Origin of the sequence: Streptomyces filipinensis (assembly GCF_014649495.1) — a bacterium.
GTDB lineage: Bacteria > Actinomycetota > Actinomycetes > Streptomycetales > Streptomycetaceae > Streptomyces > Streptomyces filipinensis.
The window spans coordinates 1-56,505 of the sequence record NZ_BMTD01000027.1; the positions used below are offsets into that span (position 1 = coordinate 1).

Below are 56,505 nucleotides of genomic sequence, written 5' to 3' on the forward strand. Positions count from 1 at the left end.
AACGAGCTGCAGTCCTCCAACCCGGCGGTGCTCGCCTTCCTGCGCGAGTTCGAGGACGACCTGGTGCTGTGCGTCCACAACTTCTCCCGCTTCGCGCAGCCCACGGAGCTGGACCTGAGCCGGTTCGGCGGGCGGCACCCGGTCGAACTGTTCGGCGGGGTCCGCTTCCCGGCGATCGGCGAGCTGCCGTACCTGCTCACCCTCGCGGGGCACGGCTTCTACTGGTTCCGGCTGCGCCGGGACGCGGCGTAAACCCTTGTGGTGGGGCGGTTTCCCCCGCCCCACCCGGGGCACGCAGAAGTGACACCCCCCTCGCGTTCCGGGGAAAGGACGTGACGCCCATGGCGGAAACGGTCACCTCTTCCGGCACCACCAGCTCCCTCCTCGCCTCGCTGGACCCCTTGTTGCGCGAGTGGCTGCCGAGGCAGCGCTGGTTCGCCGGCAAGGGCCGGCCGGTCACCGGGTTCACCCCCGTGGCCGCCACCGAACTGCTGCCACCCGCCAGTCGGCTGGGCCTGTACCACCTGCTCCTGCGCGTCCACCAGCCGTCCGCGCTGGGCGCCGAGCCCCATCCGGGCGACTGCTACCAGCTCCTCATAGGCGTGCGCGAGGCGCTGCCGCCCCGGCTGGCGCCCGCGCTGATCGGACATGTGGAGGACGGGCCGCTCGCCGGACGCACGGTGTACGAGGCCCTGTACGACCCCCGGCCCGCCGAGGTGCTGCTGGAGGCCCTGCGCACCCGCGCCCGCATCGACGGGCTGCGTTTCGAGCGGGACCCGGGCCAGGAGATCCGCGAGGGGCTCGTGGCCCGCCTGATGACCGCCGAGCAGTCCAACTCGTCGGTGGTCTACGGCGATACGTTCATCCTGAAGCTGCTGCGCCGGGTGGTGCCCGGCATCAACCCGGACCTGGAGATACCCCTGGCGCTGGCCCGCGAGGGATGCCCCCGGGTGCCGGCCCCGACCGCCTGGCTGCACGCCGAGCTGGGGACGGAGCCGTACGTCCTGGCGGTGCTGCAGCCCTTCGTCAGCGGGGCGAGCGACGGCTGGGAGCTGGCGCTGCGCGAGCTGGCCAAGGGCGAGGACTTCGCCGCCGAGGCGCGGGCGCTGGGCCGGGCCACGGCCGAGGTGCACACCGCGCTCGCCCGCGCCCTGCCGACGGTCACGCTGGGCCACACCCAGCTGCAGTCGCTGGTCGACGGGATGACCGAGCGGCTGGAGGCCGCCGTCCAGGCCGTGCCCGGCCTGCGGCCGTACGAGAGCGGGTTGCGCTCCGCCTACCAAGCGCTGGCCGGGCTCGCCACCGAGGGCCGCACCTGGACCGCCCAGCGCATCCACGGCGATCTGCACCTGGGCCAGTGTCTGCGCTCGGCCTCCGGCGACTGGTCACTGATCGACTTCGAGGGGGAGCCGGCCCGGCCGCCCGCCGAACGGCGCATGCCGCAGCCGCCGGTGCGGGACATCGCGGGGATGCTGCGCTCCTTCGACTACGCGGCCCACTCGGTGAGCCCGCCCGCGCCGGACTGGGCGCGCGGGTGCCGGGCCGCCTACTGCTCCGGGTACGCGGACGTGACCGGCCGCGACCCGCGCACCGACCCGGTGCTGCTGCGGGCCTTCGAGACCGACAAGGCGGTCTACGAGGTCGTCTACGAGGCCCGGCACCGCCCCGACTGGCTCCCCGTACCGCTCTCGGCGATCCGTCGCCTCGCCGCGTAGACCAGGAGGCTCGTCCGTGACGACCAAGAAGCCGGCCACGTTGAGGAACACCCCGGATGCCGCCGTCCGCCGCGCCGACCGCGAGCGGCTGCTGCAGGGCACCCACCACGACCCGCACGCCGTGCTCGGCGCGCACCCGGTGAAGAAGGGCGTCGTCTTCCGTGTCCTCAGGCCGTACGCGCGGTCCGTCACGGTCGTCGCCGGCGCACTGCGGGCCGAACTGCACGACGACGGCGACGGGTTCTTCTCGGGATCGCTGCCCCTCGCGGAGGTACCGGACTACCGGCTGCTGGTGGCGTACGAGGGCGGCGTCCTGGACACCGAGGATCCCTACCGCTTCCTGCCCGCCCTCGGCGAGCTGGACCTGCACCTGATCGGCGAGGGCCGGCACGAGCAGCTGTGGCGGGCGCTCGGCGCCCAGGTGACCACCCACCAGGGCGTCACCGGCACCCGGTTCGCGGTGTGGGCGCCCGACGCGCGCGGAGTGCGGGTCGCGGGCGGCTTCAACTGCTGGGACGCGACGGGCTTCCCGATGCGTTCACTGGGCTCGTCGGGGGTCTGGGAGCTGTTCGTGCCGGGGATCGGCGAGGGCGAGGTGTACAAGTTCGAGATCACCCGCCCGGACGGTTCGCGCACCCTGCGCGCCGATCCGCTGGCCCGCCGTACCGAGGTGCCGCCCGCCACCGCGTCCATCGTGCACGCCTCGCACCACGAGTGGGCCGACGCGGAGTGGATGGCGCACCGGGCCGACACGCCGGTGCACGAGGCGCCGTTCTCCGTCTACGAGGTCCATCTGCCCTCCTGGCGGCCCGGCCTGACGTACCGCCAGCTGGCGGAGCAACTGCCGGCGTACGTCCAGGAGATGGGCTTCACGCATGTCGAGCTGATGCCGGTCGCCGAGCACCCCTTCGGCGGCTCCTGGGGCTACCAGGTCACCGGCTTCTACGCACCGACGGCCCGGCTCGGCACCCCGGACGACTTCAAGTACCTGGTGGACAGGCTGCACCAGGCCGGCATCGGGGTGCTGATGGACTGGGTCCCGGCGCACTTCCCGCGCGACGACTGGGCGCTGGCCGAGTTCGACGGGCGCCCGCTGTACGAGCACCACGACCCGCTGCGGGCCGCGCATCCCGACTGGGGCACCCTGGAGTTCGACTTCGGGCGCCGCGAGGTGCGCAACTTCCTGGTCGCCAACGCCGTGTACTGGTGCGAGGAGTTCCACATCGACGGCCTGCGCGTGGACGCGGTCGCCTCGATGCTCTACCTCGACTACTCGCGCGAGCCCGGCCAGTGGACGCCGAACGAGCACGGCGGCCGGGAGAACCTGGACGCGGTGGCCTTCCTGCAGGAGATGAACGCCACGGTCTACCGGCGCTGCCCGGGCGTGGTCACCATCGCCGAGGAGTCGACGGCCTGGGACGGCGTCACCCGCCCGACCCACCACAAGGGCCCGAGCGGCTTCGGCGGGCTGGGCTTCGGCCTGAAGTGGAACATGGGCTGGATGCACGACTCGCTGCAGTACCTGGCCCACGAGCCGGTCCACCGCAGGTACCACCACCACGAGATGACCTTCTCGATGGTGTACGCCTACAGCGAGAACTACGTCCTGCCGATCTCCCACGACGAGGTCGTGCACGGCAAACGGTCGCTGGTGTCGAAGATGCCCGGTGACTGGTGGCAGCAGCGCGCGAACCACCGCGCCTATCTGGGCTTCATGTGGGCCCACCCCGGCAAGCAGCTGCTCTTCATGGGCCAGGAGTTCGCCCAGGGCGCCGAGTGGTCCGAGGCGCACGGCCCCGACTGGTGGCTGCTCGACCCCGCCTACGGTGCCGCGGCCGACCACCGGGGCGTACGGGATCTCGTCCGGGACCTGAACGGGGTGTACCGGGCGACCCCGGCCCTGTGGCAGCGGGACACCGACCCGGCGGGCTTCCAGTGGATCACCGGGGACGCGGCGGACGACAACGTCTTCGCCTTCCTGCGCCTGGACGCCGACGGCTCGCCGCTGCTCGCGGTCTCCCATCTGGCACCGGTGGTCCGCCACGACTACCGCCTGGGCGTCCCCGAGGACGTCCCGGCCTGGCTGGAGGTCCTGAACACCGACGCGGCCCGCTACGGCGGCGGGGACGTGGTCCATCCGGACCCGGTCAAACCGGAGCCACAGGGCGCGCACGGGCGCCCTGCGAGCATCCGGTTGACGCTGCCACCGCTGGCCACGGTGTGGCTGCGGCCGGCCTAGGGGCGGCCCCCCTCACCCGGGCGACGCGAAGACCTGGACGGCGTAGTCGCCGCTGACGGCGACGCCGGTGTCCTTGTACGAGCAGTTGAGGATGGCCTCGCGGTGGCCCTTCTGGCTGTTCATCCAACCGTCGACGATCGTCTTGGCGTCGGTGGTCCCCCAGGACATGTTCTCCGCCGACGGCCCCGCGTTGTAGCCGGCGTCCTTGATGCGCTGGGTGTAGCTGGAGCCGTCGGAACCGGTGTGGCTGGTCAGGTGGTTCTTGCTCGCGTCGTCCGCGAACGTCTGCGCGGCCTTGGTCAGCTGCGCGTTCTCGTGCAGGGCGGGGCAGTTGGCCTTGGCCCGCTCGGCGTTGACCAGTTGCAGGATCTCGCCGGGCGAGGCGGCGGGGGCGAGGTTCACCGCGGCCCCGGCGCCGGCCGCTCCGGTGAGCAGCAGGGGAGCCGCACAGACGGTGGCGCACAGACGGCGCATGAGTGTGGTCGTGATCCGCATGGGAATCCCTTCGTTCGGGAAGTAGCGGCGAGAATGCCCCCCGGAACTCCGTGAGGTGCGTGAAGGGTTCGCGCACGGGCGCGGACACTGCGAGCGAGCGCCCGGAGAACCCTGGGGCACCGGCGGTTCGGTGCCCGGCGCGCCTGCGCTCGCACCTCTCCACCGTACGCCCGTCCCGGTGGGCTCACGAGTCAGGCGGCCGGGGCACCCTCTGTCGCCTCCCGCTGACCGCGCGTTACCCGAAGGCCCCGGCCAGTGCCTTCGGCAATTCCCCCGTGTGCACCACACCCAGGCGCTGGGTGGCCCTGGTCAGGGCCACGTACAGGTCGCTGGTGCCGTACCGCCCCGGCTCGACCACCAGGACGGAGTCGAATTCGAGCCCCTTGGACTGGCGCGGATCGAGCAGGACGACCTTCCGCGTCAGGTCGGGTTCGGTACCCGCGGTGACGTCGTCCAGCCGGGCCGCCAGCCGGCGGTGCAGCTCACGCGGGGCGATCACCGCCAACCTGCCCTCCGCCGGGACCAGTTCGGCGACGGCCTCGGCCACCGCGCCGGGCAGGTCGTCGTGCGCCTGCCGCACCCAGGGCCGTACCCCGGTCGAACGGACCGAGCTGGGCGGCTCGAAGTCCGGGTGCTCGGCGCGGACCACGGCGGCTGCCAGCTCCATGATCTCGGACGGCGTGCGGTAGTTGACGCCTAGTCGGGTGTGCTCCCAGCGGTCCTCGACGTAGGGGGCGAGGATGTCCGACCAGGAGCCGACGCCCGCCGCCTCCGCGGTCTGGGCCGGGTCGCCGACCAGGGTCATCGAGCGGGTCGGGCTGCGCCGCATCAGCAGCCGCCAGGCCATCGGCGACAGCTCCTGCGCCTCGTCCACGATGATGTGCCCGAACGCCCAGGTCCGGTCGGCCGCGGCCCGCTCGGCGGCGCTGCGGTGGTCCGCCTCCTCGTGCCGCTCGGCGAACCGCTCCGCGTCGATGATGTCGTGGGCCGACAGCACTTCGGACGCGTCGGGATCGCTGTCCTCCTTGTCCTCGAACTCGTAGGTCCGGGAGGCGTAGGAGACGTCCAGGACGCCCTGCGCGTAGGCCACCTGGGTCTCGCGCTCGCGCTCGGCGCGGGCCCGCGCCCACCGGTCGTCCTCGCCGAGGAGTTCGGCCGCCTCGTCGAGCAGCGGGACGTCCGCCACGGTCCAGGCGCGGGTCACCGGGCGCCGGACGGCGGCCGCGTCCTCGTCGCTCAGATATCCCTCCGGCTCCGCGAGGAAGTCGGCGACCAGTCGCTGCGGGGTGATCCGCGGCCACAGCCGGTCGACGGCGGACCAGACCTCGGGGTTCTCGGCGAGTTCGTCGCGGATCTGGGTGATGTCGGAGGCGTCGAGCATGCTGCTGCCGTCGTACGGGTCGGTGCCCACGCGCTCGGCGTACAGCTCGGTGAGGGTGTTGAGGATGTGGCCCTCGAAGTACTCGCGGGCCGCGTTGTGCGGCAGCCGCGCCGCACGGGTGCGCTCGCGGGCGACGCTCACCAGGCCGTCGTCCAGCATGAGCACCTCGCGGTCGTGCTCGACCGTGATGACCGGGTCGGGCAGGGCCTGCCGGTCGCGTACGACGGCCGCCAGCACGTCCGCCATGTCGGCGCGGCCCTTCACGGCGGCCGCCTCGGGGGTGTCGGTGGCGCTCGCCCTCACCCCGGGGAACAGCTCACCGACCGTGGCCAGCAGCACGCCGGTCTCCCCGAGGGAGGGCAGCACCTCGCCGATGTAGCCGAGGAAGGCGGGATTGGGGCCGACGATGAGCACGGCCCGGCGGGCCAGCAGCTCCCGGTGTTCGTAGAGGAGATAGGCCGCCCGGTGCAGCGCGACCGCCGTCTTGCCGGTGCCCGGTCCGCCCTCGACCACCAGCACACCGCGGTACGGCGCCCGGATGATCTCGTCCTGCTCGGCCTGGATGGTCTGCACGATGTCGCTCATGCGGCCGGTGCGCGCCGAGTTCAGCGCGGCCAGCAGTACGGCGTCGGCGTCGTGGTCCTCGTAGCCGGTGCGGGTGGCGTCGCCGAGGTCGAGGATCTCGTCGTGCAGGGAGGTCACGGTCCGGCCCTGGGTGGTGATGTGCCGGCGGCGGCGCAGGCCCATCGGGGTGTGCCCGGTGGCCAGGTAGAAGGGGCGGGCGACGTCGGCCCGCCAGTCGATGAGGACCGGGGTGCGCTCGGCGTCGTCCTCGCGCAGCCCGATCCGGCCGATGTGGCGGGCGGGGCCGCCGGCCGGGTCGATCCGGCCGAAGCAGAGCGAGCCGTCGACGGCGTCCAGGGCCGCCAGCAGCCCCGAGCGCTCGGCGACCAGGATGTCCCGTTCGAGCCGGGCCTGCATGGGCTTGTCGCCCTGGGCGAGCGCGTCCGCGACCGACGTCTCGGCCGCGCCGCGCAGCACGTCCACGCGCGCGTACAGTCCGTCGATGAATTGCTGCTCGTTCCGCAATTCGTCGTCTGGAAATTCGGTGTTCGCCACGTCGCTGTTTGACAATTCCACTCCCGCCCGGATACACTGTGCACAGTGAACTTCCCGCGACCAATTTGAAAATGAAGTCGCGAACCACTGAATATATGCACAGAAATCCCCCGAGCGCAATTGCTCAGGGGATTTTTCCGTACCGGGACCGCTTTACAGCACGTCGGCCAGCTCCTCCAGCAGCCGCCGCTTGGGCCGCGCGCCCACCATCGACCGCACCGGCTCACCGGCCCGGAAGACCATCAGGGTCGGCGTGGACAGCACGCCGTAGGCGATGGTCGTCTGCGGATTGCGGTCCACGTCGAGCTGTACGACCTTCAGCCGGTCGCCCTCCTCGAAGGCGATGTCCTTCAGCACCGGCGCGAGCTGCCGGCACGGCCCGCACCAGTCGGCCGTGAACTGCACCAGCACGGGCAGGTCCGATCCCTTCACCTCCGCCTCGAAATCCGCGTCCGTCACCTCGGCCAGTCCGCTCACCAAGCTCATCGCGAAAGCCCTCCCAGCTCGCACCCGGGTTCCGGGCCACCCGGAACCAGCGCCTCGGCGGCCAGCGCGTCGCGGGCCGACTCCGCCCGCCGCAGCTGCCCGGCGACCGTCTCCCGCACCGCCGACAGCTGCCCGATGAGCGCGTCCAGCTCGTCCAGCTTGCGCCGGTAGACCGCGAGCGAGGCCGGGCAGGAGTCGCCCTCCGGGTGCCCGGAGCGCAGGCACTCCACGAAGGGCCGCGTCTCCTCCAGCTCGAACCCGAAGTCCCGCAGCGTGCGGATCTGGTCCAGCAGCCGGAGGTCGGCCTCGTCGTACGTGCGGTGTCCGTTGCCGTCCCGCCGGGCCGGCAGCAGCCCGCGTGCCTCGTAGTAGCGCAGGGCGCGGGTGGTGGTCCCGGCCCGTGCGGCCAGCTCGCCGATTCGCATGTCTACGACCGTAGGGGTTGACGTCGGCGTCAGGGCAAGCGGTGGTCCTCGCCCCGGGCCGGAGGCAGCAGCGGCTTCCGGCGCACCGGTGAGGACAGCACGACCGACGTCGTGGTCCGGCCCAGCGCCGAGGTCTGCTCCAGGATCTCCTCCAGGTGGACGGTGTCGGTGACGGCGACCTTGAGGATCCAGCAGTCCTCGCCCACCACGTGGTGGACCTCGATGATCTCCGGGCGGCCGGTCAGCTCCAGGGTCCTCGGGTGCTTGAGGGTGTAGCCGCCGTGCGGGTTCACCCGGATGAAGGCCTGGATGCCGTAGCCGAGCCGGGCCGGCACGACCTGGGCGCCGTAGCCCTCGACCACGCCGGCCGCCTCCAGCCGGCGCACCCGCTCGGCCACGGCCGCCGGGCTCAGACTGACCCGCCGGCCCAGTTCGCTGAGCTTGATCCGCCCGTCGGTCTGGAGCAGTCCGAGAATCCGCCGGTCCACCCCGTCGAGGGCGACCGGTGTTTCCACGGCGCCGGCGCGCGGACGGCGCTGTTCTTTCGGCGAGGTCGCCTGATCTCCCATGTCTCCCCCTTCAGAGCGGCCCGTCCGGCCCGGAAAATTATGATCATGACAGAGGCACGCGAGGTACTGGTCATCGGCGGCAACCGCTACTTCGGCAAGCGGCTGATCGCGCGACTGCTGACGGCCGGCGACCGGGTCACGGTCCTGAACCGGGGATCTTCGGCGCCGCCGCCGGGCGCGGAGCATCTGGTGGCCGACCGCGACGACGAGAAGGCGCTGAGCGACGCGATCGGCAGCCGCACCTTCGACGTCGTCATCGACCAGGTCTGCTACACCCCGCGCCAGGCGATGACCGCACGCCGGGTCTTCGCGGGCCGCACCGGACGCTATGTGATGACGTCGACGGTGGAGGTGTACGAGCGCGAGGACTCGGCGGTGCCGGTGCCGGAGAGCGCGGTCGATCCGCGTACGGTCGCCGTGGACCTGGAACTGCCCTGGGAGGAGCCGGAGTTCGCCGAGGCGCACTACGGCGAGGGCAAGCGGCAGGCCGAGGCGGTGTTCACGGGCTCCGGCCTCCCGTTCGTGTCGGTGCGCGTCGCCCATGTGCTGGGCGGCGACGACGACTTCACCGGCCGGCTGGAGCACTACGCCCACCGCGTGCGCACCGGCGCGCCCATCGCCGTGCCGCCGGTCGCGCACCCGGCCACGTACATCCACGTCGAGGAGATCGCCGACTTCCTGTTCTGGGCGGCCGGGGCGGACTTCACGGGCCCGGTGAACGCCGCCTCCGACGGTCTGCTCACCCTGGACGAGCTGTGCGCCGCGGTGGCGGCACACCTGCCCGGGGGCGAGGTGCGCATCGAGGTGACCGGGTCCGGCGAGCTCTCCCCCTTCGCCTTCCGCCGCCGTTACGCCATGGACAACTCCCGGGCCGCGGGGCTCGGTTTCCCCTTCGACGACGTACGGCAGTGGCTGCCGAAGGCCGTGGCCGAGACCCTGGGAAAGGACGCCTGAGGTGCGGTACCGCGACATCGGTGATCTGAAGGTGAGCGCGGTGGGGCTCGGTGCCATGCCGCTGTCGATCGAGGGCCGGCCGGACGAGGCCCGCGCCCTCGCCACCGTCCACGCGGCGCTGGACGCGGGCGTGACCCTGCTGGACACCGCTGACTCCTACCACCTGCCGGGCCAGGAGCCCGGCCACAACGAACTCCTCCTCGCCCGCGCCCTCGCGACCTACGGCGGCGACACCGACGGTGTGCTGCTGGCCACCAAGGGCGGCCGGGGCCGTCCGGCCGACGGCAGCTGGACGACGACGGGCACGCCCCGGCACCTCAGGTCGGCCGCGGAGGCCTCCCTGAAGCGGCTCGGCGTCGAGGCGATCGGCCTCTACCAGCTGCACCGGCCCGACCCCGCCGTCCCGTTCGAGGAGTCGGTCGGCGCCCTGCGCGACCTGCTCGACGAGGGCAAGATCCGCCTGGCCGGTCTGTCGAACGTGACCGCCGACCAGATCCTGCGGGCCCGTAGCGTCCTCGGCGACCGCCTGGTCTCCGTACAGAACCGCTACTCCCCCGACGTCCGTGACAGCGAGCCCGAGCTGCGGCTGTGCGCGGAACTCGGCCTGGCGTTCCTGCCCTGGAGTCCTCTCGGCGGAATCTCCCGCAGCTCCCTGGACGGCCCGTCGCGGCAGGTCACCGGTGCGCGCCACCGCGCCTTCCACGAGCTGGCCCGGGAGCGCGGGGTCAGTCCCCAGCAGGTGTGTCTGGCCTGGCTGCTGTCGCTCTCCCCGACCGTCGTCCCCATCCCGGGCGCGAGCCGTCCGCAGACGATCCAGGACTCGGCGGGGGCCGCCGAGCTGGTGCTGACGCGGGAGGAGCTGACCCGGCTGACGGAGTCCGCGCGGGCCCGCTGAGGGCCGGGTCCCCGGCGCGGGTCAGACGGACAGCCCGGCCGACTCCTCGACCTCCATCAGGGAGGCGCTGTGCCGCTCCTCCTCGAACTTGCGGCGGCCGCCGCGCAGCCCGAACAGACGCTTGGCCAGGGCGATGTAGAGGACCGCGAGGATGTTGAGGACCAGCGTGGCGATCTTCAGATAGCTCACCTTCTCCGTGAGTTCGTAGATCTCCAGCGGGAGGAAGGCGGCGGTGGCGACGACCGTCAGGTACTCCGCCCAGCGCTTGGCGTACCAGAGGCCGACCGCTTCGACCAGCTCGATCACGGCGTAGGCGAGCAGCAGGGCGGCGACCAGGAGCAGGGTGGAGTGCTTGTAGCCGAACGCCTTCTGGATGGAGCCGACGACCGGCGAGTGGTCCAGGTCGTAGTGGAAGTGCCTGAACACGGGGCGGAAGACGTCCAGGTTCTCGTTGAACAGCCGGCGCACCGCGTCCTGGCTGTTGCTGAACTTCCACACCGCCACCGCGACCAGCACGATGAACACCCCGCGCACGGCCCGCTCGATCGCCAGGAAGCGGAGGATGAACAGGTCCCGCAGCACCTTGCCGCGCGGCACCAGCGGGGCGTCGGCGGCCGGTCCCGAGCCGTGCGGCTCGCCCAGTACGAAGTCCCCGCAGCGCAGGCAGCGCCACACGTCCCCGAGCGCGGTCTCGGCGCGCAACCGGATCCGCAGCCGGGGGTCGTCGGGCGCGTAGGTCACATGGCCCTTGCGCGCGCAGGTCCGCCGGTCCCAGTCGATCTTCATCCCCCGTGCCTCCGTTACACGTACTGGTTCGTCACACGTACGGACGCCCCGCACGAACGTGCCGTTCCGGTTGGTCCGGGACGGCACGTTAGTGGATGGGAGCGGGCGGAGATCAGTTGGCTCCGGCTTTCGCCAGTTCCTTCTCCTCCTTCTTCACCTCCGCCGCGACGGCCTCACGGCGCGGCAGCAGGAAGCCCACGAGGACCGTGCCGATGCCGAGGACCACCGCACCGACCAGGCTGGTGTGGGCGACGGCGTCGGAGAAGGAGGAGCCGACCGCGTCGGCCATCTGCCGGGCGCCGGCGGCGAGTTCGCCGGCCTGCTGCTTGAGCTGGGCCGCCTGCTGCGGGTCGCTGGTGTGCGCCGCCTTCGCCGCCAGCTGCTGCGCCTTGTCGCCGATGCCCTGGGCGACGGCGTATCCGGCGCCGACGGAGTCCTGCGCGGTGTCCAGGGCGCTCGCCGGGAGCTTGCTGCCGGCGGTGGCGTCGGAGAGGTGGTTGCCGTACGACGTGGCGAGCAGCGAGCCGAGGATGGCGATGCCGAGCGAGCCGCCGAGTTCCAGCGAGGTGTCGTTGACCGCGCCGCCGACGCCCAGCTCGGACTCGGGGAAGGCGCCCATGATGGCGTCGGTGCAGGGCGAGAGGGCGAGGCCGATGGCCAGGCCGAGGATGATCAGGGGGGCCACGAAGTCGGTGTACGTCGAGCCCGCGTCGACCCGGGTCAGCAGTGCCAGCGCCGTGGTGCCGCCGACCATGCCCGCGGTCACGGTGATCTTCATGCCGATGCGCGGGGTGAGGAAGCCGGTCAGGGCCGAGCCGACGAAGACCGCGCCGGCCAGCGGGAGCATCCGTACGCCGGTCTGCAGGGCGTCGTAGCCGAGGACGAACTGCAGGTGCTGGGTGAGGTAGTAGAAGGCGCCGAAGACGGCCAGGAAGAACAGGGCGACGGCGAGGTTGGAGCCGGCGAAGCGGCGGTGCGCGAAGCGGCGGACGTCCAGGATCGGGCGGGGGTGGCGCAGCTCCCAGACGACGAAGGCGACCAGGCCGACGCCCGCGACCACGGCCGCCGTGACCGCCTTGACGCCCCAGCCGAAGTGCGGGCCTTCGATGATCATGTAGACGAGCGAGCCGGTCCAGATCACCGACAGCAGTCCGCCGACGTAGTCGATGCGGTCGTGGTGGCCGGCCCTGGACGGCGGGATGAGCACGAAGGCGGCGACGATCGCGACGGCCGCGATGGGCACGTTGATCAGGAAGGTCGAGGACCAGCCGTGGTCGCGCAGCAGGGCTCCGGCGACGACCGGTCCGGCGGCGATGGCGAGCCCGGCGGTGGCGGTCCACAGGACGATCGCCTTGGCGCGCTCGGCGCGCGGGAAGGTCGCGGCCAGCAGGGAGAGCGTGGCGGGCATGATCAGCGCCGCGCCGACGCCCATCACGGCGCGGGCCGCGATGACGGTCGCCGCGCTGTCGGCGAGGTACCCGAAGACCGCGCCCGCGCCGAAGACGACCAGCCCGAGGACGAGCGCCCCGCGCCGGCTGTACTTGTCGCCGATCGCGCCGAGCAGCAGCATCAGCGCCGCGTAGGGGACGGTGTAGCCGTCGATCACCCACTGCAGGTCGGCGCTGGTCAGCCCGAGGTCCTTCGTCATGTCGGGCGCGGCGACCGTGAGGGCGGTGTTCGCCATCACGATGATCAGCAGGCTCAGGCACAGCACGAGCAGTGCCCACCAGCGCCGGGCGTAGGGGCGCTCCATCTTCTCGACCGGTTCGGTCATGACGAGTCGCATGGCAGGGGTCGCCTTCCTCGGATACGCGACGGTACGTACAGTCCAGAATTTGCACAGTGGCGTGCAATTGCACAACCATGTGCAATGTACGCCGTTGCACAGTGCCGTGCAACTCGCGAGAGGACGTGCAGAATGACTGCCATGACCACGGGTAACCCCAGCCGCGCCGACGCCAACCGGCGCCGCATCCTCGACGTCGCCCTCGCCGAACTGCTGCGCGACCCCGACGCCTCCATGGACCAGATCGCGCGCGCGGCCGGAGTCGTGCGCCGGACGGTGTACGGCCACTTCCCCAGCCGCGAGGCCCTGATCAGCACCCTCGTCGACGAGGCGGTGCAGGCCCTGACGGACGCGGACACGACGGTGCGTGAGGGGGTGACGGACCCGGCGGAGGCGGTGGCCCGGTCGGTCCTCGCGATCTGGGCGATCGCCGACCGCTACCGCCTGCTGATCGCACTCGCCCAGCGCACGGTCACCGTCCAGGGCATCCGCGAACGCCTCGCCCCGCTGCGTGCCAACAAGGTGCGGCTGCTCCAACAGGGCCTGGACGAAGGTGCGTTCAGCTCCCCGCTGCCGGCGCAGGCGCTGGCGTACGTGCACGAGCAGATGCTCTTCGCCGTGATGGAGGCGGTGAACGACGGTCTGGTCACAGCACAGGAGGCGGGCCGCTCGGCCACGGTCACGGTCCTGACCGCGGCGGGCGTGCCCGCCTCGCTGGCCACCGCGCTGGTGGCCAGGGTGAGTGCGTAGACGAAGGAGGAGCCGGGCGGCCGAGGTACGGGGGAGACCCGGCCGCCCGGCCGTGGATCCCGGACGCCCGGCCCGGGTTCAGGCGGGGCCGGACGTCCGGAGTTCTTCCGGGTGGATCAGGCCTTGGCCAGCTCCTTCTCCCCGTCCTCGCGGGCCTCGGGGACCTCGGCGACCGTCCGCTGGTTCTCGTCCAGCAGCGTGGTCTCGTCGAACGGCAGCTCACCGGCCAGCACCTGCCGCACGCGCACCTTGTCGATCTCCTTGGTCCAGGTGCCCACGAGCACCGTGGCGACCGCGTTGCCCGCGAAGTTCGTCAGCGCCCGCGCCTCGCTCATGAACCGGTCGATGCCGACGATCAGACCGACCCCGTCGACCAGCGCCGGCTTGTGCGACTGCAGACCGCCGGCCAGGGTGGCCAGACCCGCCCCGCTGACCCCCGCCGCGCCCTTGGACGCCAGCAGCAGGAACAGCAGCAGCGGAATCTGCTCGCCCACCGACATCGGCGTACCCAGCGCGTCCGCGATGTACAGCGACGCCATGGTCATGTAGATCATCGTGCCGTCGAGGTTGAAGGAGTAACCGGTCGGCACGGTGATACCGACGACGGGCTTGCTGACGCCCAGGTGCTCCATCTTCGCGATCAGCCGCGGCAGCGCGGACTCGGAGGACGAGGTGGACAGGATCAGCAGGAACTCGCGCGCCAGGTACTTGAAGAGGAGGAAGATGTTGAGTCCGGCGACGATCCGCAGGATCGCGCCCAGCACCACGAAGACGAACAGCGCACAGGTGACGTAGAAGCCGAGCATCAGCACGGCGAGGCTCTTCAGCGCGTCGAGGCCGGCCGAACCCACCACCGCGGCGATGGCACCGAACGCGCCGACCGGCGCCGCCCACATGACCATCGACAGGATGCGGAAGACGAGCCGCTGGAGGTGCTCGACACCGCGCAGCACCGGCTGCCCGGCCGGGCCCATGGCCTGCAGCGCGAAGCCGGCGAGCAGGGCGATCAGCAGCGTCTGCAGGACCTGGCCCCCGGTGAAGGCGGAGACGAAGGTGGCCGGGATGATCGACAGCACGAAGTCGACGGGTCCGAGCGCCTTGCTGTCCACCTGGGCGTGACCGGTCTGCCTGATCGCGTCGGTCACGTGCAGCCCGTCACCCGGGTGGAGCACGTTACCGACGACGAGCCCGATGGCGAGCGCGACGAGCGACATCACGAGGAAGTAGCCGAGGGCGATACCGCCCACGGCACCGACCTTGGCGGCCTTGCGGACGGACCCGATACCGATCACGATCGTGCAGAAGATGATCGGCGAGATCATCATCTTGATCAGGTTCACAAAGCCGGCACCGAGCGGTTTCAGCTGCACCGCCGCGTCGGGCCAGATGAGGCCGACGGCGATGCCGAGCGCGACCGCCACGATGACGGCGATGTACAGGTAGTGGGTCCGGTCCCGCTTCACGCGGGGTGCGGCAGGTGCCGTGTCGGGGGTGCTGGCGGCCACGACTGCCCTCCTTGACGTCTTCGTCGGCGAACAACCGGCGTGCGGCTCACGTCCGGGCGTTACTGGGGAATGCCGTGACTATCTCCCGCCCTGTGAGGGCGGTCACCCTTCCGTTCATTTAGTTCACGCTTGACCGGAGAGGCACACTGCTGACATGCGCGTTCCCCGCCTCCCCCGACCCCGCAGCCTGGCGGGCCAGCTGTTCGCGATGCAGGCCGTGCTGATCGCGCTGGTCGTGGCGGGGTACGCGCTGTTCACCTACGTCAGCGACCAGGGGCAGGCCGAGGACGCGGCGGTGCGCCAGGTCACGGCGGTGGCCCGCTCGATCGCGGACGCCCCCTCGGTCCGCGCGGCGATCCACACCCCTGACCCCACGGCGGCCCTGGAGCCGTACGCGCTGCAGGTCATGCGGGACACGGACGTCGACTTCGTCACGATCATGAACACGGACGGGATCCGCTGGACCCACCCCGACCGCGCACAGATCGGCAAGCGCTTCCTCGGCCGCATCGGCCCCGCCGTGCACGGCCACACCTTCACCGAGACCTACACCGGCACGCTCGGCCCCTCCGTCCGCGCGGTGAGCCCGGTCGAGGAGAACGGTCGCGTCATCGGCCTGGTCAGCGCCGGCATCAAGGTGGAGGAGATCAGCGCCCGGGTCCAGGACCAGGTCACGGCCCTGCTCGGGGTGGCCGGCGGCACACTGCTGCTGGGCGCGGTCGGCACCTACGTCGTCAACGCCCGGTTGCGCCGGCACACCCACGGCATGAACGCCGCCGAGCTGAGCCACATGCACGACTACCACCAGGCGGCGCTGCACGCGGTGCGCGAGGGCCTGCTGATGCTGGACGGCCAGTACCGGGTGGCGCTGATCAACGACGGCGGCCGGGAACTGCTGGGCCTGACGGCCCCGGACACGGAGCTGATCGGCCGCTCGGTGGCCGAGCTGCGCCTGCCGGCCCCGCTGACCGGCGCGCTGCTGTCCTCCGAGCCCCGGGTGGACGAGGTGCATCTGACCGCGTCCCGGGTCCTGGTGGTGAACACCTCCCCGGTGTCGGGCGGAGAGCGCCGCGGCACGGTCGTCACCCTGCGGGACGTCACCGAACTCCAGTCCCTGATGGGCGAGTTGGACTCGGAGCGCGGCTTCACCCAGGCCCTGCGCTCGCAGGCGCACGAGGCCGCCAACCGCCTGCACACGGTGGTGTCGCTGATCGAGCTGGGCCGGGCCGAGGAGGCGGTGGAGTTCGCCACGGCGGAACTGGAGCTGGCCCAGGCCCTGACCGACCAGGTGGTGGCGGCGGTACGCGAACCCGTGCTGGCCGCGTTGCTGCTCGGCAAGACGGCCCAGGCCAACGAGCGGGGCGTGGAGCTCGTGGTGTCGCGGGACAGCCGCCTGGACGACGGGCTGCTCCCCGAGAGCCTGCCCGCCCGCGATCTGGTCACCATCCTCGGCAACCTGATCGACAACGCGGTGGACGCGGCGCAGGGCAGCGTCGGGGCCCGGGTGACGGTGACGGCGTACGCCTCGGACGCCGAGGTGGTCCTGCGGGTGTCCGATTCGGGCCCCGGGGTCGACCCGGCCCATGCCGACCTGGTATTCCAGCGGGGGTTCTCGACGAAGCCGGCCGGGCCCGGCGGCCGGGGCCTCGGGCTGGCCCTGGTCCGGCAGGCGGTGAGCCGCCACGAGGGCACGTTGACGGTGGCGGAGTCCGACGAGGACGGCGAGGGCGGAGCGGTGTTCGAGGTGCGGTTGCCGCTGAGGTCGGCGGTGGGGGACGGCAGATGACGCAGGTACAGCATCCGATCCGCGTCCTCGTGGTGGAGGACGACCCGGTCGCCGCCGACGCCCATGTGATGTACGTCGGCCGGGTGCCCGGGTTCGTCGCGGTGGGCCAGGCCCACACGGGCGCGGAGGCCCGCCGCGTCATGGACCGTACGGCCGTGGACCTGTTGCTGCTCGACCTGCACCTCCCCGATGTGCACGGCCTGCAGTTCGCCCGCTCGCTGCGGGCGGCGGGCCATCACGCGGACGTGATAGCGGTGACGTCGGCGCGTGATCTGGCGGTGGTCCGCGAGGGCGTCTCCCTCGGCGTCGTCCAGTACGTGCTCAAGCCGTTCACCTTCGCCACGCTCCGGGACCGCCTGGTCCGCTACGCCGAGTTCCACGCGGCGGTGGGCGAGGCCGGCGGCCAGGACGAGGTGGACCGGGCGCTGGCGGTGCTCCGCGCCCCGTCGCCCGCGGCACTGCCGAAGGGCTTGAGCGGGCCCACCCTGGAGCGGGTGACCGGTGCGCTGCGCGAGGCCGCGCAAGGGCTGACGGCCGCGGGCGTGGCCGAGGCGGTGGGCATCTCCCGGATCACCGCCCGCCGCTATCTGGAACACCTGGTGGACGCGGGGCGGGCCGGCCGCAGCCCGTTGTACGGACAGGTGGGCAGGCCCGAGTTGGTGTACCGGTGGGTCTCGCAGGGGCGGTGAGGACGCCGCCCGATCCCGTGCACACGCATTGACCTGACCGGAGAACCGCTCATACCTTCACACGGCACCCACCCGGCCACGAAGAAGTGCGTCCGCAGGAGGTCATGCCCGTGCGCCCCACCGCCGCCAACTCCGCCCTCCTCGCCGCCGCTCTCGCCGCCACCGCCCTCACCGCGTGCGGCTCGGGATCCGGCAGCAGCCCTGACACGGTCAAGGTGTCGTACAAGCAGTCCACCGACAACTCCATCCAGGTGATGGACACCTATCTCGCTGGGATCAAGAAGGAGTTCGAGAAGAAGCACCCCGGCAAGAAGGTGGAGTTCGTGCCGATCAAGGCGCCGGACTCGGAGTACTACACCAAGCTGCAGCAGATGCTGCGCTCCCCGAGGACCGCGCCGGACCTGGTCTACGAGGACACCTTCCTGATCAACTCCGACATCACGAGCGGCTACCTCACCCCGCTCGACCCGTATCTCGCGAAGTGGCCGGACTGGGGCCGGTTCATCGGCACCGCCAAGGCCGCCGCGAAGGGGCAGGACGGGAAGACGTACGGCGTCCCCGACGGGACGGACACCCGCGGGCTGTGGTTCGACAAGCGGGTGTTCAAACAGGCCGGGCTGCCGCTGAACTGGCAGCCGAGGACCTGGGACGACGTCCTCGCCGCCGCCCGGACCATCAAGCGGAAGGTGCCCGGTGTCACCCCGCTCAACGTGTACACCGGCAAGCCGGCGGGCGAGCGGTCCACGATGCAGGGCTTCGAGATGCTGCTGTACGGCACCGGCGACGGCACCTCCGATCCGCTCTACGACAGCACGGCGAAGAAGTGGTTCACGGCGGGTGCGGGTTTCCGGGACGCCCTGAAGTTCGTCGAGACCGTGTACGGGGAGAAGCTCGGGCCCGACGTCTCCGACGCCCTCGATCCCAACTACGCCACCACCGTCAACAGCGAGCTCCTCCCCCAGGGCAAGCTCGGCATCGACCTCGACGGCTCCTGGCTCCCGCAGGCGTGGCTGCCGGGCAGCGGACGCGAGTGGCCCGACTGGTCACGGCAGCTGGGCCTCGCCTACATGCCCACCCAGAACGGGCAGGCGCCCGGCAGGGTGAGCATGTCCGGCGGCTGGACCTGGGCCGTCCCGGCCAAGGCCGGCAACCCCGGCCTCGCCTTCGACTTCATCAAAACGATGCAGACCGAGGCGAACGCGAAGAAGTGGTACATCGCGAACTCCGGCATCTCGGTGCGCAGCGACGTCGCCGCGGACCCCTCGTACGCCACCGCCCAGCCCGGCATCACGTTCTTCACCGGCCTGGTGCCGTACACGCACTACCGGCCCGCGTACCCGGCGTACCCCAAGGTGTCGACCGCCATCCAGGAGGCCATGGAGGCCGTGACGACCGGCGACCGGTCCGTGGCGAAGGCCGCGAGCGGGTACGACGACATGCTCAGGGACGTCACCGGCGGCCAAGTGGTCCACCCGTGAGCGGCCGGCGCCGGCTCGTCCGCGCCCTTCCCCTCGCCCCCGCCGTCGTCCTCCTGCTGCTCTTCCTCGCCGGGCCGATCGCCTACTGCGTCTACATCGCCTTCACCGATCTGCAGCTGACCGGTCAGGCGCGGGCGTCGTTCGTCGGCTTCGCCAACTTCCGGCGCGCCTTCCGGGACGACGCGTTCCTGAACGCCGTCCGGCTGACACTGGTCTTCACCGTGCTGTCCTCGCTCCTCGGGCAGAACACCCTGGGGCTCGCCCTGGCCGCGCTCATGAAGCGTGCCTCGAAGCCGGTGCGGACGCTCACCGGTGGGGTCGTCGTCACGGCGTGGGTGCTGCCGGAGGTCGTCGCCGGGTTTCTGCTGTACGCCTTCTTCCGGCGGGAGGGGACCTTGAACGCCATCCTGGACTGGCTGCATCTGCCGCGCCAGAACTGGCTGTTCACGCTCCCCGTCCTCGCCGTGTCCTTCGCCAACGTCTGGCGCGGTACGGCGTTCTCGATGCTCGTCTACTCCGCGGCGCTGGACGGGATACCCGCCGAGATCACGGAGGCCGCCGAGGTGGACGGGGCCGGCGGGTGGCGGCGGATGTGGCACATCACCCTGCCGATGATCCGCCGGTCCATCGGCACCAACCTCATGCTCAACACCCTGCAGACGCTCTCCGTGTTCGGGCTGATCTGGGTGATGACCCGGGGCGGCCCCGGGAACAGGAGCCAGACGCTGCCGCTGTTCATGTACGAGCAGGCCTTCCAGAACAGCATGATCGGGTACGGCACCGCGGTCGCCCTGCTCCTGCTGCTCGTCGGGGCGCTGTTCTCGGTCGTCTATCTGCGGCTGCTGCGGACGGAGGTCTGATGCCCCGCGCACGCGTCTCCCGGCGGCTCGCCGCGGACGTCTGCCTGCTGGTGGCCGCCGTCGCCTTCGCACTGCCCCTCGCCTGGGTGCTGCTGTCCTCCGTGGACGCGCACGCCGACCTGCGGGTGAAGGTCCCGCACGGGCTGACCCTGGGCAACTTCCACGCGATCCTGACCCCGGACATCACCTACACCCCGCTGCTCAACAGCCTGATCCTGTGCGGGGGCGCCACGGCCCTGACCGTCGGCTGCGCCGCCCTCGCCGCCTATCCGCTCTCCCGGTTCCGCTCCCGGCTCAACCGGCCGTTCCTGCTGTCGATCCTGTTCGCGACGAGCCTGCCGATCACCGCGATCATGGTGCCGGTGTACGCGCTGTTCGTGCGGGTGAACCTGATCGACACCCTGCAGGGCACGATCCTCTTCTTCGCCGCCTCCCAGCTGCCGTTCGCCATCTGGCTGATGAAGAACTTCATGGACGGGGTGCCCAGGGAGCTGGAGGAGGCGGCCTGGACCGACGGGGCGAACGCGCTGCAGTCCCTGGTCCGGATCGTGCTGCCGCTGATGGGGCCGGGGCTCGCCGTGGTCACGGTGTTCTCGTTCGTGATGATGTGGGGGAGCTTCTTCGTCCCCTTCATGCTGCTGCTCACCCCGGACCAGATGCCGGCCTCGGTCAGCGTCAACGACTTCTTCGGCAACCGGGGCATGGTGGCGTACGGCCAGCTCGCCGCGTTCTCCGTCATCTATTCGACGCCGGTGATCTCTTTGTATGTTCTGGTGGCCCGCCGGCTGGGAGGGGGCTTCGCGCTGGGCGGCGCGATGAAGGGGTAACGTGGGGTAACCCCAGGTCATGGCGGGGTGACACCGAGTGTCACATCACTCTGCGCGATCAATCCGTACGTTTCTACGATCCGTGATCTCGGGCGAACCGACCGTAGTCAGAGCGCGGGAGCGCCTCTACGTTGTGCGAGGTGCGCCAACCCTCACCTCAACCGAACCAGCCGGCTCTGCCGTTCAACGCGCCGGCCGCCCGCAGGCTCCGCGCCGCGCTCGGCATGGGCCCCGAGCACGTCGCGTACGGGATGCGTGTCTCGTACGGACTGCCCTACGTCACCCCTGACCTCGTGATGGCCTGGGAACGCGGCGCCGCCGCGCCCCACAGTGCCGAACTCGCCGCCCTGGCCGGCGTGTTGTGGTGCTCCCCGGGCGAACTCATCAGCCGGCCGCGGACCCTGCGCGAGCACCGGATGTCCCGGGGCATCGCCCCCGAGGACGTCGCCCACGCCGTCGACATGGACCTGCGCGGATATCTGCGGATGGAGGAGAGCGGGCAGTGGCGGGGCAACGAACGCCAGTCGGCCGCGCTGGCCCGGCTGCTCGATCTGGCCCTGCCGGACTTCGTGGCCGTCACGGGCCGCGAGACCAGGCTCGCCGACCTGCTGAACAGCGCGGTCACCACCCGCTGGCAGGCCTATGTGCGGCCGGTGATGCGGCTGGCACCCCTGGAGCGCGGAGTCGTGGAGGAGGTGCTGCAGGGGCTGTACGAGGACTACCAGGGGCACATGGCCGCCACCCTCAGCTGGGGTGGCGGCAGCAGGAGCGCCAGTGACTCCGGCAAGGAGTTCCTCGACCAGATCGTCGAGAACTTCTGGCTGGCCGTCGGGGACAGGACCCCCTAGAAGACCGACTCGGCCTCGTCCATCCGGTCCTTCGGCACCGTCTTCAGCTCGGTGACCGCCTCCGCGAGCGGCACCATCACGATGTCGGTGCCGCGCAGCGCGGTCATCCTGCCGAACTGGCCGCGGTGCGCGGCCTCGACGGCGTGCCAGCCGAAGCGGGTGGCCAGGACGCGGTCGTAGGCGGTGGGGACTCCGCCGCGCTGGACGTGGCCGAGGATGACCGGCTTGGCCTCCTTGCCCAGGCGCCGCTCCAGCTCGTACGCCAGCGCGGTGCCGATGCCCTGGAAGCGCTCGTGGCCGTACTGGTCGATGTCGCCCTTGCCGTAGTCCATGGTGCCGTCGATGGGGTGGGCGCCCTCGGCGACGCAGACGACGGCGAACTTCTTGCCGCGGGAGAAGCGCTCCTCGACCATCTTGACCAGGTCGGCCGGGTCGAAGGGCCGCTCGGGCAGGCAGATGCCGTGGGCGCCGGCGGCCATGCCGGACTCCAGGGCGATCCAGCCGGCGTGCCGGCCCATGACCTCGACGACCATCACACGCTGGTGGGACTCGGCCGTGGTCTTCAGGCGGTCCATCGCCTCGGTCGCCACGCCCACGGCGGTGTCGAAGCCGAAGGTGCGGTCGGTGGAGGAGATGTCGTTGTCGATGGTCTTCGGGACACCGACGACCGGCAGGCCCGCGTCGGAGAGCATGCGCGCCGCGGTCAGGGTGCCCTCGCCGCCGATCGGGATCAGCGCGTCGATGCCGAACTCCTCGACCATGTCGGCGGCCCCGTCGCAGGCCTCGCGCAGCCGGTCGCGCTCGAGGCGGGAGGAGCCGAGGATGGTGCCGCCGCGGGCCAGGATGCCGCTGACCGCGTCCAGGTCGAGGGTGCGGTAGTGCCGGTCGAGCAGGCCCCGGTAGCCGTCCTCGAAGCCGATGACCTCGTCGCCGTACTGCGCCACCGCCCGGTGCACGACCGACCGGATCACGGCGTTCAGGCCGGGGCAGTCGCCGCCTGCGGTGAGAACTCCGATGCGCATCGTGCTGTGTCTCCTGCTCGCTGTCGGTGCCGGTGAGCCACTGTCGATTGTTCCACGTCCACCGGGGCCGTGAGCCACTTGACGGGCGCCTTATCCGGGACCAGGGGTATTGTCAAGAGGGTTCTGCTCACCTTGGTGGGCGATTTTTATGCCGACGATGACGCCGAAGACGATGAGAAACGGAGTGGACACGTGACGCGCAGCGTGTACGTGACCGGGATCGACCGCGGTGACGGCCGCCAGGTCGTGGAGCTGGGAGTCATGGAGCTCCTGACCCGGCAGGTCGACCGGGTGGGCGTCTTCCGTCCGCTCGTGCACGACGGCCCCGACCGGCTGTTCGAGCTGCTGCGGGCGCGCTACCGCCTCGCGCAGGACCCGGCGACCGTCTACGGCATGGACTACCACGAGGCGTCCGCGCTGCAGGCCGAGCAGGGCACCGACGAACTGGTCTCGACGCTGGTCGACCGCTTCCACCTGGTGGCCCGCGACTACGACGTCGTGCTCGTCCTCGGCACCGACTTCGCCGACACCCAGCTCCCCGACGAGCTGTCCCTGAACGCCCGTCTGGCCAACGAGTTCGGCGCCTCCGTGATCCCGGTCGTCGGCGGCCGCAAGCAGCCGGCCGAGTCGGTGCTCGCCGAGACCCGCAACGCCTTCCGGGCGTACGACGGCCTCGGCTGCGACGTGCTGGCCATGGTCACCAACCGGGTGGCCCGCGAGGACCGCGACGAGATCGCCGAGCGGCTCGCCACCCGGCTGCCGGTCCCCTGCTACGTCGTGCCCGACGAGCCCGCGCTGTCCGCGCCGACCGTCTCCCAGATCGCCCACGCCCTCGACGCGAGGGTCCTGCTCGGCGACGATTCCGGGCTCGCCCGGGACGCGCTGGACTTCGTCTTCGGCGGCGCCATGCTGCCCAACCTCCTCGGCGCCCTGACCCCGGGCTGTCTGGTCGTCACCCCGGGCGACCGCGCCGACCTGGTCGTCGGCTCGCTGGCCGCGCACAGCGCCGGCACCCCGCCGATAGCCGGCGTGCTGCTCACCCTGAACGAGGTGCCGCGCGACGAGATCCTCACCCTCGCCGCCCGGCTCGCCCCCGGTACCCCGGTGCTGTCCGTGAGCGGCACCAGCTTCCCCACCGCCGAGCAGCTGTTCTCACTGGAGGGCAAGCTGGGCGCGGCCACCCCGCGCAAGGCGGAGACCGCGCTCGGCCTGTTCGAGCGGTACGCCGACACCGCCGAGCTGGCCCGCCGGGTCTCGGCGCCCAGCAGCGACCGGGTCACCCCGATGATGTTCGAGCACAAGCTGCTGGAGCAGGCCCGCTCCGACAAGCGGCGGGTCGTCCTGCCCGAGGGCACCGAGGAGCGGGTCCTGCACGCGGCCGAGGTGCTGCTGCGCCGTGGCGTGTGCGACCTGACCCTGCTCGGCCCGGTCGACCAGATCCGCAAGAAGGCCGCCGACCTCGGCATCGACCTCGGCGACACCCAGCTGATCGACCCGGCCTCCTCCGAACTGCGCGACGCCTTCGCCGAGCAGTACGCGGCCCTGCGCGCCCACAAGGGCGTCACGGTCGAGCTGGCCTACGACGTCGTCTCGGACGTCAACTACTTCGGCACCCTGATGGTGCAGGAGGGCCTGGCCGACGGCATGGTGTCCGGCTCGGTGCACTCCACGGCGGCCACCATCCGCCCGGCCTTCGAGATCATCAAGACCAGGCCGGAGTCGTCGATCGTCTCGTCGGTGTTCTTCATGTGCCTGGCCGACAAGGTGCTGGTCTACGGCGACTGCGCGGTCAACCCGGACCCGAACGCGCAGGCGCTCGCGGACATCGCCGTCCAGTCGGCCGGTACGGCCGCGCAGTTCGGCGTGGAGCCCAGGATCGCGATGCTGTCGTACTCCACCGGCACCTCCGGCTCGGGCGCCGACGTCGACAAGGTGCGCGAGGCGACCGAGCTGGCGCGCTCGCGCCGGCCGGACCTGAAGATCGAGGGGCCGATCCAGTACGACGCGGCCGTGGAACCGTCCGTCGCCGCGACCAAGCTGCCCGACTCCGATGTCGCCGGGCAGGCGACGGTGCTGATCTTCCCCGACCTCAACACGGGGAACAACACCTACAAGGCCGTGCAGCGTTCGGCGGGCGCGATCGCCGTCGGACCGGTCCTGCAGGGCCTGCGCAAGCCGGTCAACGACCTGTCCCGGGGCGCGCTCGTGCAGGACATCGTCAACACCGTCGCCATCACGGCGATCCAGGCCCAGACGCCCGCCAACTGACCACAGAGAGCACCCGATTCACCGTGACCGCGACCCGCGTCCTCGTCCTCAACTCCGGCTCCTCGTCGGTGAAGTACCAGCTGCTCGACATGCGCGACCGGAGCCGGCTCGCCGTCGGCCTGGTGGAGCGCATCGGCGAGCAGACCTCCCGGCTCCGGCACACCTGCCTGGCCTCCGGCGACACCCGTGAGCACACCGGCCCGATCGCCGACCACGACGCGGCGCTCAAGGCGGTCGCCGGGGAGCTGGGCCGGGACGGGCTGGGCCTCGACTCGCCGGAACTGGCCGCGATCGGGCACCGGGTGGTGCACGGCGGCATGTTCTTCACCGAGCCGACCGTCATCGACGACGAGGTGCTCGCCGAGGTCGAGCGGCTGATCCCGGTAGCCCCGCTGCACAACCCGGCCAACCTCACGGGCATCCGCACCGCCCGGGCGCTGCGCCCCGACCTGCCGCAGGTGGCCGTCTTCGACACCGCGTTCCACACGACGATGCCGGAGCAGGCGGCGCGCTACGCGATCGACCCGAAGATCGCCGACCGCCACCGCATCCGCCGCTACGGCTTCCACGGCACCTCCCACGCCTACGTCTCGCGGGAGACGGCGCGGCTGCTCGGCAAGGACCCGGCCGAGGTCAACGTGATCGTGCTGCACCTGGGCAACGGCGCCTCCGCGTCGGCGGTCCGGCGGGGCCGGTGCGTGGACACCTCCATGGGACTCACGCCTTTGGAGGGGCTCGTGATGGGTACGCGCTCCGGAGACCTGGATCCTGCCGTCATCTTCCATTTGGCCCGGGTTGGCGGAATGTCCATGGACGAGATCGACACTCTTCTCAACAAGAGGAGCGGTCTGTTCGGCCTGTGCGGTGACAACGACATGCGGGAGATCCGCCGGCGGATCGACGAGGGTGACGAAGAGGCCGCTCTCGCGTTCGACATTTACATTCACCGGCTCAAGAAGTACATCGGCGCCTATTACGCCGTACTCGGCACGGTGGACGCGGTCGCGTTCACGGCCGGGGTCGGCGAGAACGCGGCGCCCGTGCGGGAGGCGGCGATCGCGGGCCTGGAGGGGCTGGGCCTCGCGGTCGACCCGGAGCTGAACGCCGTGCGAGCGGACCGGGCGAGGCTCGTCTCGCCAGAGGGTGCGCGCGTCGCGGTCGCGGTGGTGCCGACGGATGAAGAACTGGAGATCGCGACGCAGACCTACGCACTGGTCGGAAAGAACAACTGAATAGCACCTGAGCGGTGTGGCACTCATTTGTATCTTCCGCCAGACGGAATATTCCGTAGCGAAACAAACCGATAGGATCGCCCCATGCGCCGTTCGAAAATCGTCTGTACTCTCGGCCCCGCGGTCGACTCCCACGAGATGCTCGTCGCCATGATCGAGGCGGGCATGAACGTGGCCCGGTTCAACTTCAGCCACGGCTCGCACGCCGAGCACCAGGCGCGGTACGACCGCGTCCGGGCCGCGTCCAAGGAGACCGGCCGGCCCATCGGCGTCCTCGCCGACCTGCAGGGCCCGAAGATCCGCCTGGAGACCTTCGCCGAGGGCCCGGTCGAGCTCGAACGCGGTGACGAGTTCGTCATCACGACCGAGGACGTGCCGGGCGACAAGCACATCTGCGGCACGACCTACAAGGGGCTGCCGGGTGACGTCTCGCGCGGCGACCAGGTCCTGATCAACGACGGCAACGTCGAGCTGAAGGTGCTGGACGTCGAGGGCCCGCGGGTGAAGACGATCGTCATCGAGGGCGGTGTCGTCTCCGACCACAAGGGCATCAACCTGCCCGGCGCGGCCGTCAACGTGCCCGCGCTGAGCGAGAAGGACGTCGAGGACCTGCGGTTCGCCCTCCGCATGGGCTGCGACCTGGTAGCGCTGTCCTTCGTCCGGGACGCCAAGGACGTCCAGGACGTGCACCGCGTCATGGACGAGGAGGGCCGCCGGGTCCCCGTCATCGCCAAGGTGGAGAAGCCCCAGGCGGTGGAGAACATGGAGGACGTCGTCGCGGCGTTCGACGCCGTGATGGTGGCCCGTGGCGACCTCGCCGTCGAGTACCCGCTCGAAAAGGTCCCCATGGTGCAGAAGCGCCTGATCGAGCTGTGCCGGCGCAACGCCAAGCCGGTGATCGTGGCGACCCAGATGATGGAGTCGATGATCACCAACTCGCGCCCGACCCGCGCCGAGGCCTCCGACGTGGCCAACGCGATCCTGGACGGCGCCGACGCGGTCATGCTGTCGGCGGAGTCCAGCGTGGGCGCCTACCCGGTCGAGACGGTCAAGACCATGTCGAAGATCGTCGCCGCCGCCGAGCAGGAGCTGCTCTCCAAGGGCCTGCAGCCGCTGGTGCCGGGCAAGAAGCCGCGCACCCAGGGCGGCTCGGTGGCCCGCGCGGCCTGCGAGATCGCCGACTTCCTCGGCGGCCGGGGCCTGATCGCCTTCACCCAGTCCGGTGACACCGCGCGCCGCCTGTCCCGCTACCGCGCGACCCCGCCGATCATCGCCTTCACCACCGACGAGGGCACCCGCAACCAGCTCACCCTGAGCTGGGGCGTGGAGCCGCACGTCGTGCCGTTCGTGAACACCACCGACGAGATGGTCGACCTGGTGGACCAGGAGGTCGCCCGGCTGGGCCGCTTCAACGCGGGCGACACGGTCATCATCACCGCCGGCTCGCCCCCCGGCGTCCCCGGCACCACGAACATGCTCCGCGTCCACCACCTGGGCACGCAGGGCAACTGACAGGCCCCACAAGGGCCTTGCAAGGCGCTGAGGGCGCCCCCTGGAACCAGGGGGCGCCCTCAGCTGTGTGCGGCTCCCGAACGGGCTTGCTGGACCGGTCAGTCGGTCGTGTACACGTGCATGCCGGGCACGTGCAGGTTGCCGCCGAACTGGGCGGCCTGGACCACCTTGACGTTGGTGAAGTAGATCAGCGGCAGGTTCAGCGGGGGCGGGCTGTCGGGGCTGAACGTCATCGGGATCAGACCGAACAGGTTGCCCGAGATCTTCTCCGTGTACATCGTCGTGTCGCCGCCCCGGATGGTGGACGTCGAACCCTTGGCCGCCTGCACGTGGTAGGTCTTGCCGGACAGCTTGTCCTTGACCGTCTGGTGCAGGTCGCCGATGTCCGTGCCGTTGGAGATGACGTACTTCAGGACCTTCTTGGTGGTGCCGGACGCCGTCTTCACCTCGACGATGCCCTGGTAGTCGGCGCCCTTGAGCAGGAGCGAGCTGGCGTCCAGGTACCAGGGGTCGTCGGCCACCGGCACCTTGTTGTCGACGCCGCTGACGTCGTCCGTGGCCTTGGGACAGTTCTCCGCCGAGGCGGAGTCGCTCGCGGACGGGCTGGGCGTGGCCGAGCCGGCCGCGTCCTGGGCCGTCTTGGCGGTGTCCTGGACGGTCTCGGCGGTCCTGGAGACCGTGCCGGTGGTCTTCTTCACCGTGTCCCCGACCGTCTTGGTGGCCTTGGAGACGGTGTCGCCGACGGTGTCGGCGGCCTTGGAACCGGACGACGGGTCCGACGAGGACGAGTCCGCCTTGGACGCGTCCGAGGACGCGCTCGCCGACGGGGTCGCGGACGGCGTCGCACTCGCGGAGGAGCCGCCGGAGTCCTTGCTGCCGCCGCCGAGGATGCCGCCCAGCGTGTCGCCGATGGTGTCCAGCAGACCGCCACTGCTCTTGGACGCGGACGGCGTCGGCGTGGCCGTGTCACCGCTGGAGGACGACGAGCCGGAGTCCGAGCCGGAACCCGACGAGCCGGAGGTCGCGGTCGGCGCGGGCGTGGCCTTGTCGTCGGAACCTGAATCCGACGAAGAGGACGTGCCCGAGTCGCCGGACTTCGTGTCCTTGGAGTCCTTGGCGTCCTCGCTCGCCGAGGGCGACGGCGTGGCCTTGTCACCGGACGCGCTCTCCGAGGCGGAGGGCGAGGGCGACGACGAGGTGTCCTTGGAGCCGTCCAGCGCCTTGACGCAGTCCTTGTACTCGTCGGCCGTCAGGCTCTTGGCCGTCGTCGACGGGGACGGGCTGCCGCCGTCGCCGGCCGCGAGGGCCAGCGTGGAGGTGAAGCCCATGCCCATCAGCACGGCGGTGGGCATCGCCACGGAGGCGATCGCCTTGCCGGCCGGCATGTGGAACCTGGTGAACAACGGTTTTCTGGGGGCCGCGTGGCGCGGGCCGGTTCTCGCGCGGGACCCGTCCACATCGGTCCCGCGGGTCACCTCGTCAGCCGGCACTGTGCCTCCCGTTCGCCCCGTTGGCCGGGCTCGTTCCTGACAGGTCGTTCTCCCCGGGCGCGGCGAAGCCCTGGAAGGGGACGTCGCCCGGCGCGTCGGTGCGCTGCTCCGGCAGCGGCGCGGTCTGCGGGGCACCGCCCTCGCCCGGCGCCGCCTCGGCCGGCGGCTGCTGCTGCGGCGGCGCGCCCGGGCTCCAGGCCACGGCCAGCGCCCCGCCGATCAGCGAGAGCAGGAAGCCGACGATGAAGCCGCCGATGTTGGACAGCGGGATGGACACCAGCGCCAGCAGGATCGCCGCGATACCCGCGAAGACCCGGATGTGCTGCTGGACCCAGAGGGTGACGCCCAGGACGATGAGCAGCACGCCGATGATCAGGGAGCTGGAGCCGCCGGGCGTCCCCATCGTCATCGTGAGGTGGCCCAGCTGCAGGTGGGCGTACGGAAAGTACAGGATGAGAAAGCCGCCGAGCATGACGAACAGTCCGGCCCAGAACGGACGTGTGCCCCGCCAGGCGCGGAACTGCAGCCTCCGGCGGGTGAACTGGCCGGGTGCGGCGGCAGGAGTCTCGGCGCTCATGGAAACAGCTCCCTGGTGCGGCGTTGCTGTGGTGGTGATGTGTGCCGCGTGTGAAACGCGGCCGGAGAGGGGACGGGCGGGGGCGCCACCGGCTCCCCCGCCCGTCAGCGAGTGCTTAGTAGCACTCCTTGACACCCGTCGACAGCGACATGTGAAGGCCGCTGAGCTTGAAGGTGCCGGCGGTGGTCGCCCACGCCGTCTGCTTCACGTCCTTCAGCGTGGCCGAGTCGGCCTGCTGCGCGAAGCCGTACGGGTTGGTCTGCTCGCTCCCGCCCTTCAGGCCCGGACCCTTGTCGGCGTCCTTGGCGGCCACACCGATGTCGATGTTGTTGAAGGTCGCGTCGGCGTTCAGGTCGGCAACGTCGATGTAGATGTTGTCGGCCTGGACCTTGTCGTGACCCGCGCCGCCGGCCCGCAGGATCAGGCTGACGTTGCCGAAGATCGGCACGTCCGGCGTGACCACGGACTGGCAGAGGTTGGTGATCTCCGCGTGCTTGAACGCCGAGACGGCCACCGGGTGGCCCGTCTTCTTGCCGTCCATCGTGTAGCCGCTGTCGATGGCGCCGTACTGCTCGAAGCCGGTGCCCTGGAGCTCGTCGGCGGACACCTTGAACGACTGGCCGGACACGCTGAACGAGGCGGCGAGAGCGCCCTGCGCGAGGGCGACACCTATACACGCCGTGGCGGCCACGCTGGGCACCATGACCACAGCGAACCGCTTCCATCTGGTCCCGCCACGCACCTGGGACTCCATATTTCCTCCTTCTCGGACGTACATCTCCTGGCCCGCACTCGCCCCAGTCGGCGGCTCAGTCGGGCAGGGATGGGAGAAGTGCTACGTCCTCGGGAAGGAGAGCGCCCATGCTCGGAGGCGCGAACCGCGCCCGAATCACCGGCGATCACCCCCGAGCGACAACCACTGGTCGCGCCTGACACGCATCACGCACAACCCTGCTGGACAGGCTTCGCCCGAGGACGAAGACCCCCCTGTCCTAGAGCCCGCGCCACTGCCGCCGGCTCTGCTCGGTGGGGACCCAGATTCTCTCGTGACCCGACCGGATGCCGGGGTGTGGAAATGGACCGAGCGTCGCCGATCGTGGTGCATTCTCGCGCCGGACACAAGGGGGTTCGTTACTGGCTAGTAACGGCCGGATAACCGGAGGACGACCGGCCGGTCTCGGAACGCGACGCTGGGTGGCAGTCATGGGCAGAGCAAAGCCGTTGATCCCTGGACGAATCCAGACAGATCAACGGCCTTGATTTACTCGGAGTAACAGTCTGCGCAATGACCAAGATTTGGTAAAGCGCAGCCGCCCTGACGCCTCGTCGGCAAATCTTTCACCCCGGCATCACAAGCCGTGGCGTTTAGCGACTGGTCAGAACAAGGCCCGCGCGAGCGCCCTTCGAGCGCCGATCACACGCGGATCCTCGGGCCCCACGACCTCGAACAACTCCAGCAGTCTGCGCCGTACCGTGTCCCGGTCGTCACCGACCGTGCGCTGCACGGTGTCGATCAGACGGCCGAAGGCGTCCTCGACATGCCCGCCCACCAGGTCCAGGTCGGCGGCGGCGATCTGCGCGTCGACGTCCTTCGGCTTCTCGGCGGCCTCCTGACGGACCTTCTGCGGATCGAAGCCCTGCACCCGCTGCAGCAACTCGGCCTGCGCCAGACCCAGCTTGGCCTCGGGGTGCGCCGGGTCGTCGGCCAGCACGTTCTTGTAGGCCTGGACGGCACCGGCCAGGTCCCCGGCGTCCAGGGCGTCGGCGGCCGCGTTCAGCGCGGCGTCGTAGGGGCCCGCGTGCTCGACGGGCGCGGCGGCGCCCGGCTGCGCGTCCGGGTCGACGCTCAGACCGGTGATGCCGAACCGCTGCTCGGCGACCTGCACCAGCTGGTCCAGGGTCTGCCGGATCTGCTCCTCACCGGCCGCCCCCTGGAACAGCGGCAGCGCCTGGCCCGCGACGACGGCGAACACCGCCGGGATGCCCTGCACCCCGAACTGCTGCATCAGCATCTGGTTGGCGTCGACGTCGATCTTGGCGAGGAGGAAGCGCCCGCCGTACTCGACGGCCAGCCGCTCCAGGACCGGGCTCAGCTGCTTGCAGGGCTGACACCACTCGGCCCAGAAGTCGATGACGACGGGGACTTCGGCGGACCGCTGCAGGACATCGCGTTCGAAGCCCGCCTCATCGACGTCGATGACGAGATCGGCCGGGGCGACGGCCCCCGTGCCGCCCTGCCGGGCGGCTTCGGCGCGCGCCTGCTCGGCCTTGGCCTTGGCCTCCTGGGCCGCCTTCACCGCGGCGAGGTCGACGACGCCGCTCATGGACATGTTCCGTGGCTGCATGCGTCTATCCTCCCCCGATCCCGCGCCTGAATGAAAAAGTCGTGTGCGCCGGCGCCGGGTCCCCACCCCACGCCGCGTGGTCGCCGCTCGTGTACGTCCCTCACGAGCTTTCGCTACGAGTCGTAGCGTAATGCCATGCGGCCCCCGCGCGACACCACCCCCCGGTGATCTCCCTCACGACCGCACAGATCCCGCCGGTTATGGTCAAGGGATGCAGAGCCGCACTCCCGCCAGCCGTACCGGCCGTCCGCGCAGCGCCGCCGCGGACACCGCGATCCTGGCCGCGACCCGGCAGGCGCTGGTGGAACTGGGCTGGTCGAAGCTCACCCTGGGAGACGTGGCGACGCGCGCCGGCGTCGCGAAGACGACGCTGTACCGCCGCTGGGCCGGGAAGCCGGAGCTGGTGTGCGACGCGGTGGCGGAGCTCTTCGACGAGCTCGAACTCCCCGACCTGGGCAGTCTGGCCGCCGACATCGAGGGCGTGGTCCTGCAGTTCGCGGCGATCCTGGCCCGGCCGGAGGCGAAGAGTGGCCTGATGGCGGTGGTGGCCGAGTCCACGCGCGACGACGCCCTGCGCGAGCGCATCCGTGCCTCCATCGTGGAGCGTCAGATGCGCCTGGTCCTGGAGGGCCGCGCGCGGGCACAGCGGCGGGGCGAACTCCCCCCGGAACCCGATCCGCAGGAGTCCGCCCGCACGGTGGACCTGATCTTCGACATGGTCGCGGGCGCGGTGGTCCACCGCACCCTGGTGAGCGGCAAGCCGGCGGACGAGGAGTGGGTGCGCGGCTTCACCCGGGTACTGCTGCTGGGCCTCGCCTCCCAGCCGGCCGAGCCGGGGGCCCAGGGGGCGGCGCCCCCTGGTACCCCCCCGCGGGGCGACGACACCCCCTAGAAGCCGGCCGGCTCCGTGTAGACGCCCCACTCGTCGCGCAGCACCCCGCAGATCTCGCCCAGGGTGGCCTCCGCCCGCACCGCGTCCAGCATGGGCTCGATCATGTTGGAGCCGTCCCGGGCCGCGTCCAGCATCGCGTCCAGCGCGGAGCGCACCGCGGACTCGTCCCGCGCCGCCTTCCGCTCGGCGAGCACCCGCACCTGCTCCCGCTCGACCTCGTGGCTGACGCGCAGGATCTCCAGATCCCCGGTGACGGACCCGGTGGCCACGTTGACGCCGACGACCCTCTTGTCGCCCTTCTCCAGCGCCTGCTGGTACCGGAACGCGGACTCGGCGATCTCCCCGGTGAACCAGCCGTCCTCGATCCCGCGCAGGATCCCGGAGGTGACCGGCCCGATCGGGTGCCGTCCGTCCGGGTGCGCCCGAAGACCGCGCTCCTTGATCTGCTCGAAGATCTTCTCCGCGTCGGCCTCGATCCGGTCCGTGAGCTGCTCGACGTACCAGGAGCCGCCCAGCGGGTCGGCCACGTTGGCGACCCCGGTCTCCTCCATCAGGACCTGCTGGGTGCGCAGCGCGATCTCCGCCGCCTGCTCGGAGGGCAGGGCGAGCGTCTCGTCCAGCGCGTTGGTGTGCAGCGAGTTGGTCCCGCCGAGCACGGCGGCCAGCGCCTCCACGGCCGTACGGACCACGTTGTTGTAGGGCTGCTGCGCGGTCAGCGAGACCCCGGCGGTCTGCGTGTGGAACCGCAGCCACTGCGCCTTCTCGCTCTTCGCGCCGTATACATCGCGCATCCAGCGCGCCCAGATCCGGCGGGCGGCCCGGAACTTGGCGATCTCCTCGAAGAAGTCCACGTGCGCGTCGAAGAAGAAGGACAGCCCCGGCGCGAACACGTCCACGTCGAGACCCCGGCTGAGCCCCAGCTCGACGTACCCGAAACCGTCGGCGAGCGTGTACGCCAGCTCCTGCGCGGCCGTCGCGCCCGCCTCCCGGATGTGGTAGCCGGAGACGGACAGCGGCTTGTAGGCGGGGATGCCGGCGGCGCAGTACTCCATCAGGTCGCCGATGAGGCGCAGATGGGGCTCGGGCTGGAAGAGCCACTCCTTCTGCGCGATGTACTCCTTGAAGATGTCGGTCTGCAGGGTCCCGTTGAGCACCCCCGGATCGACACCCTGCCGCTCGGCGGCGACCAGGTACATGCAGAAGACGGGCACGGCCGGGCCGCTGATGGTCATGGACGTCGTCACATCGCCGAGCGGGATGTCCTTGAACAGGACCTCCATGTCGGCGGCCGAGTCGATGGCGACGCCGCAGTGCCCGACCTCACCGAGCGAGCGGGGCTCGTCGGAGTCGCGCCCCATCAGCGTGGGCATGTCGAAGGCGACGGACAGGCCCCCGCCGCCGGCGGCGAGGATCATCTTGTACCGCTCGTTGGTCTGTTCGGCGTTGCCGAAGCCGGCGAACTGCCGGATCGTCCAGGTACGCCCGCGGTAGCCGGTCGGATGGAGGCCGCGGGTGTAGGGATACTCCCCGGGCCAGCCGATCCGCTCGAATCCCTCGTACGTGTCACCCGGTCGGGGCCCGTAGACCGGCTCCACGGGATCGCCGGAGAGCGTGGTGAAGTCAGCGTCGCGTTTGCGCGCGGCGTCGTAGCGGGCCTGCCAGCGCCGGCGGCCCTCCTCGATGGCGTGAGCGTCCATACCCTCGAATTTACTTGGACGTCCTAGTAAATGTCGATGGCAGACCGCCGCACGGCGCTCGTACGGCGGTCGAGCCGGGGCTCGGACCCGGGCTCAGGCCTTGGCGACGGCCGGTGCCGCGTCGGCGGTCCTGGCCTCCAGCTCGCGGCTGACCTTCCGCTCGACGAAGAAGGCGGCGGTGGGGACGGTCCCGGCGAGCAGCACCCACAGCTGCTTGGCGACGGGCCACTTCGCCTTCGACCCCAGGTCGAAGGCGAAGATCAGGTAGATGACGTACAGCCAGCCGTGGGCGATACCGACGAAGGTGGTGAAGGTGTCGGCACCGTCGATGTGCAGCCCGTACTTGGCGATCACGCCCAGGGTCAGCAGGACCAGCAGCACACCGGTGACATAGGCCATGACGCGGTAGCGGGTCAGCACGCTCTTCTTCATGGAGTCGAGCGTAACCACCCGTTCCGGGAGATCTTGCCCGGGGTCACTCCTCGTCGAAGTCGCGTGCCGCGACCCGCAGCGGGCGCAGCATGGCGAAGATCTCCGCGCACTCCTCCGCGTCGTACACCCCGAGCCCGAAGTCCATGGCCATGAGGTCGCGGGTGGCCGCGTCGACCACCTCGCGCCCCTTGTCGGTGATCACGGCGAGGGTGCCGCGCCCGTCGTTGGGATTCGGCCGCTTGGCCACCAGCCCGGACTTCACCAGCCGGTCGACGGTGTTGGTGACGGACGTGGGATGCACCATCAGCCGCTCACCGATCTTGGACATGGGCAGCTCGCCGGCCTTGGAGAAGGTGAGCAGCACCAGCGCCTCGTACCGCGCGAACGTCAGTCCGTACGGCTTGACCACCGCGTCCACCTCGGCGAGCAGGATCTGCTGGGCCCGCATGATCGAGGTGATCGCGGCCATGGACGGCACATTTCCCCAGCGCTGCTTCCAGAGCTCGTCGGCACGGGCGATGGGGTCGAAGGGAAGGCTGAGTGGCTTCGGCACGTCATCAGACCCTACCGGCCGGTCATATGCCGGTCAGCCCCGTCTCGGCTTTCGGTCGCCCGGGCCGCGGCGGCGAGACCGCAGCAGCACAGGACGCCCGCCGCGCCGGCCACCGCCACCGCCGTCCGTACGCCCGCCACCTGCGCCGACACGCCGGCCATCGCCATGCCGACGCCCTGGACGGTCATCAGGCCCGCGCTCAGCACGGTCATGGCCCGTCCGCGCAGCTCCTGCGGCACGGCCCGGACGAACCACTGGTCCAGGCCCAGGGTGTACGCCGATCCGGCCCCGGACAGCAGCAGGAGCAGCAGCGAGACGGCGAGCCCGGGCCGCAGGGCGAAACCGAGGTACGGCAGCAGCGTCAGGCACAGGAGGGGCAGCGCGACGCGTTCGCGGGCCACGGGCGCGAGCCTGGCCCCGGCGAACAGCTCGCCGGCCACCGTGCCGACGGGCAGGGCGCACATCAGCAGGCCGAGGCCCGCGGAGCCGCTGCCCAGCTCGTCCGCGTACGGCGCCGCCAGTGCCTCGGGGACGACCGAGAACCCCGCCGGGATCCAGAACAGCAGGAGCAGGACGCGCACCCGGCGGTCGGCCAGCAGCGGGCGCAGGCCGGGCGGCGTGTCCGTGCGCCGGCGGGTGCGGGCGGGGCGGTGCCGGGTGCCGCAGCGCAGCAGCCCGGCGGAGGCGAGGAAGGTGCCGACGGTGATCAGCAGGGCGTGACGCGGGCTGACCGCCGTGAGCAGCAGGCCGCCGAGGCCGTAGCCGACGAGCAGGGTGCTCTGGGCGACGATCCGCAGCAGGGAGCGGCCGAGCACGAACAGCTCGCCGTCGCCGAGGACGTCGGCCAGGGTGGCCATGCGGGTGCCCGAGAACACCGGCGCGACGACGGCCAGGGCGCAGCGCAGCGCGAGGAGCGGCCCGATGCCGGCGCCCGGGGCGGTCATCACGGCCACACAGCCGGCGCACACCAGGTCGCAGGTGACGAGCACCCGCCGGGCCGGGAAGCGGTCGGCGACGGGGGCGAGCAGGGTGCCGCCGACGGCGTACGGCAAGAAGCCCAGCGCGAAGGTGAGCGCGCTGAGCAGGGGCGAGCGGGTGAGGTCGTAGACGAGGACGGACAGCGCGATCTCGCTGACGATCACGCCGAGCATGGACAGCACATGGGCGGCGAAGACGGCCCGGAACTCGGGCACGGCGAGGACACGGCCGTAGCCGGCGGGCGCCGGGGCGGCCTGCGGTGGTGCGGACATGCCGGGCAGCGTGCCGGGGTCCGGGCGGGACGCCGTAGAGTTTCGGCTCCAGCCGAATCTTCCCCTGGAGGTGGGCCGTGCCCTCCCGGCTGCGCTTCGGCGACGACGACTTCCTGCGCTGCCGGTTCGCGATCTCGCCGCTGTGGGAGACGCAGGAGGCGGTGCGCACCCTGAACCGCCCCGACCGGCACGCCTACCAGGCGCCCTGGCTGCGCAGGATCAGGGACGCGGCGGCCGGGCTCGACCTGGCTCCGCTGTGGCTGCTGATGCCCCGGCGCGGTCACTCACCGGACTGGCTCGGCGCACCACCGATCGGACCGGCGGCCACCTTCGAGGAGGAGATCGCGGCCGTGCGGGCGTCGGACCCGGAAGCGGCCCGCGAGGACACCGCCCTGGCGCTGGCCTGCACCCCGGGCGCGCTCCGCTCGCCGCGGGGCCGGGCCTGGCTCGCGGACCCGGTGCGGATGATCGAGGAGCTGGCGGACGCCGTGGAGGCGGCCTGGCAGGTGCTGATCGCGCCGGACTGGCCGCGGCTGCGGGCGCTGCTGGAGGCGGACGTGGCCTTCCACTCGCGGCGCCTGGCCGAGGTGGGGCTAGGCACCCTGCTGCCGGAGCTGGACAGCCGGCTGTCCTGGGACGGTCGTACGCTGACGCTCGCGCTGCACACCGAGCACGCGCGCGACCTCGACGGCCAGGGCCTGGTGCTGATGCCGAGCGTGTTCTCGTGGCCCGACGTGATCACGGGTTTCGAGCCCCCGTGGCAGCCCACGCTGGTCTACCCGGCGCGCGGCATCGCGGGCCTGTGGACCGAGCCGGGCGCCGGGACCGCGGACGCGCTGGTACGGCTGCTGGGCCGCAACCGGGCGGCGGTCCTGGCCGCGCTGGACGAACCGGCGACCACGTCGGCGCTGGCCCACCGGCTGCGGCTGGCCCCGTCGTCGGTCTCGGCGCACCTGACGGTGCTGCGCGACGCGGGCCTGCTGACGGCCCGCCGCTACGGGCACCAGGTGCTGTACGAACGCACACCGCTGGGCATGGCACTCACCGCGTCACCGGCCACGCCCGACGCCTAGGCCAGATGCCGCTCGACCGTCTCCACCTTGGAGGTGAGCCCGTCGGTCACCCCGGGACGGATGTCGGCCTTGAGGACGAGGGAGACGCGCGGTGCCCGCTCCTCGACCACCGCGACGGCGCGCCTGACCACGTCCATGACCTGGTCCCACTCGCCCTCGATGCTGGTGAACATCGCGTCGGTGCGATGGGGCAGGCCCGACGCGCGGACCACGCGGACGGCGTCGGCGACGTACTCCCCCACGTCCTCGCCGACGCCCAGGGGCGTCACGGAGAAGGCGACGATCATGCGTTCACGATTCCTTCCTTGCGGGCACGGGCGGCGATGACGGCGTCCTCGGCCTCCCGGCGCAGCGCGCGCTCGATGATGAAGCCACCGCCGGGGATGACCGAGTACGCGAAGTAGAGGGCGGCCTTGCCCTTGGCCCACTTGGTCCGGTTCCAGGCGTCCGCCCAGAAGAGCACGTAGAGGACGAACAGCACGCCGTGGATCGGACCCAGCACCGGCGCCACGTCGAAGCCGCTGTCGACCGTGTACTTGATGACGGTGCAGGTCGCGAGGATGATCCAGGAAACGCCCTCCGGAACGGAGATCAGTCGGAGACGGCGGATGGCGGAGGCTGTCTTGAGGTCCACGGGTCACCTTCGGTGGGAGAGTCGCTGACGGCGCGGTCGCGTCGTGATCCGCTTTGTGAACGGAAGCACAAACGCCCCGCCATTGTGGCAAACGACGCCCGTGAGGGTGCGCTCAGGGTCCGTGTCCCTCCGGGGGACCTGTTCCGTCCACCCGAGGCGCCGCTACTTTCACTCCGTGGCGATGTTCCGACTGCAGGGAAGCAAGGTGCTCGCCGTCGACATGACGGGGGACACGGTGAAGGCGAAGAACGGCTCGATGGTCGCGTACGACGGGGAGATGAGCTTCAAGAAGCTGAGCGGTGGCGGGGAAGGACTGCGCGGCATGGTGACGCGGCGGCTCACCGGCGAGCAGATGGCGGTGATGGAGGTGAAGGGGCACGGCACCTGCTGGTTCGCGGACCGGGCCTCGGAGATCAACCTGGTCGGCCTCCAGGGCGACAAGCTGTACGTGGAGTCGAGCAACCTGCTCGCGACGGACGCGGGGCTGCGCACCGGTACGACGTTCACCGGGCTGCGCGGCGCCTCGCAGGGCAACGGGCTGTTCACGACGACCGTGGAGGGCCACGGGCAGGCCGCGATCATGTCCGACGGGCCGGCGGTCGCGCTCCGGGTCGCCCCGCAGTACCCGCTGATCGTCGACCCGGGCGCCTACATAGCCCACCAGGGCGACGTCCGGCAGTCCTTCCAGTCGGGCGTGACGTTCCGCACGTTCCTCGGTGAGGGCGGCGGCGAGGCCTTCCAGATCCGCTTCGAGGGCGACGGACTGGTGTACGTGCAGCCGAGCGAGCGGAACACGATCGCGGGGGATCTGTAGTCATGGCCTTCCGAGAGGTCAACTCCAAGATGGTCGAGGCGACCGTGCTGCCCGGCCAGCGGCTGTTCAGCCAGCGCGGCGCGATGCTCGCCTACCAGGGGGAGGTGTCCTTCACGCCGAACCTGCAGGGCGGCCAGGGCGGGCTGATGTCGATGGTCGGGCGCCGGGTGACGGGCGAGGCGACCCCGCTGATGACCGTCGAGGGCAGCGGGACCGTCTTCTTCGGGCACGGCGGCCACCACGTCCATGTCATCCACCTCACCGGCGACACCCTCTACGTGGAGGCCGACCGTCTGCTCGCCTTCGAGGGCACGCTCCGGCAGGGCACGATGTTCATGGGCTCGCAGGGCGGGGTGATGGGCCTGGTCCGGGGCCAGGTCACCGGGCAGGGGCTGTTCACCACGACCCTGCAGGGCCAGGGCTCCGTCGCCGTGATGGCGCACGGCGGCGTCTTCGAGATCCCGATCACCCCCCAGCGGCCGGTCCACGTCGACCCGCAGGCGTACGTCGCCCACCACGGCGAGGTCCGCAACAAGCTGTCCACCGCGATCGGCTGGCGCGAGATGGTGGGCCGCGGCTCCGGAGAGGCCTTCCAGCTGGAGCTGAGCGGCAGCGGCACGGTGTACGTCCAGGCCTCGGAGGAGAAGCTGTGAGCGCGCACGGAGGCATGTACGGCACCCCCGGCGGCCCGGTGGTGTACGACCCGATGACGCTGCCCGTCGACGACAACGTGAACGCGTACACGTTCTGCGTCGAGCTCAAGAGCGGGGAGTGGTTCCTGCAGAAGGGGAAGATGATCGCCTACTACGGGGCGATCGAGTTCAACGGCATCGGACACGGCCGACTCGACCGACTTGTCCGTACCTCGTTCCATTCGCCACTGCACGCGAGCGACTGGGTCGTGGCGTCGGGCTCCGGCAAGATGCTGCTGGCCGACCGGGCCTTCGACGTCAACTCCTATGACCTGGACGACGGGAACTTGACCATTCGCGCGGGCAACCTGCTCGCTTTTCAGCCAAGTCTCGCGCTCAAGCAATCGATCGTGCCGGGTTTTCTGACCCTTATCGGAACCGGAAAGTTTGTGGCCGCATCTAACGGGCCGGTGGTGTTCATGGAACCTCCGATCCGGGTCGACCCGCAGGCGCTCGTCGGGTGGGCCGACTGCCCGTCCCCGTGCCATCACTACGACCACGGCTATCTGACGGGTGTGCTGGGCGGTCTACGTGCGATGACGGGCCTCGGCGGGGTGTCCGGGGAGGAGCACCAGTTCGAGTTCGTGGGTGCCGGAACGGTCCTGCTGCAGTCGACGGAGACCCTCATGGGTGAGGCGGCGACGGGGGTCGTCCCGTCCGAACCGGGGGTGCCCGGCGGTGGCGGAACGGGAGCGTTCGGACACGGTCCGCAACCATCGGGCCCACCGCGCCTTCCCGGACAGCTGGGGGACCTCCAGCGTCGCTTCGGGCTGTGAGCGGTAGTCTGCGGAGTGTGACGTCGAACGCGTGCGCACTGTCACACCACCCGAAGTAGTTCGTCATTCAACTTCTTAGGTAGACTTCATTCATGGAGACCGAGACGGCCACGCGCTGGCTGACCGATGCGGAGCAGTGCGCCTGGCGCACCCACCTGGAGGTCAACAGGCTGTTGACGTACCAGCTGGAGAAGGATCTGCAGCCGTTCGGCCTGACGATGAACGACTACGAGATCCTCGTCAATCTGTCCGAATCGGACGACGTACGGATGCGGATGAGCGATCTCGCCTCCGCGACCCTGCAGTCCAAGAGCCGGCTCTCGCACCAGATCACACGGATGGAGAACGCGAACCTGGTGCGCCGCGAGAACTGCGAGTCGGACCGGCGCGGGCTGTACGCCGTACTGACCGAGCACGGTATGGAGACGATGAAGAAGGTGGCCCCGCACCATGTGGCGTCCGTGCGGCGGCACTTCATCGATCTGCTGTCACCGGAGGCACTGATAGAGCTGGACAAGGCACTCAAGCCGATCGCCGAGCATCTGCGCGGCCAGCGCGGACGCCCGTGACCGCGGGCGTCCGGCGCCAGCGGAGCTGACGGCGGCCATCACCTGCCCGGCACCGCACCGTCGCCGCCCCGCCGGGCATCACCCGGCGGGGCGGCGACGGCCGGCACGGGCCCTCACTCCTGGGGGACGGCGCGTTCCGTGCCCCTCGCGCTGGCCGTGCCCCGCGCCACGGCCAGCGCCGTCAGCAGCATCACCCCACCGGTCACCGCGAAGCACGGCCCCGGTGGCAGCCACCCGACCAGCACCCCGGCGACCGCGGCACCCGCCGTGCCCCCCGCGTTGACGGCCGTGTTGACCCACGCCCCGGCCCGGACCCGGGCCCCGGGCGCCGCGGCCTCGTCGGCGATGAGGTACGCGGTGGTGATCAGCGGGGAGACGAACAGTCCCCCGGCCGCCACCGCCAGGGCGAGCGTGCCCACCCCGGTCGCCAGCCCGGCGGCGCACAGCACCAGTCCGAGTCCGGCCGCCTGCAGGGGCAGTCGCGTCCCGGCGGCGGCCCGCCACGCGACGGCCCCGTTGAGCAGCCCGCCGACGGCGCTCCCGGCGGACAGGGCGGCGAGCACCCAGGCCGCGCCGCCGTCACGGCCGTGTGCCTGGGCGAAGGCGACCACCAGCAGCTCGACCACGCCCAGCGCGAGTCCGACCCCCGCGGCGGCGGCCACCGGCCGCCCCAGCCCCCGCAGCACCCGTCGCCCGGCCGGGGGCCGGTCCGGTGTGCGCTCGCCGGCCGGTACCGCCCGCACCGCGGGAGACGACACGAACCCCGCCGTCCCCACCGCCATCAGCGCCGCCCCGGCGAGGACGCCCACGGCCGGCGGAGCGAACCCGACGACCCCGCCGACCAGCAGGGGCCCCGACACGAACAGCAGTTCCTCGGCGACGCCGTCGAGGCTGTAGGCGCGCTGCAGCAGCGCCCGGTCCGGGGCGAGCCGCCCCCACACGGCCCGCATGGTGGGCCCGAGCGGCGGCGTACAGGTCCCGGCGGCGGCCGTCACGGCACCGAGGACCAGCGGCGGGACGGCGCCCGGGCGCCAGAGCAGCACGGCCAGCAGCACCAGGAGCGCGGTGTGGGCCGCGGCCATCGGCACGAGCGCCCGCCGCGGCCCGTACCGGTCGATGAGCGCCGCCCGGGCCGGCGACAGGAAGACGCTGGTGGCGGAGAACAGGGCCATGACGGTGCCCGCCACGGCGTACGAACCGCGGGCCCGGGTCACGGCGAGCATCAGGGCCAGCGGGACGACGCCGTACGACAGTCTGCCGAGCAGGGCGGCGGCGAAGGTGCGGCGCGCGTGCGGGACGCGCAGGACGGCGGCGTACGAGGGCCTGGGCCCTGGCGAAGGGTGCGTGGACACGCTGAAGGTTCCTCTGTGGGAGGCGGAAGAGCGGACGCCGAGGGACGCGGCGGCCGTGTGTCAGGCCCCGCGGTCCGGTGCGTGCTCTACGCCATGAAGAGGAACATGCCGGTCAACCTAGCAGCATGATCGGCGCGTCGGCAGCCCTCAGCCCTCCGTCAGTCCCGCGACCAGCTCGTCCGCCGCGCGGTACGGGTCCAGTTCGCCCGCGACGATGCGCTCCGCGAGGGCGCTGAGGCGGCGGTCTCCGTGCAGGTCGCCGATGCGTTCGCGCAGTGCGGTGACGGCGATGGTCTCCACCTCGCGGGCCGCGCGGGCCGCGCGGCGCTCGGCGAGCACGCCGTGCTCCTCCATCCACGCGCGGTGCTTCTCCAGGGCCTCGACGACCTCGTCGACGCCCTCGGCGCGGGCCGCGACCGTCTTCACGATCGGCGGCCGCCAGTCGCCGGGGCCGCGGGACTCGCCGAGGCCCAGCATGTGGTTCAGCTCGCGGGCGGTGGCGTCGGCGCCGTCCCGGTCCGCCTTGTTGACGACGTACACGTCGCCGATCTCCAGGATGCCCGCCTTCGCCGCCTGGATGCCGTCGCCCATGCCGGGGGCCAGCAGCACCACACTCGTGTCCGCCTGGGAGGCGATCTCGACCTCCGACTGGCCGACGCCGACGGTCTCGACCAGGATCACGTCGCAGCCGGCCGCGTCGAGGACGCGGATCGCCTGCGGCGCGGCCCAGGCGAGGCCGCCCAGGTGGCCCCGGGTGGCCATGGAGCGGATGTAGACGCCGGGGTCGGAGGCGTGCTCCGACATACGGACGCGGTCGCCGAGCAGGGCGCCGCCCGAGAACGGCGAGGACGGATCGACGGCCAGGACGCCGACCCGTTTGCCCTGTTTGCGGTACGCCGTGACAAGCGCGGAGGTGGAGGTCGACTTGCCGACACCCGGGGAACCCGTCAGGCCCACCACGTAGGCGTTGCCGGTCAGCGGGGCCAGCGCCGCCATGACCTCCCTGAGCTGCGGGGACGCCCCCTCCACGAGGGAGATCAGCCGGGCCACGGCGCGCGGCCGGCCTTCCCTGGCCAGGGCCACCAGAGAGGAGACGTCCTGCATCAAACAGCTCCGTTCACTTCTGCGACGTACCGTCAACGACGTACAGGGAGGTCAGGCCTTCGGCACCCGCACGATGAGTGCGTCACCCTGGCCGCCGCCACCGCACAGCGCGGCCGCGCCGACACCGCCGCCGCGGCGCTTGAGTTCGAGCGCCAAGTGGAGCACGAGACGGGCGCCGGACATGCCGATCGGGTGACCCAGGGCGATCGCACCACCGTTCACGTTCACCTTTTCGGTGGACACGCCGAGGTCCTTCATTGACTGCACGGCGACGGCGGCGAAGGCCTCGTTGATCTCGATGAGGTCGAGGTCGGAGACCTCCAGGCCCTCCTTCTTCAGGGCGTGCTGGATGGCGTTGGACGGCTGGGACTGCAGGGAGTTGTCCGGCCCCGCCACGTTGCCGTGCGCGCCGATCTCGGCGAGCCAGTGCAGGCCCAGCTCCTCGGCCTTGGCCTTGCTCATCACGACCACGGCCGCCGCACCGTCCGAGATCTGCGAGGAGGAGCCCGCGGTGATCGTGCCCTCGCGGGAGAACGCAGGTCGCAGCTTGCCCAGCGACTCGGCCGTGGTGTCGCCGCGGATGCCCTCGTCCTTGCTGAAGAGCACCGGGTCGCCCTTGCGCTGCGGGATCTCCACGGGGGTGATCTCGGCCTCGAACAGGCCGTTCTTCTGCGCGGCGGCGGCCCGCTGGTGGGACAGGGCGGCGATCTCGTCCTGCTCGGGGCGGGCGATGCCCAGGCGGGTGTTGTGCTTCTCCGTGGACTCGCCCATGGCGATGCCCTCGAAGGAGTCGGTCAGACCGTCGTGGGCCATGGCGTCGAGCATCTGGACCGCGCCGTACTTGAAGCCCTCGCGGGACTTCGGCAGCAGGTGCGGGGCGTTGGTCATGGACTCCTGGCCGCCGGCCACGACGATGTCGAACTCGCCGGCGCGGATCAGCTGGTCGGCGAGCGCGATGGCGTCCAGGCCGGACAGACACACCTTGTTGATGGTGAGCGCCGGGACGTTCATCGGGATGCCGGCCTTCACGGCGGCCTGCCGGGCCGGGATCTGGCCGGCGCCGGCCTGCAGCACCTGGCCCATGATCACGTACTGCACCTGGTCGCCGCCGATCCCCGCACGGTCGAGGGCGGCCTTGATCGCGAAGCCGCCCAGGTCGGCGCCGGAGAAGGACTTGAGGGAGCCCAGCAGTCGTCCCATGGGCGTGCGCGCGCCCGCGACGATCACCGAGCTGGTCGTTCCAGAAGGCATGAGCTGCGATCCCCTTACCGGCCTGCACAGGCCGAGGAGTGAACGAGGGTTTACTTCGAATGTACTGAGCGGTAGAGCACGCCGTCATCGGCCTTACGGTGTGATCGCGCGCACGTTGCGTAACCAGGCGAGGAGCGCTGCACTGAATCCATGCTGACGCGAATCGACCACATCGGGATCGCCTGTCACGACCTCGACGCGACCGTCGAGTTCTACCGGGCCACGTACGGCTTCGAGGTGTTCCACACCGAGGTCAACGAGGAGCAGGGCGTGCGCGAGGCCATGCTCAAGATCAACGAGACCTCGGACGGCGGCGCCTCCTACCTCCAGCTGCTGGAGCCGACCCGCGAGGACTCCACGGTCGCCAAGTGGCTCGCGAAGAACGGGGAGGGCGTCCACCACATCGCCTTCGGCACGGCGGACGTGGACACCGACTCGGCGGCGATCCGGGACAAGGGCGTACGCGTGCTGTACGACGAGCCCCGGCGCGGCTCGATGGGCTCGCGGATCACCTTCCTGCACCCCAAGGACTGCCACGGTGTCCTGACAGAACTGGTCACTTCCGCCCCTGTTGAGTCGCCCGAGCACTGACCCCCGTACATATGGGCCGGTAGGGTTGGGGGCGGTCGTCCTTTCAACCGGGGCGACCGCATGCCGGGGTCCGGGTTTCGGGGGACGAGCGTCGGGGCAGCAGCCCGTGCTCCGCCGTTGATCTGACACCATTCCCCGGGGGCCCCGTTCGGCGGAGGACGAGGCTCGTTGGAGAAGCTGACCAGGGGACGGATGGGACCGCGCAGTGCGGGGCTACGAGAGCCAGGAGCGAGAGCCGGCGGCTGACGTCGACCACCTCTCTCGGTTCGAGGCCGAGATGAAGCGGCTGAGGACCGAGCGGGAGAAGGCGATCCAGCACGCCGAGGACCTCGGCTACCAGGTCGAGGTGCTGCGCGCCAAGCTGCACGAGGCGCGCCGCACCTTGATGACCAGGCCCGCCTTCGACGGCGGCGACATCGGCTATCAGGCCGAGCAGTTGCTCCGTAATGCCCAGATGCAGGCCGACCAGCTGCGTCAGGACGCCGAACGGGAGCTCAGCCAGGCCCGCGCGCAGACCCAGCGCATCCTGCAGGAGCACGCCGAGCAGGCCGCCCGGCTCCAGGCGGAGCTGCACCAGGAGGCGGTGACCCGGCGCCAGCAGCTGGACCAGGAGCTGGCCGAGCGCCGCGCCACCGTCGAGTCGCACGTCAACGAGAACGTGGCCTGGGCGGAGCAGCTGCGCGCCCGCACCGAGCAGCAGGCCCGTCGGCTGCTGGAGGAGTCCCGCGCCGAGACCGAGCAGGCGATGGCCGCCGCCCGCGCGGAGGCCGAGCGGCTGACCCGGGAGGCCCGGGAGCGGCTGCAGAGCGACGCCGAGGCGGCCCGCGCGGAGGCCGAGCAGCTCCTGCGCCGCGCCCGCACGGACGCCGAGCGCCTGCTGAACGCGGCCTCCACGCAGGCCCAGGAGGCCACCGACCACGCCGAGCAGCTGCGCACCGCCACTGTCACCGAGTCGGACGCCGCGCGCCGGCAGGCCGCCGAGCTGAGCCGGGCCGCCGAGGAGCGGATGGCGGCGGCCGAGGAGGCGCTGCGCAAGGCGCAGGCCGAGGCCGAGAAGCTGCAGACGGAGGCCAAGGAGGCCGCCGCCAAGGCGCTCGCCGGCGCCGAGGCCGCCAACGAGACGCGTACGCGCACGGCGAAGGAGCAGGTCGCCCGGCTGGTCGAGGAGGCCACCAAGGAGGCCGAGCAGACCAGGTCCGATGCCGAGCAGCTGGTCGCGGACGCCCGTGCCGAGGCCGAGAAGATCCTCGCGGAGGCCTCCGAGAAGGCCCGGACGGTCACCGCCGAGGAGAGCGCGACCCAGCTGTCGAAGGCGGCCAAGACCGCCGAGGACGTGCTCAACAAGGCGTCCGAGGAAGCCAAGCGGACCACCAGGGCCGCCGCCGAGGAGGCCGAGCGGATCCGTACGGAGGCCGAGGCCGAGGCGGACCGGCTGCGCGCCGAGGCGCACGACATCGCCGAGCAGCTCAAGGGCGCGGCGAAGGACGACACCAAGGAGTACCGCGCCAAGACGGTCGAGCTGCAGGAGGAGGCCCGCCGGCTGCGCGGCGAGGCCGAGCAGCTGCGCGCCGACGCGGTCGCCGAGGGCGAGTCGATCCGTGCGGAGGCCCGCCGGGAGGCGGTCGCGCAGATCGAGGAGGCGGCCAGGTCCGCCGAGGAGCTGCTGGCCAAGGCCAAGGCGGACGCCGACGAGCTGCGGCAGACCGCGACCGCCGACAGCGAGAGGGTCCGCACCGAGGCCATCGAGCGGGCCACCGGCCTGCGCCGGCAGGCGGACGAGACCCTGGACCGCGCCCGCAAGGAGGCCGAACGGCTGCGCGCCGAGGCCGACGAGCAGGTCGAGACGGTCCGGACGGACGCCGAGACCGCCGCGCGCGAGCTGCGCGAGGAGACCGAGCGGATCATCGAGGCGCGCCGCACCGAGGCCGCCGAGGAGCTGACACGGCTGCAGACGGAGGCGCAGGAGCGGCTCGCGTCGGCCGAGCAGGCCCTGACGGACGCCCGCGAGGAGGCCGCCCGGATCCGCCGGGAGGCCGCCGAGGAGGCCGAGCGGCTGCGCACGGAGTCGGCGGAACGGATCCGTACGCTCCAGCAGCAGGCCGAGACCGAGGCGGACCGGCTGCGGACCGAGGCCGCGGCCGACGCGTCCGCCTCCCGCGCCGAGGGCGAGGCCGTCGCCGTACGGCTGCGCTCCGAGGCCGCCGCCGAGGCCGAGCGGCTGAAGGCGGAGGCGCAGGACACCGCGGACCGGGTGCGCGCGGAGGCGCAGGCCGCCGCCGAGCGGCTCGCCACGGAGGCGTCCGAGACGCTGGCCGCCGCCCAGGAGGAGGCCGCCCGGCGCCGCCGCGAGGCCGAGGAACTCCTCGGTGCGGCCCGCGACGAGGCCGACGAGGAACGCCGGCGGGCCCGCGAGCAGAGCGAGGAGCTGCTGGCCTCCGCCCGCAGGCGGGTCGAGGAGGCGCAGGCCGAGGCGACCCGCCTGGTGGAGGAGGCCGACCGGCGCGCCACCGAGATGGTGGCCGCCGCCGAGCAGCACGCCCAGCAGGTGCGGGACTCCGTCGCCGGGCTGCACGAGCAGGCGCAGGAGGAGATCACCGGGCTGCGCTCGGCCGCCGAGCACGCCGCGGACCGTACGAAGCGGGAGGCCGAGGAGGAGGCGGACCGGGTCCGCGCCGACGCCTACGCCGAGCGGGAGCGGGCGAGCGAGGACGCCGGCCGGGTCCGGCGCGCCGCGCACGAGGAGTCGGAGGCCGCCAAGGCGCTGGCCGAGCGTACGGTCACGGAGGCGATGGCGGAGGCCGAGCGGCTGCGCTCGGACGCGTCCGACTACGCCCAGCGGGTGCGCACCGAGGCGTCGGACGCGCTCGCCGAGGCCGACCAGGCGGCGGCCCGCACCCGGGCGGACGCCCGCGAGGACGCCAACCGGATCCGTTCGGACGCGGCGACCCAGGCGGACACCCTCATCACCGAGGCGAGCAACGAGGCGGAGCGGCTCACGACCGAGACGCTCGCGGAGGCCGACCGGGTGCGCACCGAGGCGCTGACCGAGGCCGAGCGGCTGCAGACGGAGACCGTGGCCGAGGCCGAGCGGCTGCAGACGGAGACCGTGGCCGAGGCCGAGCGGGTGCGCACCGAGGCTCTGGCCGAGGCGGACCGGGTGCGCGCGGAGGCGCTGGCGAACGCCGAGCAGCTCATCGGGGACGCCACCGGCGAGGCCGAGCGGCTGCGGGCCGAGGCCGCCGAGACCGTCGGTTCGGCGCAGCAGCACGCCGAGCGGGTGCGGGCGGACGCCGAGCAGCTGAAGGCGGACGCGGAGGCCACGGCGGAACGGCTCGTCAACTCCGCGCGCGAGGAGGCCGAGCGGACCCTGGACGAGGCCCGCAAGGACGCCAACAAGCGGCGCTCGGAGGCGGCCGAGCAGGTCGACACGCTCATCACCGAGACCACGGCGGAAGCGGACAAGCTGCTCACCGAGGCCCAGCAGCAGGCGCTGAAGACCACCGCGGACGCGGAGTCGCAGGCCGACGCGATGGTCGGCGCGGCGCGCAGCGAGGCCGAGCGGATCGTCTCCGAGGCGACCATCGAGGGCAACACCGCGGTGGAGAAGGCCCGCACGGACGCCGACGAGCTGCTGGTCGGTGCCCGCCGGGACGCCACCGCGATCAGGGAGCGGGCGCAGGAGCTGCGCGACCGCATCACCACCGAGATCGAGGAGCTGCACGAGCGGGCGCGGCGCGAGGCCGCCGAGACGATGAAGTCCACCGGCGACCGCTGTGACGCGCTCATCCAGGCCGCCGAGGAGCAGCTGGCCAAGGCGGAGGCGAAGGCCAAGGAGCTGGTCTCGGACGCCAACTCCGAGGCGGGCAAGGTGCGCATCGCCGCCGTCAAGAAGGCGGAGGGGCTGCTCAAGGAGGCCGAGCAGAAGAAGGCCAGCCTCGTCAAGGAGGCCGAGGAGCTGAAGGCCGAGGCGATCCGCGAGGCGCGGCGCACGGTCGAGGAGGGCAAGCGCGAGCTGGAGATCCTGGTGCGCCGGCGCGAGGACATCAACGCCGAGATCTCCCGGGTCCAGGACGTGCTGGAGGCGCTCGAATCCTTCGAGGCCCCGGCGGCCGGCAAGGAGGGCGGGGTCAAGGCCGGTGCGACGATCGGTGCCCCCCGATCGGGTGGCAAGTCGTCAGAGGGCTAGCGCTCGGGGTACGTTCCGGTGTCTTCTGGGGGCTTTGCCCCACTCATTGGCAAGCCGTCCTGCGGTCAGCCACTCAAAAGTGGTGCCATTCTCCAGATCAAAACCGTATCCGCTCGATGACACACCGCTTCGGCCCCTAGGATTCCCCTATCACCTCACCGGTCTCATTCGACAGGAACCCCATGAGCGACACTTCCCCCTACGGCTTCGAGCTTGTGCGGCGTGGGTACGACCGCGCTCAGGTGGACGAACGTATCTCCAAGCTCGTCTCCGACCGTGACAGCGCTCTCGCCCGCATCACCGCCCTGGAGAAGCGCATCGAGGAACTGCACCTCGAGACGCAGAACGCCCAGGCCCAGGTCACCGACGCCGAGCCGTCGTACGCGGGTCTCGGCGCGCGGGTCGAGAAGATCCTGCGCCTGGCCGAGGAAGAGGCCAAGGAGCTCCGTGAGGAGGCCCGGCGGGCGGCCGAACAGCACCGCGACCTCGCCGAGTCGGCGGCCCAGCAGGTCCGCAACGACGCCGAGACCTACGCCGCGGAGCGCAAGGCCAAGGCCGAGGACGAGGGCGTCCGGATCGTCGAGAAGGCCAAGGCCGACGCCTCCCAGCTGCGTGCCGAGGCGCAGAAGGACGCGCAGTCCAAGCGCGAGGAGGCGGACGCCCTCTTCGAGGAGACCCGTGCCAAGGCCGCGCAGGCCGCCGCCGACTTCGAGACGAACCTCGCCAAGCGTCGCGAGCAGTCCGAGCGCGACCTGGCCTCGCGTCAGCAGAAGGCCGAGAAGCGGCTGGCGGAGATCGAGCACCGCGCCGAGCAGCTGCGTCTGGAGGCGGAGAAGCTGCGCACGGACGCCGAGCGCCGCGCCCGCCAGACGGTGGAGACGGCCCAGCGCCAGGCCGAGGACATCGTGGCCGACGCCAACGCCAAGGCCGACCGGATCCGTTCGGAATCCGAGCGCGAGCTGGCGGCGCTCACCAACCGCCGCGACAGCATCAACGCGCAGCTGACCAACGTCCGCGAGATGCTGGCCACGCTGACCGGCGCGGCGGTCGCCGCCGCGGGCACGACCACCGACGACGAGCCCATTTCCCGCGGGGTGCCGGCGCAGCAGTCCCGGTAGGCCGTACGGCACGTCGACGCCTTCAGGGGCGGAGGGACCTGGTCCCCCCGCCCCTTTCGGCGTGCCCACCCGCCTCTCAAGTGGCAGAGGTCCGGAGCCGGTCATAGCGTGGCCGCATGATCGAACTGGCGGGGCTGACCAAGCGGTACGGCGAGAAGGTGGCGGTCGACGACCTCACCTTCTCGGTCAGACCCGGCATCGTCACCGGTTTCCTCGGCCCCAACGGTGCCGGGAAGTCCACGACCATGCGGATGATCCTCGGGCTCGATCACCCCACCGCCGGCGACGTGCGCGTCGACGGCGTGCACTACCGGCGGCTGAAGGACCCGCTGACCCGCATCGGCGCGCTGCTGGACGCCAAGGCCGTGCACGGCGGGCGCAGCGCCTACCACCATCTGCTGTGCCTCGCGCAGAGCAACGGCGTCCCGGAGCGCCGGGTGGCCGAGGTGCTGGACACCGTCGGGCTCACCGCCGTGGCGCGGAAGAAGGCCAAGGGGTTCTCGCTGGGCATGGGCCAGCGGCTGGGGATCGCCGCGGCCCTGCTCGGGGACCCACGGATCCTGATGTTCGACGAGCCGGTGAACGGACTGGACCCCGAGGGCATCCACTGGATCCGGAACCTGATGAAATCGCTGGCCGCGCAGGGGCGGACGGTGTTCGTGTCGAGCCATCTGATGAGCGAGATGGCGCTGACCGCCGACCACCTGGTGGTCATCGGACAGGGACGGCTGCTCGCGGACACCTCCATGGCGGACTTCATCCGGCAGAACGCGCGGTCGTACGTCCGGATCCGGTCGCCGCAGCGCGAGCGGCTGCTCGATGTGCTGCACGAGGACGGGATCACCGTCGTGGAGGCGGGCGCGGGCGCGCTGGAGGTGGAGGGCGACAAGGCCGGGCGGATCGGCGAGCTGGCGGCGCGGTACGGGATCGTGCTGCACGAGCTGAGCCCGCGGCAGGCCTCGCTGGAGGAGGCGTTCATGCAGCTGACGGCCCAGGCGGTGGAGTACCACGCGCACACCGGCCCGGATCCCGCGCCGCAGGCCTGGGGGGCCGGCTGGAAGGGGGCCGAGTGATGACGGCCGTGCGGGTGATCCGCTCCGAGTGGACCAAGATCCGGTCGGTGGCCTCCACGGTGTGGACGCTGTCGCTGGCCGGGGTCGTCACCGTCGCCCTCGGGATGCTGATCGCCGGGCTGACGCGGAGCCAGTTCGACTCGATGCCGGCGCGGCAGCGGCTGTCGTTCGATCCGACCTTCGTGTCCTTCGCGGGCATGACCCTCGGCCAGCTCGCGCTGATCGTGTTCGGGGTGCTGGTCGTCTCGAACGAGTACAGCACCGGCATGATCCGGGTCTCGCTGGCGGCCGTTCCGCAGCGCGCCACCTTCCTGTTCAGCAAGATCGCGGTGGCCACCGGGCTCGCGCTGGTGGTCGGCATGGCCACGAGCTTCGCCGCGTTCCTCCTCGGTCAGGCGATGCTCGGCTCCCACCGGGCGCGGCTCGGCGACCCCGGGGTGCTGCGGGCGGTGCTCGGCGGCGGGCTGTACATGACGCTGATCGTGGTGTTCTCCATGGGAGTCGCCGCGATGCTGCGCTCCCCGATGCTGTCGCTCGGCATCCTGATGCCGTTCTTCTTCCTGATCTCCAACGTCCTCGGCAATGTGGACGCCACGAAGAAGATCGGCCGGTTCCTGCCGGACCAGGCGGGCAGCCGGATCATGCAGGTGGTGCCCAGGGTGGGTGACGACGCTCCCTACGGGCCCTGGGGCGGGCTCGGGATCATGGCGCTCTGGGTGGTCGCCGCGGTCGCCGGCGGGTACGTCCTCCTCAAGCGCAGAGACGCTCAGTAGACGGCATCCACACGTACCGTAGTGTTCTGGCTTTACTTTCTTTTGGGTGGAACCGTCAGCGACTCGATATCCTCCTAACCCTTACGGGGGCGTGTGCCCCGCTGTCCTGAACCTTTCGATGGGTGCGGAGCATGATCGAGGCTGTCGGCCTGACCAAGCGCTACGGCGACAAGACCGCCGTGTACAACCTTTCCTTCCAGGTGCGGCCAGGAGCCGTCACCGGCTTCCTCGGGCCGAACGGCTCGGGCAAGTCGACGACGATGCGGATGATCCTCGGCCTGGACAACCCGACGTCCGGGTCGGTGACGATCGGCGGGCACCCGTACCGGAGGCTGCCCAACGCACCCCGCCAGGTCGGGGCGCTGCTCGACGCCAAGGCCGTGCACGGTGGCCGGTCCGCCCGCAACCACCTGCTGAGCCTCGCCCAGCTGTCCGGCATTCCCGCCCGGCGGGTGGACGAGGTGCTCGGGGTCGTCGGCCTGCAGGAGGTGGCGAAGAAGCGCTCCAAGGGCTTCTCGCTCGGCATGGGCCAGCGCCTCGGCATCGCCGCCGCGCTGCTCGGCGACCCGCAGGTGCTGCTGTTCGACGAGCCGGTCAACGGCCTCGACCCGGAGGGCATCCTCTGGGTCCGCAACCTGATGAAGGCCCTCGCCGCCGAGGGCCGTACGGTCTTCGTCTCCTCGCACCTGATGAGCGAGATGGCGCTGACCGCCGACCACCTCATCGTCATCGGGCGCGGCCAGCTGCTCGCCGACATGAGCGTGAAGGACTTCATCTCGGCCAACTCCGCCGACTTCGCGCGCGTGCGCACCCCCGACAGCGAGCCCCAGCTGCGCGAGAAGCTCGGCACCGCGCTCACCGAGGCGGGCGGCCATGTGCTGCCGGAGCAGGACGGCGCGCTGCGCGTGACCGGGCTGCCGCTGCCCCGGATCAGCGACCTCGCGCACGAGGCGGACGTACGGCTGTGGGAGCTGTCGCCGCACCAGGCCTCGCTGGAGGAGGCGTACATGCGGATGACGCAGGGCGCCGTGGACTACCGCTCGACCATCGACCAGAAGGCGGGCCTGCAGCAGCCGCTGCCGCCCGGCGCCCAGCCGCCCATGCCGGTGCCCGGCCAGGGCCAGCCCGGCTGGTACGCCCCGCCGCCGCCCCAGCAGGGCGGGCAGCCCTTCGCGATGCCGCAGGGACCCTCGGGACCGTACGGCGGCGCGCAACAGGGCGCCTACGCCGCTCCCGGCGCCCCGGCCGCCGACGCCGCCAACCCGTACGCCCAGCCGGCCCCCCAGGCCCAGCCGGTCCCGCAGGCGCAGCAGGCCCCGAAGGACCGGACGGCGATCCTGACGCCGCAGGCGCAGCCGGCCGCTCCGGCCCCGCAGGAGCAGCCCGCCGCCACGGCCCCCGCGGCACCGACCGCGCCGCAGCAGGCGCCCGCGGCCGCTCCCTCCGCCCCCGCCGACCTGACCAAGCCCGAGGACGCCCGATGAGCACCCACCAGCCCCCGATGCCGCAGGCCCCCGCAGCCGCGCCCGACTGGCAGGCGGCGCCCGGCGGGTCGTACCCCGGTTACACCTCGCCGATCCCGGTCGTGCGCACCCACCTCGGGCACGCCCTGGCCTCCGAGTGGACGAAGATCAAGTCGGTGCGCTCGACGGTGTGGACGCTCGGTGTGTTCATGCTGCTCGTCGTCGGTATAGGCGTGCTGACCGCCTCGGTGGTCAACGCGAACTCCTCCAACGGCGTGGACGGCCAGAACGCGCTGCAGTTCGGGTTCTTCGGTCTGCTCCTGGGCAGCATGTGCATCATCACGCTCGGGGTGCTGACCACCGCCTCGGAGTACGGCACGGGCATGATCCGTACGACGATGACCGCGTGCCCGAGCCGCGTGCGGGTGCTCGCCGCCAAGTCCGTCGTCTTCTTCGCCCTCGCCTTCGTGGTCACCCTCGCCACGTCGTCCTTCGTGGCCATGGTCCAGGTGTCCATGCTGAGCGGCTCCGGCACCATCAGCCCGACCGGCGGCGAGTGGGCCAAGGCGACCCTCGGCATCAGCCTCTACATCGCCCTGCTCGGACTGCTCTCGCTGCTCATCGGTTCGATCATCCGGCACTCCGCGGGCGCCATCACGATCATGATCGGCGCCGTGCTGGCCCCTCTGGTGATCGCTCTGTTCATGGCCTCGCAGTCGCTGGAGAAGGTCCGCGAGTGGCTGCTGGAGTACTCGATCCCGAGCCAGATGAGCTGCTTCTACGACAACACCCTGAGCCGTTCCGGCCCCACGGGCTGGGACCCGCTGTGGATCATGCTGGGCCTGACGGCGGCCGCGTTCGCCGGCGCCTACGCGCTCCTGCAGAAGCGGGACGTGTAGCGGCGGGGCGTTCAGAACCTCGGCGCGTTACGGGACCGCTGCACCCGCGTGGTGCGGCGGTCCTTCGCGTTCCAGCACGCCTTGTGCCAGTGGCGGCGGTCGTCGACGCCCGCGTGCTCGGGCCAGGCCACCACGTGCGGGACGCCGGAGGGGATCACCTGGTCGCAGCCCGGGCAGCGATAGCTCTTGCCCTCGGAGCTCGCCCCGGCGACATGCCGTACGCTCCACTCCTCGCCCTGCCAGCTCTCGGTCGACTGCCACCCGCCGTACCGGCCGGTGCGGTCGTCCTCGGCGCTCCGGCCCGACGATCCGGCTGCCTTCGGTCGGTTGCGACGCGGGGACACGGGACACCTCTCGGGGCTATACAGGAAGCAGGACTGCATCCAGCCTACGCGGCGCCGACAGGGGTACGCGTACGGAACCAACCCGTACAAGTTCCCCTCCACGGGGCCCCATTCTGCAGACAATCCGCAAATCTCTCCGCCAGGCCGTGTCCTGGGCACGTGTCAGACGGTTATGCGGGTGGGGGAGCTCCGGGTCGGAGCCAAGGAAGCAGGAAATGCGATGTACGTAGGTAGTTTTGTGCTGGGCGCCCAGTTCCCGGGCCAGGGCCCCGGGGAGGCCCTGCACCGGGCGGTCCGCTCGGCGGAGGTGACCGAGGAGGCCGGGCTGGACGCGGTGTGGCTGGCCGAGCACCACTTCGTGCCGTACGGCACCTGCCCGTCCGCCGTCACCCTGGCCGCCCTGCTGCTCGGCCGCACCCGCCGCATCCGCGTCGGCACGGCGGTCAGCGTGCTGCCCACCGCCCATCCCGTCGCCCTCGGCGAGCAGGCCGCGCTGCTGCACCTGACGAGCGGCGGACGGTTCACGCTGGGCGTGGGCCGCGGCGGGCCCTGGGTGGACCTGGAGGTCTTCGGCACGGGCCTGGAGGCGTACGAACAGGGGTTCCCCGAGTCGCTCGATCTGCTGCTGCGCTGGCTGCGCGAGCCGCGCGTGGCGGCCTCCGGCGAGCGGTACGCGTTCCGCGAGGTGCCCGTCGTACCGCGCCCCTCGGAGGCGCTGACGGAGACGCCCGGCCCGGAGGTCGTCGTCGCCTGCACCTCCCCGTCGAGCGTGCGGCTGGCCGCCGAGCGCGGGCTGGCGATGCTGCTCGGCATGCACGTCGGGGACGAGGAGAAGGCCGAGATGGTCGCCCTGTGGCGGCGCTCGGCCCGCGCGGCGGGCCGGCCGGCCGAGGAGATCGCGGGCGCCGCGCACGTCTCGGCCGGGGTGTG

Annotated in this window: 52 protein-coding genes (1 of these 52 only partly in view); 29 read left to right on the plus strand and 23 right to left on the minus strand. The window is 71.5% G+C overall.

The genetic code is table 11. The features are described 5' to 3' along the window. The 3 genes from IE244_RS37220 to glgB all read left to right on the plus strand — a co-directional run. On the plus strand, nucleotides 1-252 hold a 252-nt coding region (locus IE244_RS37220; RefSeq protein ID WP_191878009.1), incomplete at its 5' end, for an alpha-glucosidase C-terminal domain-containing protein. An 89-nt stretch (nucleotides 253-341) separates the two neighbouring features. Further along, nucleotides 342-1,715 carry a maltokinase N-terminal cap-like domain-containing protein gene (locus tag IE244_RS37225; protein WP_191878010.1) on the plus strand — a complete coding sequence of 458 codons (1,374 nt, stop codon included), beginning with the start codon at nucleotides 342-344 and terminating at the stop codon, nucleotides 1,713-1,715. A gap of 16 nt (nucleotides 1,716-1,731) precedes the next feature. After that, entirely contained in the window at nucleotides 1,732-3,954 is a 2,223-nt protein-coding gene (gene glgB / locus IE244_RS37230) for a 1,4-alpha-glucan branching enzyme (RefSeq protein ID WP_229854677.1), read from the plus strand. Nucleotides 3,955-3,966: 12 nt separating this feature from the next. Here the strand turns inward: glgB and IE244_RS37235 are convergent, their stop codons facing one another. From IE244_RS37235 to IE244_RS37255, 5 genes are all read right to left on the minus strand, one after another. Further along, nucleotides 3,967-4,449: a CAP domain-containing protein gene (locus IE244_RS37235; protein WP_191878011.1), complete on the minus strand. Its 483-nt coding sequence runs from the start codon at nucleotides 4,447-4,449 to the stop codon at nucleotides 3,967-3,969. Between the two features lie 235 nt (nucleotides 4,450-4,684). Then, complete coding sequence (locus IE244_RS37240; RefSeq protein ID WP_229854678.1) at nucleotides 4,685-6,949, minus strand: HelD family protein; 2,265 nt, start codon at nucleotides 6,947-6,949, stop codon at nucleotides 4,685-4,687. Nucleotides 6,950-7,102: 153 nt separating this feature from the next. After that, nucleotides 7,103-7,435 carry a thioredoxin gene (trxA, locus tag IE244_RS37245; RefSeq protein WP_031171785.1) on the minus strand — a complete coding sequence of 111 codons (333 nt, stop codon included), beginning with the start codon at nucleotides 7,433-7,435 and terminating at the stop codon, nucleotides 7,103-7,105. After that, complete coding sequence (locus tag IE244_RS37250; RefSeq protein WP_031171787.1) at nucleotides 7,432-7,860, minus strand: MerR family transcriptional regulator; 429 nt, start codon at nucleotides 7,858-7,860, stop codon at nucleotides 7,432-7,434. The genes trxA and IE244_RS37250 overlap by 4 nt, the downstream gene beginning before the upstream one ends. A 29-nt stretch (nucleotides 7,861-7,889) precedes the next feature. Beyond that, entirely contained in the window at nucleotides 7,890-8,429 is a 540-nt protein-coding gene (locus IE244_RS37255) for an Lrp/AsnC family transcriptional regulator (protein ID WP_191878012.1), read from the minus strand. Nucleotides 8,430-8,474: 45 nt separating this feature from the next. Here IE244_RS37255 and IE244_RS37260 point away from each other — a divergent pair, with 45 nt between their 5' ends. After that, nucleotides 8,475-9,383, plus strand: coding sequence for an NAD-dependent epimerase/dehydratase family protein (locus IE244_RS37260; RefSeq protein WP_191878013.1), 909 nt, complete (start codon nucleotides 8,475-8,477; stop codon nucleotides 9,381-9,383). Between the two features lies 1 nt (nucleotide 9,384). Further along, complete coding sequence (locus IE244_RS37265; protein ID WP_191878014.1) at nucleotides 9,385-10,278, plus strand: aldo/keto reductase; 894 nt, start codon at nucleotides 9,385-9,387, stop codon at nucleotides 10,276-10,278. Between the two features lie 21 nt (nucleotides 10,279-10,299). Here IE244_RS37265 and IE244_RS37270 read toward each other — a convergent pair whose 3' ends face one another. Together IE244_RS37270 and IE244_RS37275 are read right to left on the minus strand one after the other, a co-directional pair. Beyond that, a complete protein-coding gene (locus tag IE244_RS37270; RefSeq protein ID WP_191878015.1) occupies nucleotides 10,300-11,064 on the minus strand; it encodes a DUF2127 domain-containing protein in 765 nt (254 codons plus the stop codon). 112 nt (nucleotides 11,065-11,176) lie between these two features. Continuing rightward, complete coding sequence (locus tag IE244_RS37275) at nucleotides 11,177-12,850, minus strand: MFS transporter (protein ID WP_191878016.1); 1,674 nt, start codon at nucleotides 12,848-12,850, stop codon at nucleotides 11,177-11,179. Nucleotides 12,851-12,982: 132 nt separating this feature from the next. Between IE244_RS37275 and IE244_RS37280 the strand changes: the two genes are divergently transcribed. Further along, on the plus strand, nucleotides 12,983-13,600 hold the full coding sequence (locus IE244_RS37280) for a TetR/AcrR family transcriptional regulator (RefSeq protein WP_191878017.1): 618 nt from the start codon (nucleotides 12,983-12,985) through the stop codon (nucleotides 13,598-13,600). Between the two features lie 116 nt (nucleotides 13,601-13,716). Here the strand turns inward: IE244_RS37280 and IE244_RS37285 are convergent, their stop codons facing one another. Continuing rightward, the gene (locus tag IE244_RS37285; protein WP_191878018.1) at nucleotides 13,717-15,105 is read right to left on the minus strand and encodes a cation:dicarboxylate symporter family transporter; all 1,389 of its coding nucleotides are present in this window, start codon (nucleotides 15,103-15,105) and stop codon (nucleotides 13,717-13,719) included. A gap of 154 nt (nucleotides 15,106-15,259) precedes the next feature. Between IE244_RS37285 and IE244_RS37290 the strand changes: the two genes are divergently transcribed. The 6 genes from IE244_RS37290 to IE244_RS37315 all read left to right on the plus strand — a co-directional run bounded on the left by IE244_RS37290 (nucleotide 15,260) and on the right by IE244_RS37315 (nucleotide 21,593). Beyond that, the gene (locus IE244_RS37290; protein WP_191878019.1) at nucleotides 15,260-16,891 is read left to right on the plus strand and encodes an ATP-binding protein; all 1,632 of its coding nucleotides are present in this window, start codon (nucleotides 15,260-15,262) and stop codon (nucleotides 16,889-16,891) included. Further along, nucleotides 16,888-17,580: a response regulator gene (locus tag IE244_RS37295; protein ID WP_191878020.1), complete on the plus strand. Its 693-nt coding sequence runs from the start codon at nucleotides 16,888-16,890 to the stop codon at nucleotides 17,578-17,580. Before IE244_RS37290 ends, IE244_RS37295 begins: the two co-directional genes overlap by 4 nt. 104 nt (nucleotides 17,581-17,684) lie before the next feature. Further along, entirely contained in the window at nucleotides 17,685-19,058 is a 1,374-nt protein-coding gene (locus IE244_RS37300; RefSeq protein ID WP_191878021.1) for an extracellular solute-binding protein, read from the plus strand. After that, a complete protein-coding gene (locus tag IE244_RS37305) occupies nucleotides 19,055-19,918 on the plus strand; it encodes a carbohydrate ABC transporter permease (RefSeq protein WP_191878022.1) in 864 nt (287 codons plus the stop codon). Before IE244_RS37300 ends, IE244_RS37305 begins: the two co-directional genes overlap by 4 nt. Beyond that, entirely contained in the window at nucleotides 19,918-20,745 is an 828-nt protein-coding gene (locus IE244_RS37310; RefSeq protein ID WP_191878023.1) for a carbohydrate ABC transporter permease, read from the plus strand. Before IE244_RS37305 ends, IE244_RS37310 begins: the two co-directional genes overlap by 1 nt. A 140-nt stretch (nucleotides 20,746-20,885) precedes the next feature. Next, nucleotides 20,886-21,593, plus strand: coding sequence for an XRE family transcriptional regulator (locus IE244_RS37315; protein ID WP_373305825.1), 708 nt, complete (start codon nucleotides 20,886-20,888; stop codon nucleotides 21,591-21,593). Here IE244_RS37315 and IE244_RS37320 read toward each other — a convergent pair. Further along, on the minus strand, nucleotides 21,590-22,615 hold the full coding sequence (locus IE244_RS37320) for an ATP-dependent 6-phosphofructokinase (protein WP_191878025.1): 1,026 nt from the start codon (nucleotides 22,613-22,615) through the stop codon (nucleotides 21,590-21,592). The two genes, IE244_RS37315 and IE244_RS37320, sit on opposite strands and share 4 nt — an antisense overlap. 192 nt (nucleotides 22,616-22,807) lie before the next feature. Between IE244_RS37320 and pta the strand changes: the two genes are divergently transcribed. The 3 genes from pta to pyk all read left to right on the plus strand — a co-directional run bounded on the left by pta (nucleotide 22,808) and on the right by pyk (nucleotide 27,627). Beyond that, the gene (gene pta, locus IE244_RS37325; protein ID WP_191878026.1) at nucleotides 22,808-24,883 is read left to right on the plus strand and encodes a phosphate acetyltransferase; all 2,076 of its coding nucleotides are present in this window, start codon (nucleotides 22,808-22,810) and stop codon (nucleotides 24,881-24,883) included. Between the two features lie 23 nt (nucleotides 24,884-24,906). Next, the gene (locus tag IE244_RS37330; RefSeq protein WP_191878027.1) at nucleotides 24,907-26,115 is read left to right on the plus strand and encodes an acetate kinase; all 1,209 of its coding nucleotides are present in this window, start codon (nucleotides 24,907-24,909) and stop codon (nucleotides 26,113-26,115) included. Between the two features lie 84 nt (nucleotides 26,116-26,199). Beyond that, nucleotides 26,200-27,627 carry a pyruvate kinase gene (gene pyk, locus IE244_RS37335; RefSeq protein ID WP_191878028.1) on the plus strand — a complete coding sequence of 476 codons (1,428 nt, stop codon included), beginning with the start codon at nucleotides 26,200-26,202 and terminating at the stop codon, nucleotides 27,625-27,627. Nucleotides 27,628-27,725: 98 nt separating this feature from the next. Here the strand turns inward: pyk and IE244_RS37340 are convergent, their stop codons facing one another. The 4 genes from IE244_RS37340 to IE244_RS37355 all read right to left on the minus strand — a co-directional run bounded on the left by IE244_RS37340 (nucleotide 27,726) and on the right by IE244_RS37355 (nucleotide 32,039). Beyond that, nucleotides 27,726-29,117, minus strand: coding sequence for a hypothetical protein (locus IE244_RS37340; protein WP_191878029.1), 1,392 nt, complete (start codon nucleotides 29,115-29,117; stop codon nucleotides 27,726-27,728). Then, nucleotides 29,107-29,694, minus strand: a complete 588-nt coding sequence (locus IE244_RS37345; RefSeq protein WP_191878030.1) for a DUF6114 domain-containing protein — start codon at nucleotides 29,692-29,694, stop codon at nucleotides 29,107-29,109. The genes IE244_RS37340 and IE244_RS37345 overlap by 11 nt, the downstream gene beginning before the upstream one ends. A 115-nt stretch (nucleotides 29,695-29,809) precedes the next feature. Continuing rightward, nucleotides 29,810-30,448, minus strand: coding sequence for a DUF6230 family protein (locus tag IE244_RS37350; RefSeq protein ID WP_191878031.1), 639 nt, complete (start codon nucleotides 30,446-30,448; stop codon nucleotides 29,810-29,812). A gap of 622 nt (nucleotides 30,449-31,070) precedes the next feature. Further along, a complete protein-coding gene (locus tag IE244_RS37355) occupies nucleotides 31,071-32,039 on the minus strand; it encodes a tetratricopeptide repeat protein (RefSeq protein WP_191878032.1) in 969 nt (322 codons plus the stop codon). Nucleotides 32,040-32,250: 211 nt separating this feature from the next. Between IE244_RS37355 and IE244_RS37360 the strand changes: the two genes are divergently transcribed. Continuing rightward, entirely contained in the window at nucleotides 32,251-32,931 is a 681-nt protein-coding gene (locus IE244_RS37360; protein ID WP_191878033.1) for a TetR/AcrR family transcriptional regulator, read from the plus strand. Here the strand turns inward: IE244_RS37360 and icmA are convergent. The 4 genes from icmA to IE244_RS37380 form a co-directional block, all read right to left on the minus strand. Beyond that, entirely contained in the window at nucleotides 32,928-34,628 is a 1,701-nt protein-coding gene (icmA, locus tag IE244_RS37365) for a coenzyme B12-dependent isobutyryl-CoA mutase large subunit (protein WP_191878034.1), read from the minus strand. The genes IE244_RS37360 and icmA overlap by 4 nt on opposite strands. A gap of 93 nt (nucleotides 34,629-34,721) precedes the next feature. Continuing rightward, on the minus strand, nucleotides 34,722-35,060 hold the full coding sequence (locus IE244_RS37370; RefSeq protein WP_191878035.1) for a DUF3817 domain-containing protein: 339 nt from the start codon (nucleotides 35,058-35,060) through the stop codon (nucleotides 34,722-34,724). Nucleotides 35,061-35,103: 43 nt separating this feature from the next. Further along, nucleotides 35,104-35,613, minus strand: coding sequence for a MarR family winged helix-turn-helix transcriptional regulator (locus IE244_RS37375; protein ID WP_191878036.1), 510 nt, complete (start codon nucleotides 35,611-35,613; stop codon nucleotides 35,104-35,106). An 11-nt stretch (nucleotides 35,614-35,624) separates the two neighbouring features. Beyond that, entirely contained in the window at nucleotides 35,625-36,863 is a 1,239-nt protein-coding gene (locus IE244_RS37380; protein WP_191878037.1) for an MFS transporter, read from the minus strand. A 77-nt stretch (nucleotides 36,864-36,940) separates the two neighbouring features. Here IE244_RS37380 and IE244_RS37385 point away from each other — a divergent pair, with 77 nt between their 5' ends. Next, a complete protein-coding gene (locus tag IE244_RS37385; protein WP_191878038.1) occupies nucleotides 36,941-37,936 on the plus strand; it encodes an ArsR/SmtB family transcription factor in 996 nt (331 codons plus the stop codon). On the opposite strand, the gene IE244_RS37390 is transcribed toward IE244_RS37385, so the two are convergent. Next, nucleotides 37,933-38,223: an MTH1187 family thiamine-binding protein gene (locus IE244_RS37390; protein ID WP_191878039.1), complete on the minus strand. Its 291-nt coding sequence runs from the start codon at nucleotides 38,221-38,223 to the stop codon at nucleotides 37,933-37,935. The genes IE244_RS37385 and IE244_RS37390 overlap by 4 nt on opposite strands. Then, nucleotides 38,220-38,570, minus strand: coding sequence for a DUF3817 domain-containing protein (locus IE244_RS37395; protein ID WP_191878040.1), 351 nt, complete (start codon nucleotides 38,568-38,570; stop codon nucleotides 38,220-38,222). The genes IE244_RS37390 and IE244_RS37395 overlap by 4 nt, the downstream gene beginning before the upstream one ends. Nucleotides 38,571-38,751: 181 nt before the next feature. On the opposite strand from IE244_RS37395, the gene IE244_RS37400 reads away from it, so the two are divergent. The 4 genes from IE244_RS37400 to IE244_RS37415 all read left to right on the plus strand — a co-directional run bounded on the left by IE244_RS37400 (nucleotide 38,752) and on the right by IE244_RS37415 (nucleotide 41,421). Next, the gene (locus IE244_RS37400) at nucleotides 38,752-39,384 is read left to right on the plus strand and encodes an AIM24 family protein (RefSeq protein ID WP_191878079.1); all 633 of its coding nucleotides are present in this window, start codon (nucleotides 38,752-38,754) and stop codon (nucleotides 39,382-39,384) included. 2 nt (nucleotides 39,385-39,386) lie between these two features. Beyond that, nucleotides 39,387-40,037, plus strand: coding sequence for an AIM24 family protein (locus IE244_RS37405; RefSeq protein ID WP_191878041.1), 651 nt, complete (start codon nucleotides 39,387-39,389; stop codon nucleotides 40,035-40,037). Nucleotides 40,038-40,051: 14 nt separating this feature from the next. Continuing rightward, a complete protein-coding gene (locus tag IE244_RS37410; protein ID WP_191878042.1) occupies nucleotides 40,052-40,852 on the plus strand; it encodes an AIM24 family protein in 801 nt (266 codons plus the stop codon). Between the two features lie 92 nt (nucleotides 40,853-40,944). Next, nucleotides 40,945-41,421 (plus strand): MarR family winged helix-turn-helix transcriptional regulator, encoded by a 477-nt coding sequence (locus IE244_RS37415; protein ID WP_031171854.1) that lies wholly within the window; start codon nucleotides 40,945-40,947, stop codon nucleotides 41,419-41,421. A 113-nt stretch (nucleotides 41,422-41,534) separates the two neighbouring features. Here IE244_RS37415 and IE244_RS37420 read toward each other — a convergent pair whose 3' ends face one another. The 3 genes from IE244_RS37420 to IE244_RS37430 form a co-directional block, all read right to left on the minus strand. Further along, nucleotides 41,535-42,773: an MFS transporter gene (locus IE244_RS37420; RefSeq protein ID WP_191878043.1), complete on the minus strand. Its 1,239-nt coding sequence runs from the start codon at nucleotides 42,771-42,773 to the stop codon at nucleotides 41,535-41,537. A 147-nt stretch (nucleotides 42,774-42,920) separates the two neighbouring features. Then, nucleotides 42,921-43,877: a methylmalonyl Co-A mutase-associated GTPase MeaB gene (meaB, locus tag IE244_RS37425; RefSeq protein WP_191878044.1), complete on the minus strand. Its 957-nt coding sequence runs from the start codon at nucleotides 43,875-43,877 to the stop codon at nucleotides 42,921-42,923. Nucleotides 43,878-43,928: 51 nt separating this feature from the next. Then, nucleotides 43,929-45,128 carry an acetyl-CoA C-acetyltransferase gene (locus tag IE244_RS37430; RefSeq protein ID WP_191878045.1) on the minus strand — a complete coding sequence of 400 codons (1,200 nt, stop codon included), beginning with the start codon at nucleotides 45,126-45,128 and terminating at the stop codon, nucleotides 43,929-43,931. Between the two features lie 150 nt (nucleotides 45,129-45,278). Between IE244_RS37430 and mce the strand changes: the two genes are divergently transcribed. The 7 genes from mce (at nucleotide 45,279) to IE244_RS37465 (ending at nucleotide 55,231) form a co-directional block, all read left to right on the plus strand. Beyond that, nucleotides 45,279-45,719, plus strand: a complete 441-nt coding sequence (mce, locus tag IE244_RS37435) for a methylmalonyl-CoA epimerase (protein ID WP_191878046.1) — start codon at nucleotides 45,279-45,281, stop codon at nucleotides 45,717-45,719. A 205-nt stretch (nucleotides 45,720-45,924) separates the two neighbouring features. Beyond that, nucleotides 45,925-49,905, plus strand: coding sequence for a polarized growth protein Scy (gene scy / locus IE244_RS37440; protein WP_191878047.1), 3,981 nt, complete (start codon nucleotides 45,925-45,927; stop codon nucleotides 49,903-49,905). Between the two features lie 182 nt (nucleotides 49,906-50,087). After that, entirely contained in the window at nucleotides 50,088-51,023 is a 936-nt protein-coding gene (locus IE244_RS37445) for a coiled-coil domain-containing protein (RefSeq protein WP_031171865.1), read from the plus strand. 116 nt (nucleotides 51,024-51,139) lie between these two features. Next, the gene (locus tag IE244_RS37450; protein WP_191878048.1) at nucleotides 51,140-52,096 is read left to right on the plus strand and encodes an ABC transporter ATP-binding protein; all 957 of its coding nucleotides are present in this window, start codon (nucleotides 51,140-51,142) and stop codon (nucleotides 52,094-52,096) included. After that, nucleotides 52,096-52,869 carry an ABC transporter permease gene (locus tag IE244_RS37455; protein WP_191878049.1) on the plus strand — a complete coding sequence of 258 codons (774 nt, stop codon included), beginning with the start codon at nucleotides 52,096-52,098 and terminating at the stop codon, nucleotides 52,867-52,869. Before IE244_RS37450 ends, IE244_RS37455 begins: the two co-directional genes overlap by 1 nt. Nucleotides 52,870-53,000: 131 nt before the next feature. After that, nucleotides 53,001-54,353 (plus strand): ABC transporter ATP-binding protein, encoded by a 1,353-nt coding sequence (locus IE244_RS37460; RefSeq protein WP_191878050.1) that lies wholly within the window; start codon nucleotides 53,001-53,003, stop codon nucleotides 54,351-54,353. Further along, on the plus strand, nucleotides 54,350-55,231 hold the full coding sequence (locus IE244_RS37465; protein ID WP_191878051.1) for an ABC transporter permease: 882 nt from the start codon (nucleotides 54,350-54,352) through the stop codon (nucleotides 55,229-55,231). The genes IE244_RS37460 and IE244_RS37465 overlap by 4 nt, the downstream gene beginning before the upstream one ends. An 11-nt stretch (nucleotides 55,232-55,242) precedes the next feature. Here the strand turns inward: IE244_RS37465 and IE244_RS37470 are convergent, their stop codons facing one another. Then, nucleotides 55,243-55,575, minus strand: coding sequence for an Rv1322 family protein (locus IE244_RS37470; RefSeq protein ID WP_191878052.1), 333 nt, complete (start codon nucleotides 55,573-55,575; stop codon nucleotides 55,243-55,245). 220 nt (nucleotides 55,576-55,795) lie between these two features. Here IE244_RS37470 and IE244_RS37475 point away from each other — a divergent pair, with 220 nt between their 5' ends. Further along, nucleotides 55,796-56,505, plus strand: the 5' portion of a protein-coding gene (locus tag IE244_RS37475) for an LLM class flavin-dependent oxidoreductase (protein WP_191878053.1). It continues 319 nt past the right edge of the window; the window shows 710 of its 1,029 coding nt (coding positions 1-710); its start codon is at nucleotides 55,796-55,798; the stop codon falls past the right edge of the window.

What these genes read in the sequence shown, in the direction of transcription:
- IE244_RS37300 (WP_191878021.1), top strand. Translation starts at nt 17,685, where the DNA reads ATGCCCGTGCGCCCCACCGCCGCCAACTCCGCCCTCCTCGCCGCCGCT.
- meaB (WP_191878044.1), bottom strand. Translation starts at nt 43,877, where the DNA reads ATGCAGGACGTCTCCTCTCTGGTGGCCCTGGCCAGGGAAGGCCGGCCG.
- IE244_RS37280 (WP_191878017.1), top strand. Translation starts at nt 12,983, where the DNA reads ATGACTGCCATGACCACGGGTAACCCCAGCCGCGCCGACGCCAACCGG.
- IE244_RS37450 (WP_191878048.1), top strand. Translation starts at nt 51,140, where the DNA reads ATGATCGAACTGGCGGGGCTGACCAAGCGGTACGGCGAGAAGGTGGCG.
- IE244_RS37415 (WP_031171854.1), top strand. Translation starts at nt 40,945, where the DNA reads ATGGAGACCGAGACGGCCACGCGCTGGCTGACCGATGCGGAGCAGTGC.
- IE244_RS37445 (WP_031171865.1), top strand. Translation starts at nt 50,088, where the DNA reads ATGAGCGACACTTCCCCCTACGGCTTCGAGCTTGTGCGGCGTGGGTAC.
- IE244_RS37460 (WP_191878050.1), top strand. Translation starts at nt 53,001, where the DNA reads ATGATCGAGGCTGTCGGCCTGACCAAGCGCTACGGCGACAAGACCGCC.
- IE244_RS37380 (WP_191878037.1), bottom strand. Translation starts at nt 36,863, where the DNA reads ATGTCCGCACCACCGCAGGCCGCCCCGGCGCCCGCCGGCTACGGCCGT.
- IE244_RS37355 (WP_191878032.1), bottom strand. Translation starts at nt 32,039, where the DNA reads ATGCAGCCACGGAACATGTCCATGAGCGGCGTCGTCGACCTCGCCGCG.
- IE244_RS37400 (WP_191878079.1), top strand. Translation starts at nt 38,752, where the DNA reads ATGTTCCGACTGCAGGGAAGCAAGGTGCTCGCCGTCGACATGACGGGG.
- IE244_RS37350 (WP_191878031.1), bottom strand. Translation starts at nt 30,448, where the DNA reads ATGGAGTCCCAGGTGCGTGGCGGGACCAGATGGAAGCGGTTCGCTGTG.
- IE244_RS37255 (WP_191878012.1), bottom strand. Translation starts at nt 8,429, where the DNA reads ATGGGAGATCAGGCGACCTCGCCGAAAGAACAGCGCCGTCCGCGCGCC.
- IE244_RS37290 (WP_191878019.1), top strand. Translation starts at nt 15,260, where the DNA reads ATGCGCGTTCCCCGCCTCCCCCGACCCCGCAGCCTGGCGGGCCAGCTG.
- IE244_RS37320 (WP_191878025.1), bottom strand. Translation starts at nt 22,615, where the DNA reads ATGCGCATCGGAGTTCTCACCGCAGGCGGCGACTGCCCCGGCCTGAAC.
- IE244_RS37405 (WP_191878041.1), top strand. Translation starts at nt 39,387, where the DNA reads ATGGCCTTCCGAGAGGTCAACTCCAAGATGGTCGAGGCGACCGTGCTG.
- IE244_RS37270 (WP_191878015.1), bottom strand. Translation starts at nt 11,064, where the DNA reads ATGAAGATCGACTGGGACCGGCGGACCTGCGCGCGCAAGGGCCATGTG.
- mce (WP_191878046.1), top strand. Translation starts at nt 45,279, where the DNA reads ATGCTGACGCGAATCGACCACATCGGGATCGCCTGTCACGACCTCGAC.
- IE244_RS37370 (WP_191878035.1), bottom strand. Translation starts at nt 35,060, where the DNA reads ATGAAGAAGAGCGTGCTGACCCGCTACCGCGTCATGGCCTATGTCACC.
- IE244_RS37260 (WP_191878013.1), top strand. Translation starts at nt 8,475, where the DNA reads ATGACAGAGGCACGCGAGGTACTGGTCATCGGCGGCAACCGCTACTTC.
- IE244_RS37390 (WP_191878039.1), bottom strand. Translation starts at nt 38,223, where the DNA reads ATGATCGTCGCCTTCTCCGTGACGCCCCTGGGCGTCGGCGAGGACGTG.
- IE244_RS37430 (WP_191878045.1), bottom strand. Translation starts at nt 45,128, where the DNA reads ATGCCTTCTGGAACGACCAGCTCGGTGATCGTCGCGGGCGCGCGCACG.
- IE244_RS37225 (WP_191878010.1), top strand. Translation starts at nt 342, where the DNA reads ATGGCGGAAACGGTCACCTCTTCCGGCACCACCAGCTCCCTCCTCGCC.
- IE244_RS37250 (WP_031171787.1), bottom strand. Translation starts at nt 7,860, where the DNA reads ATGCGAATCGGCGAGCTGGCCGCACGGGCCGGGACCACCACCCGCGCC.
- IE244_RS37410 (WP_191878042.1), top strand. Translation starts at nt 40,052, where the DNA reads ATGTACGGCACCCCCGGCGGCCCGGTGGTGTACGACCCGATGACGCTG.
- IE244_RS37360 (WP_191878033.1), top strand. Translation starts at nt 32,251, where the DNA reads ATGCAGAGCCGCACTCCCGCCAGCCGTACCGGCCGTCCGCGCAGCGCC.
- pyk (WP_191878028.1), top strand. Translation starts at nt 26,200, where the DNA reads ATGCGCCGTTCGAAAATCGTCTGTACTCTCGGCCCCGCGGTCGACTCC.
- IE244_RS37345 (WP_191878030.1), bottom strand. Translation starts at nt 29,694, where the DNA reads ATGAGCGCCGAGACTCCTGCCGCCGCACCCGGCCAGTTCACCCGCCGG.
- IE244_RS37275 (WP_191878016.1), bottom strand. Translation starts at nt 12,850, where the DNA reads ATGCGACTCGTCATGACCGAACCGGTCGAGAAGATGGAGCGCCCCTAC.
- trxA (WP_031171785.1), bottom strand. Translation starts at nt 7,435, where the DNA reads ATGAGCTTGGTGAGCGGACTGGCCGAGGTGACGGACGCGGATTTCGAG.
- IE244_RS37295 (WP_191878020.1), top strand. Translation starts at nt 16,888, where the DNA reads ATGACGCAGGTACAGCATCCGATCCGCGTCCTCGTGGTGGAGGACGAC.
- icmA (WP_191878034.1), bottom strand. Translation starts at nt 34,628, where the DNA reads ATGGACGCTCACGCCATCGAGGAGGGCCGCCGGCGCTGGCAGGCCCGC.
- IE244_RS37465 (WP_191878051.1), top strand. Translation starts at nt 54,350, where the DNA reads ATGAGCACCCACCAGCCCCCGATGCCGCAGGCCCCCGCAGCCGCGCCC.
- IE244_RS37310 (WP_191878023.1), top strand. Translation starts at nt 19,918, where the DNA reads ATGCCCCGCGCACGCGTCTCCCGGCGGCTCGCCGCGGACGTCTGCCTG.
- IE244_RS37455 (WP_191878049.1), top strand. Translation starts at nt 52,096, where the DNA reads ATGACGGCCGTGCGGGTGATCCGCTCCGAGTGGACCAAGATCCGGTCG.
- IE244_RS37235 (WP_191878011.1), bottom strand. Translation starts at nt 4,449, where the DNA reads ATGCGGATCACGACCACACTCATGCGCCGTCTGTGCGCCACCGTCTGT.